Origin of the sequence: Coleofasciculus sp. FACHB-542 (assembly GCF_014695825.1) — a bacterium.
In the GTDB taxonomy this organism is placed as follows: domain Bacteria; phylum Cyanobacteriota; class Cyanobacteriia; order Cyanobacteriales; family FACHB-T130; genus FACHB-T130.
Genome location: NZ_JACJPB010000038.1, coordinates 57672 through 115342 on the forward strand (window position 1 = coordinate 57672; position 57671 = coordinate 115342).

The window sequence follows — 57671 nt, forward strand, 5'->3', positions numbered from 1 at the left end:
ATTAATCGCTCGACGGGAAGCGTTTCTTTGTTCCAGCTGCGCCCACAAGCCTCGGCAGATGCCTATGTCTGGCTGAGGGTGCCAGAAAACGTCAATTCTATTGACCTCTACGTGCCGGAGGTACAGGCATTTAAGAATGTGCCCATTTCTAAATAGGAGGGAATCGGTAATGGATCGTGGAGATTTGTCAGTCATTATTCGTCCATAATCATGAGTCTTTAGTCATTTCTTCTGAGTTCGTTGCTTCTGACTCACGATCCATTACCCCTTACCAAAACGTATGAGCAATTTTTTATCTGGCATCGCAGTTGTACTTTCAATTTTGGCGATTATTGGCAGTGGCTTCAGTGCCTATCAAGTTTTTGAACTGCGGGAGGAACTCAACGCGATCGCTAATTTAAAAAGCGGTTCGACGCCTATCGGAGAGCCAACATCTAGCCCAACACCAGATGCAGACAGCACTCCCACCGTCAGCCCTACTAGCGCCGCCTCTCCAGTGCTTACTCCGACTAACGCCACCAACACCAACGCCAAAATTCAACCAGGGCAGTTTGTGCAACCGGCTTTTAACAGCAAGGCACAAGTAGAATTACTCTCGGTAAGGCGCGTTGCCGATCCAGAAACGGGATCTCGGAATGTCGTAAATATGCAGTTTCGGATTCGACGGGTTGCAAGTCCGACCGATCCAGATATAGATGTTTTAAACCCATCTGCAATAACTGCCCGCAATCCGAATACAAACGAGACTTACAAGGCGGTTTCTCCTAAACGTGCGACTCCTTCAGTGGATTTTGGCAGCATTGGACAAGGTGCCTCAGCCGATGCCTATGTTTGGCTACAAGTTCCGCAGGGAATCAATACGTTAGACATTTATATTCCCAATACCCAGCCATTTAAAGGCGTGCCGGTTTCTAATTAATTTAGCGAGGGTAAATGCAAAGTTCGGATAACATGGCTCGTTAAACAGCGAGATTGTAGAGACGCAATTCATCGCGTCTCTACGCAGCGAAAATTCTCGCGTTTTTTTACGAACAAAACTGGATTGAGTCCTATTGAATTTGTCAAATATTTTTTTAACAAACCGCTTTGGCGAGCTAAATTTTTGAAACCAAACGAAGACTAAGGATAAAACAATGATGATAAGCAATCTGCCTAACCGGACAAACGCGCATTCCACTTCTACAAAATCACCACCCCAATTGGGGTTGGTGTGCATCACAACGTCTGACAAAGTGCGTTACCGCGCCCTCACTCGCAAACGACTATTGCAACTAGAAACAGCGGAACAGCAGCAAGTGCTGCGGGAGCTGTATACCGACAATTTGCAACGCCTAAATAATGCGCTGGATTTCTGCGTAGAAAATAATCTCCGGCTTTATCGACTTCCCTCAGGGATATTTCCTTTTGCCGATACTGATTTGGGTGAGGCGATGCTAGAGGAATTTACGGAACAGGTGCGAGCAACAGGCGATCGCGCAACGGTTCTTGGTATCCGATTAGTCGTACACCCGGATCAGTTCGTTGTCCTCAGTTCAGATACACCCTCTGTGATTGAGAACAGTATCAAGATTCTCCAGATGCACGCCCGGAATATGGATTTATTGGGGCAACCCCGATCGCCTTGGGCGATGATGGAGATACATGGTGGTAAGGGCGATCGCGCTGAGCGGCTGATCCAAGTCATCCGCGATTTACCCGATGAAATTCGCTCAAGATTAGCCCTAGAAAACGACGAATACGCCTATAGTGCGGCAGAAATTCTCGCTGTTTGCCGCGAAGCTGGCGTGCCAATGGTCTTTGACGCCCATCACCACGTTATTCACGAAAAGCTGGACAGCTACGAACACCCCAGCATCGCCCAGATGAAGGCAGCAGCACGGACGACTTGGCCCGTGCCAGAATGGCAGCTAGTTCATATCTCTAACGGGCGGGAATCCTTTGGCGATCCGCATCATAGCGATTTTATCACCGTGATGCCCAGTGCCTACTGCAACGTTCCCTGGATTGAGATAGAAGCGAAACTGAAGGAAGAAGCGATCGCGAAACTGCGAGAAGAATGGTCGCCTGTCTTTGGCACCGCACCCCCACCCAAACCGCTAGAAGAGAAGCCACAGGACAAGGTTACTAAACCGAAAACTCAGCAAAAAAAACGGACTTCTAAGAAAGCTGAACAACCCAAGGACAAAGTTTTGAGTTCAAACTTGGACGGTGAGTAATAATCTCTTTGTGAACCTTAACGTTTTCCTTGGCGTACCTTTGCGTTGAATATTGCAACTTAATTTGGTAATCCTAAACAGGTAATGATGTGTTCTAGTAATGCACAAAATACCAAATTGCCCAGAAGTGTTGAGCTATCTTTCAACACTTCTGCCAGTTCTTAAGAAAATTTGTCCCGTCACTCATCTCTATAATTATCGCAACAGACATAGAAAAAAGATTATGGAACACGCCAAATAAGGATTTTAGCCAGGTTCAATCAAGTTGAACCATCAAGTTCAAATAGATGTCTTGCAAACCGTCATTTAGCTGGCATAATTTTAGAATTTATAATTATAGGATTGACTCAAAACTTACAATTAAGTTTATTAATTTTAGAGTATTTTGTTGCTTGTTTTATGATATAGAAATCGCAGCGGTACCGATAATCAAGGGCATCTGATACCACTTGACACGCACTACCAGAGGCAAAGGCTGATATGGGATTTGAGAGAACGCATTCATTACAAAAGCAGAAGTCTTACATACCACAGCCGACGATTCAGTTGAGAAGTCGCCCGTTTGCGGCTCCGATACAGATGAAGCCGAAGGAGCAACAGACACCAGAAGAATTAGCGAATCAAGCTTTTAATCGGAACAAGTTTGAAGCTTTTGGACTCCAGCTCAAGGAAGAGCGTGGCACCATCACCCCGATCGAGCAGGAACAGTTAGGTCTGTTGCAAGCGAAAATGAATGATTTCTGGGAGCAGAACCAGGAAAGGGCATCGCGAAGCGGATTTGACTTTTCTAAGGTTGCGGTTACTTCGCCTGGGGAACAAGTTGCCCCACAAATCCAGGCTATGGGTCGGCTGGGGACACCTGGAGTGCAACTGGGGGGAAAGCGATCGCCCTTGAACTCTTCGCAACAGTTGTCAGAACCACCAATACAGGCAAAGTTGACCATTGGGGAGCCAGGAGATAAGTATGAGCAGGAAGCGGATCGTGTTGCGGCTCAAGTAATCAATCGCTTAAATTCTCCAACAACCTTGCAACCTTCACTGGGAAAAACTGTACAGCAAAATAGGGGAGCTATTCAGCGCCAGTTACAACCACAGCCTAAAGGAAAGTTAGTTACTCATGTGAATCATAGCCCTACACTCCAGCGTGCGAAAACAGTAGCAAATGATGTAGCTGGTGTAGCCCGGAATGAGCTTTTTGGGGACGAGACCGCTCGTCGTAATACCTTGGGTGGGGGATTAATAAATCCTAACGCTATCGCTACGCAAGCGGTTTCGATTCAAAGCACCAATGGAAATACTCTTACAGGAAAACTCTACAGACCTGTTGGTGGTGGAGCAAACACAACAGTTCTGACTTTATCGGGAAGTGGGAGTTCAGCAGAGGACTATATGACAAAGATTGCTCGTGAGTATGTTCCTGCTGGGGCACAAGTTTTAGCTATAAACTATCGAGGGTTTGGAGACAGTTACAAGACCGTCAATGGACCCGGTGGCGGCGGGGGCGATCCAAGCGAAGCCGGACTCTATGAAGATGCCGAAGCTATGTATGACTATGTGAGAAATACATTGAATGTCCCATCAACTGACATCATTGTTCATGGCTATTCGTTAGGTAGTCCAGTAGCTGCTACTTTAGTCAAGCGAGTTATGAAGAGTCGGGGCGAAAACGTGAAAGCTTTGATTTTAGACCGGGCAATGCCAAGCACCTACAAAGCAGCAAAAGCGAAGGGTAGCAATGAAGTAGAGGCACGTATTGGTCAAGCTTTAGCAGGCGACATGGATACGAAAGCAAAACTTAAAAAGATATTGAGTTTGGCGGGAGGAGCCAATTTACCTATACTCTTTACAAGCGGTGGAGCAGCAGACGTATTATCTGCTGAAGATCAGGCACTTGCAGCTTGGGCAGGGCAAAATAACAAGTTTGGCAACAATGCGACCTCTGTTGTAAATCCGAATGCTGATCACGAAGATCATCGGCTAATTATGAATATGCTAATTCCTGAATTACAAGTGCAAGGGTTAATCTAGAGGTCGATGTCAAACAAAATTTCATGTATTGAAATAAATTCTCAATAAAAAACGTGGTACAAAAGAAAGAATTTCTGCAATTTTCTAACGGAATCTAATGTGAAATTCTCTTTTTAGGTTCAATAACGCAATTGATAGTTATCTAAATCCCTGTACATCGGCAACTGTCCATTAAGCATTCCTATCCACCAGGACTCAAGAATCGCTGAAATTGTCCTGTTTATTGCATCTCATGAGTGATACTCACAACTAACCTCTAAAACATCAATCAACACTGCCATGCTCAACCTGTCCCCCAAATTTTCAGTGGCGATCGCTATTGTCACTCTTGGTACTGCTGCGATCGCAACCAGTCAAGCCCAAGCGTCTATCGTTACCTATGACTTCACGGTTAATGTGACTCAAGGGTCATTAGCCGGACAATCATATAGTGGAACGCTTAGCTACGATGATTCAACCTTAAAAGGCACTGGAGTTGAAAAATTGGGCGTTGCTCAGGGCTTAAGAGTTTGCATGAATTATTTCGGACGCAATTATACAGAAGCGAGCGATCGCGACTATCCAAAATTTCCAACGCTTGTGTTTAAAAACGGCGATATCAACCATCTAGACTTTTGGATACAGCCGCAAAAGCGTGTTGTCTGGTGGAACTTACCTGGATGGGAAGTCAATTTATCAAAGAGACAAGCTGGTGCTGACGTTCCAAATTGCGCTAAGTCTAATCCCTAATTATTACGCCATTTGTCATGAGTCATTAATCCGTAGCAAGGGCTAATGACTCACGAATCAATTACCCAAATAGCTATTTGCTATCGCCTTGACCTGTTACTTTCTCAACCAGTTCTTTGGCTCCTTCAACTAAGCCATTCTCTGCCTGTGGCCCTTTGTTTGCTTTTACACTTTCGTTGTAAATCTCATCCTGCTTATCTGGATTCCGAGCTTGTTCTGCGGCTTCTTCGTAAGCTTCTTCTCGAAAACTAGCGTCTTCAGTAGGGTCTGAAGTACGGTTAATATTTGCACTTGAGCTTGTCGCTGCATAAGCAGGCTGATTTGCAAAAATGAATAAATTGGAGAGGCTAAGCAAACTCACCGTAACCAGAATCAAAATACTGTTGCGAAATGCTTGCCCTAATGCTGAAAAAATGCGCTGCATTATTTAATTCTCCTTGTTGTTGTATTTCGTAGAATCTGGCAATACGCGAGAATCGCTGACCATCAAGGTCATTTATAGAACCAGTGGTCAATTGATTAGACCAGAGAGATTCTACGGGTATGGCGATCGCGCACCCTTCTGCCGCAAGATATATTCAAGGAGTCAAAATAATTAAAGATTGTTACAAGTCATAGGTCATGGGTCAGTAACAAAGAATGCATGACCCATAACGATGGACTGGTGACTAATGACTTAATTAGCCTTAGACAAGGGATTTTTTATTCGGATACCGCAGACTCAAACAATTGCCCAAAGGCATCTAGGATCTGCTTAGGGATGGCTCGCGGACGCATTGCGGCAAGATCCACCCACACCCACAACGCCTCTGCTGTCACTAATAGCGGAGCTTCTTCCTGTTTGCGGATTTCATAGCGGCGGATAGCACGGGTTCCTTGAATTAGGTGCAGCCAGGTGGTAATTTCTAAGCGATCGCCTGCAACAGCAGAACGCAGATAGTCTATCTCGATCCGCCGCATTACAAAGCCGCCGCCGAGTTCCTGGTAGACTTTCTGGTTAAAGCCGAGATGTTCATCGTGTTCGACTGCTGCATGTTCTAGGTAATGCTGATAGACTGCGTTGTTAACGTGCCCCAAGGTGTCCATCTCGTGGTATCGCACGCGCAGTCGGCTTATGAACTTTTGCATCCGTTAATCAGAATATTTTTTCCAACTTTCAGGCTAGCCCATCGTTTTACAGAATAAAAGCTCCTTTTGCATCCCTAAAGCTATGTGCCAAAACCGATACCGCTAGTCCCATCTTTTAAGCCACTTTGTTGATGCTTGTGTTCGTTTGTGTGTTCATTTTTCGGTTCATTGTCAATATCACTTTCATCGCGCGGCTGCAACAATGCCAGGTGAAAGGCTTGTCTTGTTTGGGAATTTAAGTAACGCTCTTGTAGGGGTTGCCACTCTTGCCATGCTTCATAAACAGTTTGATCTAGCTGTTCAGTTAGCGTCGGTAGTTGATGTTTGAGCTTGGAGTGCAAGACATCACTCAGCACATCTACTAAAACAACGCAGTCTTGAATTTTTCCCAAAGTTTCCTGAACTGACTTTACGTCTTGCAGATAACCTGCATAAGCAGGGCCATAGAAGTCAGAAAATAGTTCCATTTGGTAACGCACGCGCTTGGCTTCTTTTCGTAAGCTGTGGAGAACTTCTCCCTCATCTGCTAAAAGTCGCGATACAGCTGATTGTTTTAGTTCTTTGCCTTCAATCTGTCCGGCTTTAAATTCAACTCCTAGCAACCAACCTGGATGGAGCAATAACTGACTTATTTCTGGCAACAGTAAATCTGGCAGAACCGGCTCTACCGGCATCTGAGCAATTTCTTGATAAGTCGGATGCTTCAACCACCCTTGCAACGATTGCTTGAGTTTGTTGTATTGCTGATGCTCTAGGGTATCCCGGACTTGTTCTAGCGCGTGCTGGCGCTGTTTATCTAGAGCATTCATCGCCTCTTTTAAAGATTTCTGTTCTTTAGAGGGTAAATTCGGATGGTAACGATTTTTTAGGGCGTCCTGAAGCACGTCTAAATCCCGCAAACCGCCAAGACGATGACCAATTTTGCCAATCTTGTTTTCTTGGGCTGACTTGGGAAGATCCAGCGCGGGTGCAAAACCTTTTACCGCCGAACGCAGGCGACGAATTCCCACGCGCATCTGGTGTAACGCTTCTGGATCTTTGTCTTTGATAACGTCAGATTCGTGCTTAATCGTTTTTTGAAAGTGTTTTTCAATCGCTAGGTATGCCCAGTCTCCTAAAGTCTTGGCTTTTTCTTGAGTATGCTTTTTCATGACAATATTGGCTCTAAACGCGATGGATTGGATTAGTTAATAGCAGGACAGGGTTGAGTTGAACGGTTAAAGTACCACATTTCCACCCAGGTTTTGGTATTGGAGTCTATTGCATCCAGGGAGTATTTGTGATATGACCCGGATAGGAAACCCACAAGTCGTATCGGGTTACGGCTTCGCCAGTCTGTAGGTTTTTGAGGAACGGCTTGCCAGTCCAGATTTGGCAGCTACAGAGGTTTTTTACTTCCTGAATCTCAAAAAATTCAGCTTCGACGGGTTGCAGTCGAAAAAACTCAATATGCCAATGAGCGGGTTCAACGGCAACATGAGTAGTAGAGGAAGTCTTTTCAGTTAGCTGGGAATTTCGGTTATCAATCTGAATGGCGCTGGGGAGAAAATCGATATCCAGCACATAAGATTCAAACCCGTGCTGTCGGGCAAATTCTACGATTTGCTGCCAATCATAGACGGGTTTTTGCTCTCCCTGCTGGGGAGTATCATCTCCAAAGCAGTAACCGCCAAACAGCCAAACCAGTTTTGACAGGATCGATTCTACACGGAGGCGATCGCTTCTTAAAAGTTCTACATCTTCCGGTAGCAAGATGCGCCCTGGAACACACCACCAGTATTGCCAGAAAGTATTCGCATCTAAAGAAACTATCCGCTTGACGACTCCCGGAATGCGATCGCGTTGTTGGATCTGACGAATTTTTTCCTTAGATGCGCTTTGTCCCGAAATCGGCAAATCTCGATTTGCTGCTAGGGGATGTTCGGGCGCGGTCGTCATTTCTTGGGGGAAGAAGGAGTCGAGGTTCAGCACGGATATTCTCTCACTACACCTAATGCAGTGTTCCATTCTAGATCCTAGAATAGGCTCTTGGATCTAGAGATTTGTATACCTTTGGTTGAATAAGTTTAAGCTTCATTGGCTCTCTTTCGAGATAGAGGGAAATCACGCTAACCTTAAAAATAGAATGGTTAGTGTAGTGGTACGCTACTTGCAGACTGAAGACTAAAGAATAGACAGTAATAACTTCCATCAATTAGGGATGTGGCGTTTCAGACCACTCAACCTAGAGAATGTCTGGAAAGTTATAATCGAGATGCTTAAACGGCAAAGCGAATTTAGCCTTAACTTGAACAATGGAGAAACCCATTATTCGCAAAGTTTCAATGGGTAGTGCATAAGCTAAACTGAATTTACAAATACTTACGGCTACCTACTTATATGAATCGGGTAGAATTGTATAAGGATAAGATGAAGGGATAAGCGTGTGTTAGAAATTCTCCTCATTTTTGTTGTTAGTCTAATACCAGGGCTGCTTTCAGTGTGGCACGTTCGCAGGATAGAAGCACGAAACATGGCGGGTTTGCAAGCAGCGATGCGGAGGATAGAAGCTCGGCAAATGCAAAGAATGCAAATGCCTTCAGATCAACATTACATTGAAGGCGTGGGTTATTTAATTGGGGATATTACTTGTCAGTTTAATGCTCATTCTGCTTATATCCGTTGTGCAGTAAACCCCTTTGGCCCTTGCCACGAATGTTCTTCTTATAAATCTAGAGAATACAATTAAATTAACCTTATATAAATATGAAGATGTCTAAAATAGGCGTAGTTGATTAAAAATTCATTTAAAAAACATTTAATATTATCACCCTTGAAGCTTCAGGGTATTTTAATTTGCTTGTTTAGCAGCTTGACAAGATAAAAAATCTAATCCTAAGAAAATAGCAGCAATTGTTCCAGAAACACAAATTTCACCCTGAGCAATTGTTTCTTTGACTTTGGAGATAGGAATTAATATAACTTCAATATCTTCGGTGATATCTAGCCTTTGCTGACTGGCTAGACGCACATTTTCAGCTAGAAACAAATGAATATTATTTGTATCTTTGGGTGGATTATCATATAAAGTTGCCAGATGAATGAATTGCTCTGCAACATATCCTGTTTCTTCTTCTAATTCTCTGGCAGCGGCTACAACACTATCCTCTTCCGCTGGATGAAAAGCACCCGCAGGAAGTTCTAATAAAATTTCTCCGACGGCATGACGGTATTGACGGACAAAAACAATTTCTTTTTGCTGAGTGATTGGTAAAATAACAGCTATATCAGGTCGAATATTTACAAAAAAATCATCGACAATTTGCCCGTTGGGTAATTCGACTTCATCTTGTCTGACTTTACACCATTGATTATTGATCACCATTTTAGAATTTAAAATTTTCCACTTGCTAAGGTTTTTCATAAACTAATCCAAAGTAGATTCAAAAATCATAAAGCATACAACAATGCAGATTAGCGTAGAAACCTTTACAGTAAACAAGCGATTTCCTTTAACCATCAGTCGCGGGACGACAGCGCAAACCATGAATGTGTGGGTACGCGCGATCGCAGAGGGGATTGAAGGCTGGGGGGAAGCTTCGCCTTTTTCCATTGGAGTCGGACAACCGCGACAAACCACAGAGATTCTCTTGGAGGCATTGCAAGGCATCGCGCCGCTGTTGGAGGCATATAGCCCTTGGGAAAAGCAGAAAATTGAGGAAGTATTGCAAGCAGCGCAAATCCCTTCTGCGGCGTGGGCGGCAATTGATATGGCGTTGCACGATTGGCAGGGAAAGCGACTAGGATTACCGTTGTGGCGTCTGTGGGGGTTGGATCGAGATCGGATTGTTCCCATCTCTGTGACGATTGGGATTAATTCCCCATCGGGTGCTTTACAGCGATTGCGCGATTGGCGGCAGGTGACAGGGGCAAATGTTTTGAAGGTGAAATTGGGTAGTTCCGAAGGAATTGAAGCGGATCAAGCGATGCTGATGGCAATTCGGGAGACAGCACCGGATGCTCAGTTAAGCGTCGATGCCAATGGGGGTTGGAGTCTGGAAGACGCTGTGACGATGTGCAGTTGGCTGGCAAAGATGGGCGTTAAGTATGTGGAACAGCCGCTAGGACGAGAAGCAGAAGTCGGGATAATGGGGGAATCGTCGTTTAAGGAATTGTACACGCGATCGCCTCTACCCATTTTTGTAGATGAAAGTTGCTTTACTCGCAAGGATATCCCGCAACTGGCAGACCGCGTTCATGGCGTTAATATCAAACTAATGAAATGTGGCGGCTTAACGGAAGCGATTCGCATGATACATACAGCGAAAGCTTGTGGATTGCAGGTAATGTTCGGTTGCTATTCTGACAGCGCCATCTCGAATACGGCGGCGGCACAACTCTCACCCCTAGCGGATTATCTAGATTTAGATAGTCATCTGAATCTAATCGACGATCCTTTTATCGGTGCATCCATACAAGATGGACGGTTGCTACCCAACGATCTACCCGGATTGGGAGTTATCAGAAGGACGGAGAATATTAGCGAAGCAGCGCCTTAGTGCCGAATAGATTTCTGTTCCCTATTTTCTAAAAAGCTGTGCATTTGACATCTAAACATCGAGTCGCAATTCTGCTGCATGAAGGGATTCGCGGCATCCACGGCAAAACCGGACTGGCGCTATTGCGCTACAGTGAAGCGCTAGTGGTGGCAGTCATCGATCGCCAGTGTGCGGGAGAGTCGTTGCGGGAATTGACAGGTATCCCCCGCGAGGTTCCGATTGTCGCTTCTCTGGAAGAGGCGCTAGCTTATACACCCGATATCCTGGCGATTGGGATTGCACCGTCTGGGGGTGCCCTGCCAGCCGAATGGTGGCAGGAAGTAAAACAAGGGATAGCAGCGGGGTTGTCTATCGTCAATGGACTGCATACTCCAATGGCGTCCCATCCGGAGATCCAGACATTGTTGAAAGATGGGCAGTGGATTTGGGATGTGCGTCAGGAACCCGCAGGATTAAAGATAGGAAGCGGACAGGCGCGATCGCTCCCTTGCAAACGGGTTCTCGCAGTCGGCACGGATATGGCAATTGGCAAAATGTCAACCTGTTTGGAACTCAATAAAGCCGCATTGCAGCGCGGTTTGCGTTCCAAGTTCCTAGCTACAGGTCAAGCTGGTTTAATGATAGCGGGGGATGGTATACCGCTGGATGCCGTGCGGGTTGACTTTGCTGCGGGTGCTATCGAACAAATGGTGATGCTGTTTGGCGAAGAGCATGAGATTCTGTTTGTTGAGGGGCAAGGTTCCCTGTTGCATCCCGGTTCAACTGCAACGCTGCCACTGATTCGCGGGACTCAGCCGACGCATCTGGTGCTGGTACATCGAGCGCAACAAGCAACCATTCGTAATCATCCCCACGTTCCGATTCCGCCGCTGCCAGAAGTCATACAGCTTTACGAGGCAGTGGGAGCGGCTGCCGGTGCATTTGCGCCAGTGCCCGTGGTCGCGATCGCTCTCAACACTGCCCATCTTGACGCCGACACTGCACAACGAGCGATCGAGCAGATACAGGCAGAAACAAAGCGTCCCTGCACCGATCCAGTCCGCTTTGGTGCTGACACACTATTAGATGCCGTAATGTCTAATCCTTAATCTGTGGCTTCTGACTCTTCGCTGGTTTGACGGCTGTCGGCTTCGTAATTAGCAGCCAACCCTCCGCCTGATTAATCGCTTTCACCGGCTTTAAATTCAGCTGCTTGAAGGTGGGTTGGTCAAGTAAAAAATAAGGTTGAGCGTCACCTTTCCAACGCTGCTGGAGTTCGGCATCCGTTGCGGGGATGACTTGGCGATCGCTATAAAAATTCAGAGAAGGACGACCATGATCGTAGGATGTGTAGATTGGCTTATTGATGGGAGTTTTGCGCTTAATCATCGCGGCAACGGGTTTAACCGGATAGGCTTCTGCGAGTTCCCAATTCCAGTGCGGCGATGTCATGAGTAGCAGTAGCGTTACATACGTACCCCAAAATAGCAGGGGAATAAATTGCAGGTCTTTTTGATAAATCAAAACTGCCGTTATCAATAAAGTCAAAGCAGCCGATGCAAACACCAGTTGCAAATTCCAGTTCGGTTGGGGGCCAAACGCAGCAAAATAAAAACTACCGCTTAGCGCCGCTAAACCCATGACTGTCAAAAGCGGTACCCAAGAGCGGGGATAGGATTTCTTACTCGGCGCATTCCAAATTTCAGCAAGCTGGGCACCTCCCAATAAAGCCACTGCTGGGTAAATCGGCAGTACATACCAGGGAAGCTTTGTTCCCATCACCGAAATGGCTACTAGATAAACACTCATCCACACCAGTACCAGTTTTGCCCAGCTCATATTGCGATTTTCCCAAGCAAGGCGCAATCCTTGGGGCAATAAGAATAACCAGGGCCAACCGTACTTTAAGATTTCCAACAGATAGTACCAGGGGGGACCCGCGTGATTCTCGACGGGTGCCCAAATCCGCTGCAAGGATTGACTGAAGATGCCGGTGTTTACGAAAGCCTGCCCGTAGTGGAGAAATTGGGCACCATACCAAGCGGCAACTGGCACACTGCCCAAGAGCAAACCAATCCAGAAATAGAGGGAAGTTAACAGTCTGGGAGTATCCCAAGCTAAAAATACCAGGGCAATATTTAAAAGTAATAATCCCATCATGCCTTTAGTCAGGCAAATCAACCCAAACCCGATACCGGCACCGAGAGCGTAGCGCAAGTTTCGACGCGATCGCAACACGCACCACATCATGAACAGGAAAAAGCACAGCACTGCCCCATCCAGCATCGCCAGACGCCCATGACGCACAACGGGTAGTAGCGTTAAGTAAATCAAAGCCGAGAAAAGAGCTGGAAGGCGTCGCCGGAATAGTTCCCGTCCAATGCCATACAAAAGCGGCACACAAGCGGCACTCAGCAGCGCCCCAGGTAGGCGCGTTGTCCACTCATTTACACCGCCGATTGCGTAGGCACCGGCAATCAGCAGATGCATTAAAGGCGGTTTATTGAAATACTCCGTACCTCCCAACGTCGGGTACAGCCATCTCAAAGAATCAAACTTTGCCTGCCAAATCTCACGAGCAACCTGGGCAACCGTTCCCTCATCCCAATCCCGTAAAGGCAGTACGCCCAGATTGATTCCAAATAGCAGGATAGCCGCTAGGAATAACCCTAAGACCCACAGCCTTTCCACCCATCTGTCAGCTCCTCTAATCTTCTTTTTTGAACGACCCCACGCAAAAGTTTGACGATCCATATTTAACAAAGCCCGTGGTATTTAGCGGCAATCCAACTTCATTCCCTGCGATTTATCTAACTCAATCATCTGACTAAAATCACAAGGTAAGTTTCCATGTCCTTATGAAGTTTGCATAACTCTATAGAATAAAGCCGGATTTTCTATCTTAAAGTGACCGAGGAAAACTCTCGCCATGCCTGCTCTAACTCTGTAGGACAATCTCAGAGTTGGAAACACTCGCAGCGTTTGGACTCAGTTTTACAGCGGTTAGACGCTCGTTGCGTTCCGAATTATAAAATTTATACCAGTAGTGAGAGTCATACGGAAAGTTTTTTTAGTCATCTATCGGCACATTTAGCATCGCCACCATGCAAGTGTAACGCCGACTTACTCTGTTCGCGTAAGTGTTGCTAGCGTATGTGTTGCGGCTTGGTGAAGAGCGAGCGCACTCTTTAACGATTCGGCAAGGCGAGATAACTGGCTGCTGTGAGAAGCGGGGTATCTGAAGTGCTGGCTCACAGCTCAAATAGAATTGCGATCGCAACACTTTATCGTTAATCGCTAAAAGATAAAAACTAGCTCGATCTCCCAAGATGAATCCAGGCGGTTAATTTCAATCTGGCGAATAAATTCTCGAAAGTAGAATCGTCGCTCTGATTCTGACAAATCTAGCCAAAATTGTGAGATAGATACAGCCTGCGCGATCGCTTGTAAATCTACTGGCGGCAGACTCGCCATCCGCGATTGCAATTGAGAGATTTCTGTGCGTAGCTTGTAGGCGCGTAACTGGGCAGTTTCTGAATCTAGAATGCCATTCTCTGTAAGCGTCGGCAACTGAGCTAAGATATCTTGCTTAGCGGCAATTTCATGGGTAATCGTGCCCTTAATTCTATCCATATTGGGAACATTCATCGCCGCTACTGCACGGGGTAAATCTTGGCAGATTCTCTCAATCGTTTGCTCTAATACTTCCTGATAAGAAATAGCCCGACATTTAGGCTGTTTAACGCACTTGGTTGGGCGCAGATAAAGATATTCTCCCTGTTTGCGGGAAGCGGTGACGCGGGTAATCGTCATTGGCGATTGGCACTCTCCACAAACCACTAATCCCGCTAGAGAACGGTTTGCACTAGTGGTACGAGGAGGCAAACGGCGGTTACGGCGCAGCAAGCGGTCAATTTGCGCGGCTTCTTCCCTAGATACGATGGCAGCATGGGTATCAGAGAGAATCTCACCATTTTTATACGCAGTGTCGCCCCGATAGACTGGGTTCGTTAGCCAGCGTTGTCCAGTAGAAGCGGAAATTTTCTTGCCGTATTTCTTTTCTAGATACCGCACTGCACCGCGTAAAGAACCATACAGCAGAAATTGTTCAAAAAAATCTTTGACGACCGGCGCGGCGCTGCGGTCTAGGATATAGCGGTCTTTACCTCGTCGGTAGCCATAAGGAGCTTTTCCAGGCGCTGGCGACGCTTTGAGCCGCCGCTGAGCGTGTCCTTGACGGATACGATCGCTGCGTTGCCGATTCTGAATTTCTTGCAGGAGTTGCAGGGGTGTTTGATGATACGCGACTGACTCAGTAGTAATAATTTGAATGCCGAGGGATTCGAGATCGAGGATGCGATCGCATACTTCTTCCACCGAGTTTCCCAATTCTGCCAGTCGTCGGATTAATAAATAATTAGCGGGTTCTTCTTTACAATCTTCTAACAGCTGTCGTAGTTGTTGACGTTCCCCTAAATCTTGATAAACGCTATCTATTTCCCAACCCCACATCAAGGGATCGGGTGCAACTTCAAGCAACGGGTCAGTATAGGAATATGCAATGATTTTCATTGCAGAATTATGTACCAAGCTGCCAGGAGCAGCCTGAAGAGTTTAATTTTAGCTTGTGTAGGTAGGCTTCGTTTCTGTAGCCCCACGCTTCTATCGTGCAGACAGGGATTCGCAATTCACGGGATGCTCCCAAATTGCCCTGATTAGGATTCATGGTTGACAGCTCATTCACCTAACTCAATGATGTTGCCATCAGGATCTTGAGTAAACAGCGCAGCGCGACCAGAAGCGCTCATTTGTAGGGGGTATTTGTGAGCCATAAGCTTCTCCTTAGCAGCGTCTAAGTTGGCGACCAAGAAGGCTAAATGCCGATTCCGGCCTAATTTCTCAGAATTGACTAAATCCGATGGTATAGAGTTGGCAACAATCAGGTGAATTTGAAACTCGCCGACTTGATACCATGCGCCGGGAAATTTCAGCACTCTATCCACTTTCGATAATCCCAACACGTTCCCGTAAAATTGCTCGGCTCGTTCCAAGTCAGAAACGAGAATGGCTGCATGGAGACATTGAGTAATCTGCATTGCTAGTTATACTTTTGCCTGTAATCATACCATTTTTACCTGGAGGTAAACGAATTCCTTAGAACCAAAAAATAAATAAGAGAAATCGAGCGATCGCTCGATTTTTCTTACTTAAAGAACTGTTTACTTAAAAACCATGGCCGGAATCATCGTCTTCGCCTAAAGGGTATATAAACCTTCGGCTGTCATGCCAAATCGAACAACAGAAATTCCGTGCTATTTTTGGCTTCTATGGCTATCTGGTTTTCATCACTGATTGCAGTGCCATCTCCAGCAGCTAGTGGCTTGCTATTCAAACTGATATCGCCTTTGATAACTTGCAGCCAAGCATGGCGGTTAGGGTTGATTTGATAATTAACCTGCTGTCCTGCATCGAGCAAACTTGCGTAGAGATTGGCATCTTGGTGGATAGTAACCGAACCATCCCGACCATCTTGAGAAGCAATTAAACGGAGATTTCCGTGCTTTTCTTCAGCCGAATACATTTTCTGCTCGTATCTAGGTTTTAATCCCTTTTGGTTAGGCGTAATCCAAATTTGCAGAAAATGCACTAAGTCAGTTTTAGAATGGTTATATTCACTGTGCGTAACTCCTGTACCAGCGCTCATAACTTGCACTTCACCCGGAAGAATAATGGAGCTGGTTCCCATGCTATCTTTATGCTCTAAAGCACCTTCTAGTACGTAGGAAATAATTTCCATATCTCGATGAGAATGGGTCCCGAAGCCTTGGTTCGCTTGCACTCTATCTTCGTTAATTACGCGCAGAGTTTTAAATCCCATGTACTGAGGATCGTAGTAGTTGGCGAAGGAGAATGAATGATAGGAATTGAGCCAACCATGATCGGCGTGTCCACGTTCTTCTGCTTTCCGAATTGCAATCATTTTCATCTCCTATTTAACTTAAATGTCCAGCGGCTAGAGCCTAGAGCTATCCTGGTTGTAGAGAGGCGATTTATTGCGTCTCCCTTCGCAGACTAAAAAAATGGGATCTGTTGCCAGTTGGTACAAGTAAACTTTATTTAGACAGGCTACGGTTTTGTCATGAATAATACTAAAGTTTACTGTACAAACCATCACAAAACGGTGGATTTCTGGTTTACTCACACTGGCATACTGCTACCTGTTTTTTGTCTTTCATTACAAACTTTACAGGGGGGAATTCCGTGTTTTGATAGGAACCATCGCCATAAGGTTGATTGTGAGATTGACCGCAACTGCACCAAAATTTAAGTACCCAATTCAAGCGCAAGAATGATAGGTTTTGTATCAACAATGACGGGTTCACTCATTTTGCTTGTCCTTGGCTTTCTTTGGTGCCTTATTTTTGTATATTTATAGTTTAAAAAATGTAACCATAAAGTGTAAAGTATGCACTTTAAAGTAAGATAGTACCCAAAAAGATACTATGGAAGCTAAAAGCGAGAATTTTGAAAGGAAGACTTGTCCAGCAGAAACTACCTTAAAAGCAATTAGCGGACGCTGGAAGCTTTTGATTGTGGCAGAACTATGGTCAGGAGTTAAACGGTTTGGGGAACTGCAAAGAGGGCTGGAGGGAATCACTCAAAAGATGCTCACGCAGCAACTTAGAGAAATGGAAGAAGACGGAATTATCCATCGTCAGGTTTATCCGCAGATTCCCCCAAAAGTGGAATATTCTTTGACCCCTTTAGGAGAAAGTTTGAAACCGATTATTCAGGCAATGCACGAATTAGGCACGCAATTATAGAAATTATTGGCAGAAATTATTGGCGAGTATAGCGATGCTTCACCCCAATCGGAAAATATTCTGGATCGCCGCTGGGAGTTAAGGTAACTTGCGGCATTTGGTAGGTTGGAGGGACATAGTTGGCAAACTCGCTGTTGAGGCGTAGTAGCTGAGACAGAATTGAAGATGCGATCGCTTGTTGCTTGTCTTCACTGGCTTCCACTTGTGGCGCTAACTCCACAACCACCGACAGGAAGCGGTTTTTATCTGCATCTTCCTGAACCTGCATGACAAACTTACCCGTCACCCACTCTCGAGTCCTGGGTTGTTCTAACCCCACCGTCACATTTTCCGGGTAAATATTTGCGCCGAAATACGAAACCGTGAAATTAGACCGTCCAAACACATAAACAAACGGTAAGGGAGGAATTCCTCTTTGTGTAGCCCGCGCCGCCGGATTGAGTTCGGGTAGCCCTAAACCGGAGGTTTCGGGATGAGGAATGGCACTTTCACCTTGCAACGCCGCGACTGGATCGAAGTCCCATCCTGCTAAAAACTGGAGCATTTCATCGTAAGGGATTAAGCCTCCCGTATCGGAGATATGATAGCGGATCAACGGAATCCCGTTATCGCCGGAAAACAGCAATGTGCCCTCGTGAACCTCGAAAAAGCGACTCAGTGGGTCATACTGTACCAGTGTTGGCAAGCGAGATTCCCCAAATAATGCCTTAGCAGCATCTGGATGTTCTGCCAGAAATCGACGGATGCGGATACTCAGCGGGGTTTCGTTGCCCAAGACGCCTGCATCGGCTGTCCCATAAAGCGAAGCTGAGTCATAACAAGGATTTTGAGAACCGACTCTTTCTCCGACAAGATTGCGCCATTCTTCGCTAAAGACTTCTCCCGCAAACACCATTTTGATGTGATATTGCTGCCACTCCACACCCCGCGCTATGCCACTATCAATGACATCCTTCAAAAATGGCGGATATCCCAGCAGCACGACTTGCTCAAATGCAGAACCCAGTTCTTGCACGACTCGAAATATCTCTCCTTTATTATTGCCAGGAGTAATCACCGTAATCGGGTATCCTTTACTGGCGAGATAGCGACAGCAGTTTGCTGTGTATATTCCCCCAACCCAAGTCCCTAAGGTAAAGCAGATGACAGCCAAGGTGCGGCGGGTATCAGCCTGAAAACTATCATGAAATATCTGTTCAAAGCGAATCGCGATTTGCAGTTCATCCGTGAGGAAACGAGGCCAAAATGTCGGCTTTCCCGTTGAACCGGAGGAAACAGCAATCGTATCGCACGCTTCTAATTGTCCATTGCGGCACAAGTCTGCAAGGGAGTGACGCAACAGGTAATTTTCTTTGGTAATGAAGGGAAGTTTTTGGAAATCTTCAAAAGTTTGTATCGAATCCGGATCGATACCTTGTTCCTTCACAAAAGCTTGGTAGGCGGGGACACTCGCAGAAACCTCGTGGAATAATTGCATCGTAGCGGCTTCTGGGGAGGTGCTGCGATACTGTTGCAGCCGCCACTGGAGGGGAGTACCCAGGAACGATTGAAAAGCGGTGAGTACCCGTTGACGTTGTTCTTCTAGCATTGTCCTCCCTCTCAGTTTTGTATTTAAGATCAGGCTAACGTAGGGAAGGCGATCGCTTTCAATCGCTTTCATCGATCGCATTACTTGGTAGAATCTCGGTCAATTTGTTATACCGTTACTGGATCTTCCACAGAATTGCCCCAGGTTAATCATGCCCCTCTATTGCACCAAAGGACACGAGAATCCCATTGATGGTCGCTTTTGCCAGCATTGTGGCGAACCGCTACCTGCTGTGGTGAGTAATACTGTTTTGCCGGGGATGACGCTGGGCGATCGCTATCGAATTGTGCACGAATTGGGGCACGGTGGCTTTGGACGCACTTATTTGTCTGAAGACCTCAACCGCTTCAACGAACCCTGTGTTTTAAAGGAATTTGCCCCCAAGGTGCAAGGCACTTACGCTTTGCAAAAAGCTTCCGAACTATTTGAACGGGAAGCGGGTGTCCTTTACAAGCTGAAACACCCGCAAATTCCCAACTTTCGAGAGTTATTTCGGGTAAACCAGCGAGGGAACGGACGCCTGTTTTTAGTCCAAGACTATGTGGAAGGTCAAACTTATCGCGCGCTTCTCGAAAGTCGGAAACATCAAGGAGCGCGGTTTAGCGAGGCAGAGGTACGGCAGATTCTGCTGCAAATTTTACCAGTTCTGGAATATATCCATTCGATGGGGGTCATTCACCGCGATATTGCCCCAGATAACATGATTTCGCGAGCTTCTGACCAACTGCCCGTTTTGATTGACTTCGGTGGCGTCAAGGAAGTCGCAGCCACCGTAGAATCGGAGTTTAACGAGACACCAGGGATGGAAACAGCGACCATCCATACTCGGTTAGGTAAGCCCGGATACGCCCCCGATGAACAGATGCAACGGGGAATTGTGTTTCCCCATAGCGATTTATATGCTTTGGCAGCAACGATGTTGGTGTTGCTCACGGGTAAACAGCCGCAAGAGCTAATCGACGATGGAACGCTTTTGTGGAACTGGCGGCGGGACGTGAACCTTAGCCCCGCTCTGGGAGCAGTATTGGATAAAATGCTTTCACGACGACCGGGCGATCGCTATCAATCTGCCAGCGCCGTGCTACAGAGCCTTTCATCTGCCCACCCGCCTGCCCCAGCACCCGATCTTCCTCCCACTCAGCCGCCCACCAAACCCCCGATGGCACCGACAATGGTGGTGGCTCGTGCCCAAATTCCCCCGCCCCCCCAGGCAATCGCCAACTCACCCCAGCCAATCCTAACCCCCCATCCATTACCACCCCCAACGCCCAATCCATTACCGCCGCCAACCCCCAAACCGCAATCTCCCTTTCTCGGTTTAGTGGGAAAAACTTTGGTCGTGTCGCTGCTGATTACGGGCGCGACTGGAATTGGCTGGTGGGCTGGCAATCTTTGGATACAATCACTATCGAAGTCTGGGGAAGAAACCTCCGACGCCACACCGTCACCTAGTTCTTCGCCGCCCGTCGATCAGGAAAATCCTTCCTCGCAGTTTTCGCCTGCGGAACAGGCACGCAAGCAACAGCTGCGCGATCGCCGTCAAAGTCTCGGCGTTAACTACAATTTCTATGTCAACTGGGTGAATGAAGTTTTCTGGACTCAGAACCCCAATCAACGAGGGCGCACGCTGGGGAATGGGCCAGAAAATGAGCAATTACGAGAGCAATGGGATCGGATCGCAACTGAATTGCTCGATAAGCTAGATCAGGCGAAATTACCAGGCGCAGCGAGACAGCGTTTAGGAAGCTATGGTGCAGCGGATCGCGATCGCTGGAAAGGGCAAGTCAACCAGCGAAACCTGAGCAGTCGCGCCCTCTACGATCTCGCAGATGTGGCATTTTTCCAAGTATTTCCAGAACAGCGGGGCAGAGATTTTCTCAATCAGCCAGTCGGTCAAATCTGGCACGCGATCGCTGGGGAGAAAGTCAAAGCAGTGCAATCTCAAGAGGCGCTGGAAACAATTCGCTTTGCTCCAGGGGCAGTGGGCAAACGAGTCAGCGGCACCCTCCAACCAGGAGAAGGAAAAGCCTACATCAGCAACTTTGCCCAAAATCAATTATTAGCAGTTAACTTTACGGGGAGTTCAAAACTGCGGCTTTCCCTTTACCCCCCAACCAGTACATTTCCCCCAATCCTCGAAGACTCCACCGAAAAAACTTGGTCGGGAACCCTGCCTCAATCAGGCTACTACGAATTCATCGTTGTTTCCGAAGCTTCCCAGCCCGTTGATTATCAACTTGATATCGGCGTGGAAAACCCTCCGGCTCCCTCACCTGAACCGGCTGAAACGACCACTGCTTCTCCTGAACCGGCACAAACAACCACTCCTTCCCCCTAAATGAAACCCCTTACCTCTTTGGGGGAGAGTAGGGGGTCGGGTTCAGATGAAAAGCTCGGATAACGTCTACAGCCGTACCTGCGGCAAATTGCTGCGGGGATTGAAGGTGCGGCTCTCCCGGATTTTCTCGTAATATTCTCGTTCCGTAGCACTGAGTTCTTTCGGCGTCACAATCAAAATCTTTACCAGCTGATCGGAACGTCCGCCTTTAGGATTGGGCCAACCTTTACCGCGCAACCGCAGAGATTGTCCCGAACGGACACCAGGGGGAACGTTGACAGTGACAGAACCATCCGGCGTCGGCACTTCCACGGGTGCCCCCAACACGGCCTCATCTGGCGTTACCGGCACTTCGCAGACGAGATTATCACCATCGAATTGGAAGAACGAGTGGGGCAGCAGCTCCACGGTTAAGTATAAGTCACCCCGCTGCTGAGTATAGGGGCTGACTGAACCTTTGCCTTTGACGCGAATTCGACTGCCTTGTTTTGTACCCGGAGGAATCCGAACGTCAATGGCTTCATTGCCTAAATCTAAACGCTTCTGGACGCCATGAAAAGCTTCGGATAGGCTGAGTTTGATGACCGCTTCTCGATCGGCGGCTGCGGCGGCTTGCGGATCGAAGCCAGAATACCCGCCAAAGTCTGTATACCCAGTGGGGCCTGTAGAAGTGCGATAAGTCGTGCGGCGTCCAGCACGGCTGCCAGAACGGGCACTGGCACCCCCTAAACCGCCCAGGAGATCGTTGACAAATTCATCAAAACTGCCGTACTGACTAAAGTCAAAGCCGCCAAAATCAACGTTCACTCCGCCTGGATAGGGTGACGATCCTTCCCCGACTTGTTTCCAGTACTGTCCGAACTGATCGTACTTTTTACGTTTTTCTGGGTCGGATAGCACTTCGTAGGCTTCGCTGACTTCCTTGAAGCGAGCTTCAGCTTCTTTGTTGCCAGGGTTCATGTCGGGGTGGTACTTTCGTGCCAGTCGCCGGTAGACTTTTTTGATTTCATCGGCACTAGCGGTTTTAGTAACTCCCAGGATGGCGTAATAGTCTTTAAAATCGGTCGCAGCCATCAACCTCCCTCCTCTCGTCTAAATATTTAGTTTAAGTTTTATTTTTTACCTTCTCAGAGATAGGGTATCAAATCAGTCAATGGATATAAGTTCGGCTTTTCCGCACTGATGCGATCGCGATTTCCGTACTTGTCGCTGAATAACGGATTAAACGATCGAGTCCATCAGCTAGGGTGGGCGGAGCGTCTACCAGTTGGCGGTGCATCTGTAAAATAACTTCTTCCGGGACTTGGCGCAGTCTTAATCGATTTCTTTCTAGACATTCCTGCACTGGCGTATCCAGCCACAAGCCGGTAATGTGGGTAAAACCGCGATCGCGAGAAGTAGCGATCGCTTCCCGGCGATGTTTACGAGCCGCATTCGTCGCGTCGAAAATCGCTTGTCTTTTCTCCTCAACTGCTTGGCTTAATTGGCGCTGTACTTCGCTCCACACTAACAGCCACGACCCTTGAATCGCTTCATCCCCAAACAGTTGTTCCCGGATCGCGTCTGTGGCAATTAGCCGATGCTGAGGGCATTCTGCTACGAGCTGTTGTGCTAGAGAAGATTTGCCGCTACCGGGCAACCCAATTAAGAGAATTAATCGAGTCATGTTTCGGTGTTGGGAGCGGGTAATTAGAGTTTTGAGTTTTGAGTTAAAGAGAGTTCTTTAATTCAAAACCCAAATTCAAACGCGAGAATCGCGTCTCTACTTCAACTTTTTCCCAATTAGCAACTCCCGGTACTAATTTCCACCTTAAATGACGGTTCCATCCGGAATCACAGCATTTTTCAGTACCACAACAATCCCGCTACGGATGTAGAAACCTTCGCTTTCGCGGTTGGCTTCTTCCACCCTGTCTTTGTTGATAATTTGCACATTGCAACCAATGTGGGCGTTTTTGTCAATGATAGCGCGGCGAATCCGGGTGTCCGAACCAATTCCCAAGGGAACTTTACCGTCTTCACAGTGAGCTTGTCGTTCGGCGAAGGGTTGGTATAAGTCGGCACCCATGACGAGGGAGTCTTCAATTAAGGAACCCGATTCAATGCGCGATCGCACTCCCAAAACTGAATGCTCAATCCGGCATTCTTTCAGGATGCAGCCTTCCCCAATAATCGACTCGGTGATTTGGCAATCTAACAGCTTACTGGGCGGTAAGTAACGAGCGCGAGTGTAAATCGGAGCATCCTCATCGTAGAAACTAAAAGGCGGCTGCGGTTGTCTGGTGAGAGCCAAGTTCGCCTCGTAGAACGACTCCATCGTTCCAATATCTTCCCAGTAGTCATTAAATAAATAAGCTTGAACGTTATAATCCTGCGCCGAAGCGGGGATAATCTCCTTACCAAAATCGGTTCGCTCTTGGTTAGTTTGCAGCAGATGCATCAGCACGTCTTTTTTGAAGACATAAATCCCCATTGAGGCGATGTAGGGATTTTTCTTCGCTTGTTCCGCACTCAATCCCAGCGTTGTCGTATCGACCTGCATCTCCTTGAGAGCATCGCCTTTAGGCTTTTCGCTGAAATCTATCACCCGTCCGGTATCATCGATTTTCATTAAGCCGAAATCGGACGCCCGTCGCTCATCCATTGGCACAACGGAGAGGGTGATATCGGCATTAGTGTCGCGGTGGCGTTGCACGAACTGGCGATAGTCCATGCGGTAGAGATGATCTCCTGACAAAATCAGGTACTCATCAACATCCCACTCATCCAACAGCCAGAGATACTGACGGACAGCATCGGCAGTGCCTTGGAACCAGTTGGGGTTTTCTGGCGTTTGCTGGGCGGCTAGCACCTCCACAAACCCTTCTGTGAACCCTGCGAAACTGTAGGCGCGGGCAATATGGCGGTTGAGGGAAGCTGAGTTGAATTGGGTCAGAACGTAGATTTTGTAAATTTCTGAGTTAATGCAATTACTGACCGGAATATCGATTAGGCGATACTTTCCTGCCAGAGGCACGGCTGGCTTCGCTCGCAACTTGGTCAGCGGGTAAAGGCGGGTGCCAGCGCCACCTCCGAGAATAATGCTTAGAACTTTTTTCACTTCAAACCTCTCGATTGCCAGTCAACTCCCAAAACCAGTGTCGGACGGTCTGGAGCAGTTGGCAAGGGGGGGAGGGGGAATCGATGTTAGGGGTTATGGATAATTCGGAAAAAGTTTCAAGGAATCAGTGTTGAGTTTTGAATTAAAGCACTCTTTTTTATTCAAAACTCAAAATTCAAAACTCAACACGCTCATTTCCCACCGCCCTATTGCAGTGCCATTTCCATCAAAATTTTCTGGGCACTTTGTTCTCTTTCCTTGTCACCGGGGTGGCGTTGGATGTAACGACCATCTGGTTGTAAATCCCAAGCGTGACGGTTATCGGCGAGCATAATTCCTAAGATTTCTTGTAAATCTTTAGAAATTTCGGGATCTTCTATTGGCGCGATCGCTTCTACTCGTCGATCCAAGTTGCGGCGCATCCAATCAGCACTGCCGATATAAACTTCCTCACTGCCAGCATTTTGAAAGTAAAAAATCCGCGAGTGTTCTAGATAACGCCCGACAACACTAATCGTCCGGATATTTTCACTGACTCCTTCCACACCGGGTCGCAGACAGCAAATTCCGCGGATAATCAAATCGATTTTTACCCCAGCGATGCTAGCTTCGTAAAGCGAGGCAATGAGTTGGGGATCTGTCAGTGAATTCATCTTGGCGACAATTCGACCGCTTTTGCCATGATGGCAATGTTCTATCTCGCGGCGGATCAAGCTCAAAAAGCGATCGCGGCAGTTCACCGGCGACACCAACAACTTGCGGTAAGACCGTTGCCGCGAGTAACCCGTCAAGTAATTAAACAAATCCGTTAAATCCGCCCCCAAGTCTTCACGGCAGCTTAATAGCCCCACATCTGTATAAATTCGAGCGGTTTTGGGATTATAGTTCCCCGTACCGATGTGGACATACCGGCGAATTTGGTTTTCTTCTCGGCGTACTACCAAAACCACTTTGGTATGCGTCTTTAAACCCACCAACCCATAGACCACATGAACGCCCGCTTGTTCTAACTTGCGTGCCCAGTTAATATTGTTCTCTTCATCAAAACGGGCTTTTAGTTCCACCAGAACCGCTACTTGCTTGCCATGCTCAGCCGCTGTAATTAGGGCATTGAGAATCGGCGAGTCCCCAGATGTTCGGTAGAGAGTCATTTTAATCGCCAGCACATTTGGATCGATTGCCGCTTGGGTAATAAAGCGCTGTACCGTTCCTCCAAAAGATTGATAAGGATGGTGAACCATCAAATCTGCGGTGCGAATGACCGAGAAAATATCTTCTCCCTCATCCAAATCTCCTTCACTGAGCCGCCGCAGGCGTGGGGGTATCCCTGGCGTCCACACAGGGTCTTTCAGTTCCGGGAGTGGCAATTGCATGAAGTACATCAAGTCTGCCAGCCCCAATAGCCCGTCCACCTCGTAAACATCCCGCTCCAACAGCCCCAGTTCCCGCATCAGCATCCCTTTCATGGATTCGGGCATTGAAGCTTGAATTTCCATCCGTACCGCCGAACCACCCACCCGACGTTTCCGCAGTTCTTGCTCAATCGCCAGCATCAGATCGTCGGCTTCATCTTCTTCCACCTCCAAATCTGCATTGCGAGTGATTCGGAAGGGGTGATATTCCTGGATATTCATCCCCGGAAACAGTGACTCTAGATTATGAGCAATCACCTGTTCTAGGGGCACACCCATCCAAATCAGGCGTTCATTCCGGAATCGTTCCTCTTCGAGTCCAGACGACCGACTTCCCAGCCCGGACTCCAACCGTAAGGGCAAAAATCGAGGTAAAACTTTTGGGACTTTCACTCTAGCAAACAGTTCTTCCCCCGTGTCTGGGTCTTTCACCACCACAGCCAGATTCAGACTGAGGTTAGACATATAGGGAAAAGGATGGCTGGGATCGACGGCTAAGGGGGTCAGAACTGGGAAAATTTGCTCTTCAAAATAGTTTTGCAGGTAAGCCCGCTGTTCCTGGTTCAGATCCACGTAGTCTAGAAGATGAATGCCTTGCGCGGTCATCAAGGGTCGCAATGCTTTCTCAAAGTGTTGATGCTGTTGTGCTACCAGAGGTCGCGCTGCCAAGCTAATCTCTTCTAGCTGGTCGCTTGGCGTCCGACCATCGGGCGTCAGCTGGCTCACTTTTGCTTCCACCTGTTGCTTAAGAGCAGCAACGCGCACCATGAAGTATTCGTCGAAGTTGGCACTAAAAATCCCCATGAATTTCAGGCGTTCTAGCAGCGGCGTCCGAGGATCGATCGCTTCATGCAAAACTCGATTGTTAAACTCCAACCAGCTGAGTTCGCGGTTGAAATAGTACTGCGGATGGTTTAGGTCAATATTATGGTGTGTTGCTGCGGTCTTTTTCGCTTTTGACATAATTCTAATGGCAGTCAGGCTGGCAGGTATTCATTGTTACTTGCAACACCAACCAGTGAATTCCATCTGAATTGATCGCAGATTCGCGCTGATTGTTTTAGCACTCATTTTTAAAATGCGCTTATCTTAATTCTGGCTGTGTTATTAATTCATCGTATCCTGACTTAGATGACCCAAAACCTATCTACAGAAAGGCGTTAAATATTATGACCTCATGCAAAAGCGCTAGGTTTATGCTCTCAAGGCAGGCTCCGGGCGAGCGATCGCTACTCCCTCCTTTAACTGGATACTTCACCCGCACGCCTTGCCAAGCCTCTGCCCATCTGACGATAGCGATTCGATGAGTTTTATTAACCAAATACCTCATCTTCCCTTCCCCGCCACCACTCACCCAGATTCATCAAGTCCTGATGAATATCTGCTAATTCTTGAACATATTCCTCTGGAGAGATAGTCGGGCGGCGTTCTTGGAGTTTTTTTAGCCGCAATTGCACTAATAGCCAAGGCTTGGAAATGCTATCTGTGGCTTCAATGTATTGGGCTAGTTCTTTGCTATCCATGATTTATCTGGTGGGAATTTATCTTCTTTAAAGATACAGGCAGCCGAAGTTTACAGATAATAAAAAAACAGCCACGTTAGTAGTGGCTGTTTTCCAGATGATTAAATTTGACGTAGCTGAAACATCAGCCGTTATTTAAGCAGATGCCGTTAAATTCTGGGCAACAAAGTCCCAGTTGATCAAGTGGTCAACAAAGTTCTGCATGAAGTTGGGGCGGCTATTCTGGTAATCCAGATAGTAGGCATGTTCCCAAACATCCATTGTTAGCAAGGGAGTTTGTCCGTAGGCAATCGGGTTTTCTGCGTTCGGAGACTTAGTTACTTTTAGGGTATCGCCATCTTTGATCAGCCAAGCCCAACCACTACCGAATTGAGTGCCTCCGGCATTTTTAAACTCTTCTTTGAATTTGTCAAGGCTACCGAAGCTGGCGTTAATTTTTTCCGCTAGTTCGCCACTCGGATTGCCGCCTCCATTTGGCTTGATGCCATTCCAATAGAAGGTATGATTCCATACCTGAGCAGCGTTGTTGAATACAGCAGCTTTGTCTGATGCTTTGTAGGTTGCCTTGATGATTTCTTCAAGCGACTTGTCGGCTAGTTCTGTGTCCTTAACTAGATTGTTGAGAGTGTTCACGTAAGCAGCGTGATGCTTGCCGTAATGGAACTCAAGTGTCCGCGCCGACATACCTGACGACTCTAAAGCGTCTTGATCGTAAGGTAAAGGGGGTAATTCAAATGCCATTGTGTTCAATCCTCTGCTAACTGCTTTCTAGCTTAAAACTAAGGGAGAAGTTTTTTCTTCTTAAGGATCTAAGTCTCGTCCGATCGAGGTTGCGATCGCTAGCGATATAAAACTTAACCACTGGATTGTACCTTAAAAGTCGAGAGACAGCCAAAATCAACGCTATGTGCCAATTTAGGCAGGACTCCCCACTAATTTCTCCCTGTTGCATCTACCCAAAGGGATAATTAATGGCGATCGCTCAAAACTCCTCTAACCATTTCGATTGCCGCTGCTGGAGTATTGGCAATCAAAATAGAGTCTTCAGACAAGCTTTGGAAAAAAGCCGTACTTTCTGGATGATTCGTTAATAAAATCACTTTTTTATAGTTCTTCAAAGCCAGGGCAATTTCTGAAGCGGTTCCTGCACCCATGCCGCAGGCAATCACAACATCAGAAGAAAGGACATTAATATTATTTCTCGCATTTCCCATATCGGTAACAATTGCAATATCTACGGCATCAGAAACCGCGCTGGTATCGTTAGTGGGAAGAATGCCAATTGTTAAACCATTAGCAAATTTTGCTCCTTTACTCGCCGCATCCATCACACCAGCATTTCTGCCGCCAGTCAGCAAAACCCATCCCTCTTGGGCGATGAATTGACCGAGTTTATAAGCGTTTTCTAAGTCAGTTTCTGTGGCGTTGGCTCCTGGTCCCATAACGCCAATTAGGGTTTTTTTCATGGCAAGCTGACCTTAACTCCTAAGCGTTGAAATTTTTAACGCCGAGGTACGCAGAGTTCTACGCAAAGGTAGGCAAAGTAATAGAAGTGCAATGAATTAGCATTTTCCTCAGCGTATCTTTGCGATCGCCTTTGCGTTCTTTATCTTCAAAAAACTTACTCAAACCTACAGAGAACCAGCAATCATTCCAGCCAGTAAAACAAAACCAATCCAAACATTTTGGCGAAAAGTTTCCCCATATACTGGCGTTGGGATATCTTTCCGGCTGAGTCGAGAATATTGCCAAATCCAAGCTAAGGTTGCCAAACTCAAAGCGATCCAAAAGCTAAGCTTTAGATCCATCACAATTCCCAGCCATTCAAGCAAAATAACCGTGCCAGTAAAGAAGACACCAACAGCTTCAGCCGCATAATTGCCAAAAAATAAAGCGCTGGAATTAATGCCAATCCGCCGGTCATCTTCCCGATCTGACATGGCATAAACGGTGTCAAATCCAAGTGTCCAGAGTACCGTCGCGCCCCATAAAATCCAGGTGGGTTCTTCTAGCTTGGCAGTTACAGCAGTCCAGCTAATCAGCACGCCAAAACCCCAAGCAATCGACAGCACTAGCTGAGGCACTGGAAACACCCGCTTGGCGGTGGGATAGAAAATAATTACGGGAACTGCCGCCACGCACAACCAGAAAGTAAGGGAATTAAGGTAGAGTGCGAGAACCCCAGCGCAACTCATCGCTACCAAGGCAACGACGATGCCAGTTTTGACCGACAAAGCGCGAGAGGCGAGGGGACGCGATCGCGTTCTTTCTACTTGCGGATCGATATCCCGATCCCACAAATCATTGACAACACACCCGGCAGCACTGGTCGCTAAAGTACCCAGTACAATCACGCCTACCAGCGGCAACGGTGGCTTTCCTGCTGCTGCCAGAAAGACCGCCCATAGTGCCGGAATCATCAATATCAGGCGTCCTGCTGGCTTATCCCATCTCAAAAGCCGGACGACTGTAAGCCAGGTGGGTTCTGTTTCTTTATGTTCTTGCTGGGTCAGCATGGTCTAGAAAAATGAGTATCCAGAAATATCATTAATCACATCTTTATCCCCTATAGAATATCCTTATTCATCAAATCTCGGCTGGTTCTGCAACCCTGGATACATCGAAATGGTCAATTTAGTTGCCAACGCTAAAGATAATTCTGCGGGTGTTTCAACTCCTAGCGTGGATCGAGATCGGATTCTCGCCGCGATTGACTTAGGTACCAATTCCCTGCACATGGTGGTCGTGCAAATTCAACCCAAGCTGCCTGCTTTTTCGATTATTGCCAGAGAAAAAGACACGGTGAGACTGGGCGATCGTGATAAAAAGACGGGCAATCTGACGCCAGCGGCAATGGAACGAGCGATCGCAGCCCTGCGCCGCTTCCAGGGAATTGCCAAAAGTCTTAACGCCGAACAAATAATCGCCGTGGCAACCAGTGCGGTAAGAGAAGCCCCCAACGGGCGAGACTTTTTAAAACAAGTAGAATCAGACTTGGGCTTATCTGTCAACTTGATTTCCGGTCAAGAAGAAGCCCGGAGAATTTACTTAGGCGTGCTGTCGGGAATGGAATTAAATAACCATCCCCACATCATTATTGACATTGGCGGCGGTTCGACCGAGTTAATTTTAGGGGATAGTCACGAACCGCGATCGCTCAGCAGCACCAAAGTCGGTGCAGTCCGACTAACCGCAGAATTTATTACCACAGATCCCATCAGCATTGGTGAATTTCAGTCCCTACAAGCTTATGTGCGCGGACAGCTAGAACGAGCCGTTGATGAATTGCGGGCAGTTCTCCAACCAGGGGAACTGCCGCGTTTAGTGGGAACGTCCGGGACGATTGAGACGCTGGTAACGATACACGCGCGAGAAAAACTAGGTACCAACCCCTTTTCGCTAAATGGCTACCAGCTGAGTCTCAATGACTTGAGAGACTTAGTGAATCGCTTGCGAAGGCTCAATTACTTAGAACGAGCCGCCATACCAGGAATGTCAGAGCGGCGGTCAGAAATTATTGTTGCCGGGGCGGTTATTTTACAAGAAGCGATGACGCTGCTAGGCGCTGAATTGCTAACGGTCTGCGAACGGAGTCTCCGCGAAGGAGTGATCGTCGATTGGATGCTCGCTCACGGCTTAATCGAAGACAAGCTGCGCTACCAAAGTTCTGTGCGCGAGCGTAATGTAATCAAAACCGCCCGTAAATATGGCGTTAATCTGGAATACGCTCAGCGAGTCGCAGAATTTGTCCTTAGCTTATTTGACCAAACTCAAGGCATCCTCCACCACTGGGGTTCAGAAGAACGGGAACTACTTTGGGCAGCCGCAATTTTACACAATTGCGGACACCATGTCAGTCATTCTTCCCACCACAAACACTCTTTTTACTTAATTCGCAACGGTGAACTTTTAGGCTATACGGAAGCCGAAATTGATGTGATTGCGAATTTAGCCCGCTATCACCGCAAGACTGCGCCAAAGAAAAAGCACGAGAACTATCAAAATCTGCCGACTAAACAGCACCGACAGATCGTTTCTCAGTTGAGTGCCTTGCTCAGATTGGCAGTTGCTCTCGACCGGAGACAAATTGGGGCAGTTCAGCAAGTGCAGTGCGAATACAACGCGGAAACGAAAGAACTTCAGCTCCACATAAAACCTACTCAACCGGATGATGATTGTGCCTTAGAAATCTGGAGTTTAGATTATAAAAAAGACATTTTTGAGGCAGAATACGGCATTAAACTACTGCCAGTTTTGAATGCTATTGCTGTTCCAATTAGCCAGTAGCTTTATAAAGAGCTTTTCGAGCAACCGTCAAAAATCAAAAGTCTGCGTCTCAAATAACACGGAATCTTCCAACTTTGAAACGATCTGGCAGATAAAATCCTGGCTCTAAAATTTCCAGTTGCTCAGCTAAGGGAGGAAAGAGAATACTAGTTCATCTGGCTACAACAAAGCCGTTTACTGCCGCCATTGAGCGGGGGTTGAGGAATCTGATGTGTAACATCACAAAAAGAAAGCGATATTAAGATGCGATCGCTCTGACGAAGGGTAGAATATCTACCCTTCGCAGCTCAAATCACTTCGTAGAATTCATCGTCAATAGTCGCGATCGCTCTTGGCGAAGCAGCATCACCTATCTGCATCATGAGTTGTTGCAATTCATTACCAAGCGACTTGATCTCATCATAATTCCCTTGAGCGATCGCTTTCTCCAAATTCTTTAATAGTCCTTCGATTTGCCTTTTCTGGGCGGCAAGCACTTGCTCTACCAAGTTATTCGTCAAATTAAAAAGAACCCGATAAGCATCATTCATCTTGGTAAAATCTCCAGTCTTGAAATCTGAGTTATCGTTGGAGGTTAGTTTCAAAGAGTAACTTTTAAGTTTTTGTCCCTCATTTTTACGAGCTTCTATCAAGTTCGCCATGTCAATCTTTTGGCGAAGTATGCGATCGGCTTCAGCATTGCGTTCTGCATCTCTCACCATACTCTCCACTTCAGGTGCAGGGATAGTGGAAGCGCCGATAATGCTAATTGATTTCTCTTGCCCCGTGCTTATTTCTTTGGCATAAACATTCAGAATACCATTAGCATCAATGTCGAAAGTTACTTGAATTTCTGTTCTTTCCAAAGAAAGCCCATCTAATCGAAGAATCCCCAAACTCTGGTTATCTTTAGCGAATTCTCGTTCACCCCTTAAAATATTTATTTCTACACTGGTTTGCCCATAAGTTGCAGTATAAAACTTTTGAGATTTGATGACAAGAATATTACTATGACGGGAGATAATTTTTGTCATAGTACCCTCTATAGTTTCGATTCCCAAAGATAAAGGAGTGACATCCCTCATGCAATAAATGGAATTGTCTCTTCTGGCTATTTTCCCCTGAATAGCAGCCCCAATTGCTACAGCCTCGTCCGGGTTAATGCTTTGCAAGGGTTCTTTATCCGTCAACTGCTGCACTAAGTCTTGGACAGCCGGAATGCAGCTAGAACCACCAACCAGGACAACAACATTAATATCACTAAGGCTTAGTTTCGCCTGTTTAATTACTTGTTCGATGTTAAGGCGACAGCGAGCTAAAAGCTCAGAACACATTTCTTCAAATTCAGCTCTAGTAAGGGTAGCGTTGAGATGTTTTGGCCCATCCGGGGTGGCTGTAATAAAGGGTAGGTCAACTTCTGTTTGCGTTCCGAGGGAAAGCTCTATTTTTGCTTTTTCGGCTGCTTCTGTAAGCCGCTGGGAAACCTGTATATTTTGGCGTAAGTCCAGACATTCTTGACTTTGAAATTGGTTAGTCAGCCAATCGATAATTTTTTGGTCGAAGTTGTCACCACCAAGATCGGGGTCGCTACTGCTAGCCAAAACTTCAAATACACCATCACCTACTTCCAGAATGCTAATATCTAACGTGCTACCGCCTAAGTCAAAGACGAGGATAGTTTCGTTATTTTTCTTATCTAGTTCGTAGGCAAGGCAAGCAGCAGTCGGTTCGTTGATGACGCGGAGGATTTCTAAATTCGCTAATTTGCCAGCCTCTTTGGTGGCTTGACGTTGAAAATCGTTGAAGTAGGCAGGAACAGTAATAACCGCTTGAGTTACTTCTTCCCCTAAATATTTGCTGGCATCATCGACAAGTTTACGCAGAATTTGGGCAGAAACTTCTTCAGGGGTAAATTCTTTGCCTATACGATGACAGTTGATTTTAATGCCGCCATTGCTATCGGGTAGAACTTGATAAGAAACTTTATCTGCTGCGTCGATAACTTCATCGTATTTGCGTCCAATGAAGCGTTTAACAGCGTAAAAGCTGTTTTCTGGCTGCATCAGTGCGTTACGTTTGGCAATCCCACCAACCAATTTGTCCCCGTTCTTAGTGTAAGCTACAACACAAGGAGTGAGGCGGAATCCTTCAGCGTTGGTGATGACGATGGGTTGCTGACCATCCATCACTGCAATACAAGAATTTGTCGCACCTAAACTAATTCCAGCTACCTTTCCCATGATGCTCAATGTCTAAAGGTGGCTTGAGCTTAACAGCGGTTTAAAAAATAGTAGGTTCGGTTATACCTCCAAGACAAGTTCTCATTTCCGTACCTTAGAGGGAATTCTTTTTTATTAGTTTCGCTCTAAAGTAGAACTTAGCATTCTCATCAGTCTGCTAACTTTTACCCAAGAAGTATGCAATCGAAACTCTGCCTCGCAATTCCAGCCAAAATAAAAATATTTAGCAGGTAGTTTAACAGTAAAGCTTAGTTTAGTTAACTAATTTTGCCCAACGTTATCTATATCAAGACGATCGCTCTGCTGCTTCTGCTCCAATTCTCCTGAGCGCGATCGCTAGAATGCCATTGATAATCCACTAGCGATCGCGCTGTTCCTTAGGGTAGAAGTTGGAATCAGCCGGAAAAGTTATCTTTATAGATAAGTACCATACAGGAAGCTCTTATCAGAAATTCTGCCGGCTAAAAAATAGCAGTATCCCTTACCGAGTTTTTATAGATAAAGTATCAAGGTAGGCAGAAAGTTTTAAATTAACTTTGTCACCATTTAAATAAATTTAACAAATGACCTTTTCAATAAAATACGGCTCGGCTTCCTAGACCTAAAAAAAACATAAAAATCAATTTGTAAAACTAGCTTCAGTATTCATATAAAATTTTAGTAAAATAACCGATTGTTCAATATTTTAGCAACGCTGAAGTCTTAATTTGCGATGAAAACACTATATACACTTTTTACCAAAGAACGCAGCGAAGTTCAGACAGAGATTGATAAGGCAACTAGCCCGGAGCAGGTCGTTAAGCTGGTTCAAAAGCGACTCGATAATATTCAGAGCAGTTATGTTGGCGAGTTAAGCGTCGCTCAGGTACGTCTGGCTTCTTTATTCCTGGACACTTTGCGGCAGTCCTTGGGGACTCTTACCGCTGCTAATGAGGCGATTTCGGAGCCAGAGCCTCAGCAGAGTGCTAACCCAGCCAGAAAGGTTTCTCCCAAAACCATAATCCTGAAAGTGCTACAGGGGCTCATCTGCATAGGCATTTTAGATTCTCTATTCTCCTTGGCTTCAGATGCACCAGGAGCTTGGATGGATATCTTGCTGGTGTCTCTGCTGGTTGGACTAGAAGTGGTGTTCCAAATCGATAAACGCGATCGCGCCAATCGTTCAGTTTCTCTTCAACCTGTAGAAGCGCCCCAGCCGATCGTCCGGGTCGATAGCCAAGTCTTTCTAGACAACCTGACCGATGCCCTGAACACCATTGATTTGGCAGTCGCCCGGACTCAGGAAGTAAAAAAACCGCTGGATGCTAGTGGAATAGAAGAGCTACCAGAACTGTTGAATCTGCTTCAGAGACTCATGGGTGCGTCAATTCTAGAGAAACCCCAGATGTCACTTCAACTCACCAAATTGCTGCCACAGATTTTAATGGAGCAGGGAATTCGGGTTCAGATTTACCAAGGGAACGATACGCATCGCGAGTATTTTGATTTCGAGCCAAGTATCGATCCTGCCGCGAAAGAGTCTGTAACGATAACTCCCGCTTTGTTTAAAGGCGATCGCCTGCTCCGACGCGGTCGAGTTATTGAGCCAGCATACTCCGAGGCTAGGGAGTAAGATGTCTTGTCATCGTGGCTGTTTGTAGTCGCATCTTCATTTAGATAGTATTTCCCTTTTTTCTTAGCCCCCTTTTTCAAGGGGGGTTGGGGGGATCAAAACTCTCATTTACATGGTTGATTAGCGGAAAGTATAAAAATGGAAGTTTTAGAAACTATCGGATTCGATCTGGGGCACGGTGAAACCGCTGTCGCTCAGGCGAGAGTGGAGAGCATCGAGCCGCCAGGGATGCTTGAAGTTAATAATAAAAAAGTTCAAATCACAGCACTAGCTTGGCATCCCGATATCGGTTATCTAATTGGAGAACAAGCATTAATCCAAGCTGGCGTTACTCAGCTCAAAATTGCTTTCAAACAAAAACCAAATACCGACCCAACTTATCGGGAAACAATTAGCAAGTTTCTAGAAACTTACTATCGTCTTTTGAAAGAAAGCAAACAGATTGAAGGTGGAGAAACTAGCCAATTTTATGTTGGTTGCCCTTCAGGATGGTCTGTGGACGAACGAGAAGAATACCAAAAGTTACTGAAGGAATCGGGGATTCCCTTAGTGAGTGTTGTCCCAGAGTCGCGGGCGGCTTTCATGCAAGCTAAGGAAGCCGGGAAGCTTTCTTATGACAAACTTAAATCGTCGGTGCTAATTGTTGATATTGGCTCTTCAACGACGGATTTTACTCTGGTTAAAAGTTTGCACGAAATCCCGATAGATTTCGGAAGTAATGCTCTGGGAGCTTCTCTAATCGATAAAGCAATTTTTGCCCAGACTCTCGCTAACCACGAGGAAAAAGCACTACTCGAACGAGTATTTGAGGCATATCCTCATCACCAAGCGCGTTGCGAACTTGCTTGCCGCAAAGCGAAGGAAGATTACTTTTCTAACGAACAGGTATACAGCAATCCACAATCTTTTGCACGCGGCTTTGAGTCGATCAACGAACAGATTTACTTTGTGCCTCAAGTTAATAAAGGGGTTATGGATGAAATCTTGAACCAACCTTTGCCAGAATTGGGCGGCAAGAGTTGGCTTCATTCGTTCCGGGAATCAGTGAACGAGGCGAAAGAAAGGCTCGATAAGCAAGGTTTTATACCGCAACTTTTGCTGATGACTGGGGGTGCATCCCGGATGAAATTTACGCGCCAGATTTGCGAGGAAATCTTCCCAGAACCGGACACTCAAGTTCGCCCCGATCCAGAACCCGAACGATGCATTGCCTTGGGTTTAGCGCGGGTAGGAAGATGGGATCTGCGTGCTGCTGCCTTTAAAGAAGAGGTCAATACACTATTTGACTCAAAAAAGTTAAAAGATCTGGTCAAAAAACATATTCCAGAGTTAATCGAATTGCTGGCTAAGCCACTATCAGAGGGGCTGATTGAAAGCACAATTCAACCAAGTTTAAAAAACTGGCAAAACAACAAAATACGCACTTTGGCTGATTTGGAAGAGTCTATGAAAAAGCAGGCCGAGCAGTGGATTGAAAGCTCTGGCGCTCGGCAAATTGTCAATACTCAATGTGCCACTTGGTTTAACAGCAAGATCCAACCCGAATTAGCCGAAGAAACCGACCCCATTTGTCAAAAGTTTCAGATACCCAGAAGTAGCTTAAGGTTTGAGGAAAGTATCGACCCTGATGTGGTTAGTCCAGACCTATCGATTGGAGACACTATTCTTGCCGAAACGGTAGGATTTATCGTCAACGTGGTGATTGGTGGAGGGACTGTCGGTAGCATCATCGCTCTAATTTTAACCGGACATTTAACTTGGCCCATCGTGCTAATCTATGGTGCCTCAGTTCTTGCCGCAGGAGTAGAGATCACCCGCAGCAAAACCCAAGAAGCAATTAAGACAAAGGTAGATGTTCCGAGTTGGACTCGTTCTCTTCTTTTGAGCGATAGCAAGATCGACTCTACCTGCGAGCAAATGAAACCTGAGTTAGAGAAGGTTTTTAGACAACAACTAACAGAGAATCAGGAAGCTTTTGACGAACTGATTGGGAAAGTTGGGCAAGAATTGAAAAAAGCGCTAAATACCAAGGCAGAAGAGGCAGTAATTCTCATTCAGTAAGGATGCGATCGCTCTTTACTCGCTGCTTATAATTAGGTTGGGTGAGAGCGATCGCGCTACTCATTCAGGCTAATTACTCTTGCCTCATTTCTGACAGTTAGAGGAATTAGAAGGTATTTAATATTTAAATATGGATTGATAAGGGAGACTATTTTATTAAGGAGATAAGTCATGTTTTGGGAATTTCAACAACACCATTTAAGTCATTTCATTCTATGAATGATTGAGGGATTTATTCCATTCGATATCGTTACGTGGATCTAACGTATCTTATGCGAAAGATGAGTATGTTTTTGGCAATGAATATGCTAACGGCGCTCGTCCTTCGACCTCTTAACTTTTTTTGCTATCTCAATTTCATCACTAGATCCGTAGGGAATATCTGTCACTTGTTTTTCTATTATCAGGTCATAGACAATATCTGCACCTTTCTTAATACTTTCTGTTAAGACACCAATACCAACATCTAACTGAGGTTTAACCTTATCACGAGGTATCACTTTTCCAGATGGTGATATGTCCGAGAAAAACTCTCTGACAGAGATGTGTTGTCCTTGGTTAAAACAAGCAGCATATTGAGAGGCGCGGAATTCATGAACAAATGGGCATCGATAGTATTTATATATAAGCGCGGCATATGTAAACTTGGTAAGCACAGCGTCTATATCCTTGATGATTTGTTCGGGAGGAATAGTGTTGTGTTTGTGGCAGTTTATATATAAATCCTTAAGTTGATCAATTGTAGGATCGCAGTAAACTCTATGGGATTCATTCTGCTTTCTGTTATTGACCCATTGATTTTGAATCTCTTGCGTGAAAGGTTCCTCAATTTTATCTTTTTTCAAAAAGTAATTTAGGAAAGGGGTACTCACACGATCTAAATACTTCTCTACCTTTACATTCAGCAAAAAAGAGACAAATCTTTGTTGGTTGCCGATTTTTGTTGTTGTTGGTGTGCTGAGTGCCTGCCATACAGACGATAAACCATCGAGAGCGGCAAACCCTACCACGTAGGCTTCAACAGAAAGATTTTGAAAAGGGTTAAACTCTGGAGGAGACAGCTCTAGCATATGTCCTCTTATGACTACCTCACTGTTAATTAACTTTTCACAAAGCAAAGCTCTGTAGTAATAAAACTTTTTAAAACGCTCAGCAAAATCTCTAACTTGGTTACTATCCATAACTAACTATAATTCCATTAAAGCTTTGTGTATTATATTGTATTACAATAAATTTCTTATTACAACCATCTTTCTTCCACATCGGTAGAAGAAAGCTAGAGATTTTCCTGGATAAACATATTGAAAGCGATCGCCTAACTCAAACAGACCAAGAAGCGATCGCTAATTAATTTAGGTTACTCCAACAGCCAACCAAACAACTCCCTTACTGTAAGTCGCAGCTCACTAGCAAAAGATGGCACGGGAAGTTGCTGTTCTGGTTCATCAAATACTTCTAAAAGCTGATTTGGAAGATAAACAAATACCGTTTGCTCTTTTGGATCGAGCAACCAACCCATTTGAGTTGCATATTTTAGGCAATGCAGAATATTCTTTGTAACTTTCGTTTGGCTTTGGTCGGGCGATAAGATTTCAATTACCCAATCAGGAGCCGATTGGAAAACGTTAGCAACTTCGCCATTCTCATCGCGGGGAATTTTATCCCAGGTAAACACTGAGACATGAGGGACAATTGAACGTCCGCCAAAAGTACATCGCAGTTCTGAAAAAGCTCTTGCAATACGCTGAGGCTTAACAACTGTGTTGATAACCGTGGGTAGTTCTGCCTGAATTATGCTGTGTTTCCCCTGCGGCATTGGCTTTTGAATAATTTGTCCATCAATGTATTCACTGGCGGGTTTGGTTTCTGGTAGCTTCAGAAACTCTTCCAATGTCAAGGGTTTGGATGGTGTCTGTATCATTTGCGATCGCCTCCAAAAGAACTCGGACGAGCTTTGTCTATTCTACGGGTCGCATCCAGTGAAGGAAGCCGGAATCAAACAACGATGTCCGGCTAGTAAGGAAAGGCGCGAAAAGCCATTAAGAACGGATATGCTAAGCGCTCGCTTATCTTCCCATAACAGTTTTATTGTTTATACCGAATGGCGGGGTCGCTATTGCTGAGGTGTATATATACTTTTGTGAAATTAAGAAAATAGATTTCTATCTCAGGAGGAGTAAGGATGTACATCGTACAAATTGCCTCTGAATGCGCTCCGGTCATCAAAGCTGGTGGTTTGGGAGATGTCGTTTACGGGCTGAGTCGGGAGTTAGAAAATCAGGGAAATTGCGTCGAGCTGATTTTGCCTAAGTACGATTGCATGCGGTACGACCACATCTGGGGACTCCACGATGCTTACCGCGATTTGTGGGTACCCTGGTATGGCGGTAAAGTCCACTGTTCTGTTTATTGCGGTTGGGTACACGGGCGGGTGTGTTTCTTTATCGAACCCCACTCTGAAGATAATTTCTTCAATCGGGGCTGTTATTACGGGTGCAACGATGACAATATGCGGTTTGCGTTCTTCAGCAAAGCCGCTTTAGAATTTCTCCTCCAAAGCAACAAGCGACCCGATATCATTCATTGCCATGACTGGCAGACCGGCTTAATTCCAGTCATGCTCTTCGAGAATTACAAGTATGAGATGGGTCTTCAACGGGTTTGCTACACCATTCACAATTTCAAACACCAAGGGATGGGCGGGAAAGAGACCCTGTGGGCAACCGGGCTGAATAACGAACCTTACTACTTCACTTACGATCGCCTGCAAGATAACTTCAACCCTTTTGCCTTGAACTTCATGAAAGGGGGGATTGTTTATGCCAACGCTGTGACGACCGTTTCGCCCCATCATGCTTGGGAAGCCCGCTGCACCGAGATCGGCTCTGGTTTAGGTCATACTTTACATCTGCACCAGGATAAATTCACTGGGGTACTCAACGGTATTGATCCTGATTTTTGGAATCCCAACAGCGATCGCTATATACCCGCTCATTACAGCAAAGAGAATCTAGAAGGGAAAGCCGAGACTAAAAAAGCCCTCCGGGAGAGACTTTTGCTCCGCGACGTTGATAAACCCATCGTTGCCTACATCGGTCGCTTAGACGCTCAAAAAGGCGTCCATCTTGTCCATCATGCGATCTACTACGCACTCAACAATGGGGCGCAATTTGTGTTGTTGGGTTCGGCAACGGAACCGGGAATCAATACCCATTTCCAGCACGAAAAAGCCTTTTTGAATGAGAATCCTGACGTTCATCTAGAACTTGGCTTTAATGAAGAGTTATCCCACTTGATCTATGCCGGGGCGGATATGATTATTGTCCCTAGCAACTACGAACCGTGCGGACTGACTCAGATGATTGGCTTAAAGTACGGCACGGTGCCAGTCGTGCGGGCAGTTGGTGGACTGGTGAATACTGTGTTTGACCGAGACTACGACCAAACAAAGCCCCCGGAAAAACGGAATGGTTTTGTGTTCGAGCACAGTGATGAGCCTGCGTTTGAATCAGCAATGGAGCGTGCTTTTAAGCTGTGGTACAACCATCCCGAAGAGTTTTGTCAGCTTGCGCTCCAGGGTATGGAGTATGACTACTCGTGGAAAGATCCAGGGGCGGAATATTTGAAGATTTACGACCAGATCCGACACAAATGAAGCGAAATTGCGATCGGTGGAATCTGTAAAGTAAGTCTTTTGTGGTTGTGCCTCGCTTTTGGGGGCACAATTACCTAACTTGGGTAGAGACTTTGGGTAGAGACGGCATTCTCTAACAAATTCTGTCAGAACTGCGATCGCGCAACAGAACGCTTGTTGATGGTTGGGGATTTGGCAACGACGAAAGCGATCGCGAAAGATTAATTTCCACGTAAATTTTGGTAACGATAAAAGGCGTAGGTGTCAAACATGGCTCCAGCAACACTACAGGTAAAACCGATTACCAGGAGACCTTCAATGGAACATCCGCTGCCGAAGACGGTAAGAAACTCTAAAATTACCGCTCTGCCGCACTGACTGACTGCTTCAAGGAGAGGAATGTAACCTAGTATGGACAGACTTGCCAACACACTAGCGAACAGCAGAATCGGGGCGGTGAAGCTAAGAAAACTCGTCAAGAGTAGGGAACGGAAATAGTTAGGCAAAATGTTCATGAAACCGTAAGTGCGAATGAACTGCCGAGCGGGTGAATTGGGAACGATACTTTCAACTTCTATATACGATAGAAGCGATCGCTGTCACTATCCCGATCTGTCAGAAATCTTAAATAAACCTTAAAAATCTTGTTTAAAGTCCGTAAATATATCTCAGGAATCTCCCAGAGATTCCCCAGCCCCGCGCCCAGAGTGCTGAGCCACAGCCGTGCGAACAGTACAAAAGAGATTCTTGTAGGTCGTCGCCACTCATCAGCTATGCTTTACAAAGTCGTTGAGTCAGCAGGACATCCTTGAGCGAGACTCCTTCCAGTTCCAGCTTAGAGTTATGGGGTCAGCGGTTGCTGGCGGCGATTTTGCTGGGTGGGCAGGTGGTCGTTCACCTTCTGACAAGAAAAATCCATCGGCGCAACACCCTCGATCAAATGGCAATGGTTGGCCCAGAATCGCTGTTAATTGCTCTAGTCACTGCCGGTTTTGTCGGCATGGTATTCACCATTCAGGTGGCGCGAGAATTTGTCAACTTGGGTGCGGGCAGTGCTGTGGGCGGAGTGTTAGCGCTTTCCTTATGCCGGGAACTTGGCCCCGTCCTGACTGCCGTGATTTTGGCAGGACGAGTCGGTTCGGCGTTTGCCGCTGAAATTGGCACGATGCGCGTCACCGAGCAAATCGACGCCCTCTATATGCTGAAAACCGACCCGATTGATTACCTAGTGATTCCCCGCGCGATCGCCTGCTGCTTAATGCTGCCAGTTTTAACCATTTTGTCTATCCTCACTGGCATGGCAGGGGGATTGCTCATTGCCAGAAATCTCTACGGAATTGCCCCAAATGTATTTTTAGAGTCTGCCCGGAATTTCCTGCAAGTCTGGGATTTGTGTAGTGCCTTAATTAAGGCATTTTTCTTTGGGGCGCTGATTGCCGTAATTGGTTGCAGTTGGGGCTTAACAACCACTGGGGGAGCAAAAGGTGTTGGACAATCGACCACCACAGCAGTCGTCACAGCTTTGTTAGCTATCTTTATTTCTAACTTTTTCTTATCGTGGTTGATGTTTCAGGGAACGGGCAGTGCCGTACTTAAAGGGGTCTGAGGCGGAAAACCTTTAAAATAAATAAAGTTGCAATCCTGAGCTTGAATCTCGAATCAGGATTTGAACTGCCGCCCCACTTCAGCTTGAACGCTAAGAAAGTGGGTAGGTCTAGTACGATAGTTTACAATATCGGGTTTATGCCTGTGACTACTACTACATCTTCTTTACCTTCACAAACTGTTGAACTGGCACCCAGCTACGCAATTCCTTTGGTGTTAGTAGCGGCTTCGATTGGGCTGTTATTCGTTCAACCTTGGGTGAGTTTAGCGATCGCTGCATTTGGTTTGTTCTTGCTGTTTCAGGCGGCAACGATTCGCCTGCAATTCACCGAAACAGCATTAGATGTTTATCGTTCCCAAACCTTAATTCGGCGTTTTCCCTACCAAGAATGGCAAAATTGGCAGATATTCTGGACTCCAGTGCCGATTCTGTTTTACTTCAAAGAAGTTAAAAGCATTCACTTTTTGCCGGTTCTCTTCGATCCCAAAATGCTAAAAACTTGCTTGGAACAACGCTGTCCAAAAGCAAGTGCGTAGGGATACACAGATGCGCGTCCTTACAGATGAGTAGTTAATTGTTAGTTGTTAAGTGTTAATTGTTAGATGAATTCAGACGAACCTCAAACCCAAGAACAAGAACAAGAGCAAGAACAAAAGCAACAGCCAGTTGTTGAAGCATCGGACAATTTAGAAGCGCCAGAAGAGGAAACTGTAACTGCGGATCCAGCCTCAGACAATCTTATAGCATTACAAATTGCCGCTGTTGTGGAGGCATTTGATGATTCAGAAGCGGAAATTGCCGCCGTTGTTGAGGAATCAGATAATTCTGAGGAGCCTGAGGAGCCAGATATAACTGTAGTCGCCGTTGTTGAGGAATCAGATAATGCTGAGGAGCCAAATATAACAGTAGCGATGGAAAATTCCGTCTCTGTTTTAGAGCAACGGGTGGCTGATTTACAACAGCAGGAAGAGGCATTAATTCAGGAAATTGCCGCCCTGCAAGCTTCTCATAATAAAGTCCTGCAAGACCAGCTGGCTCAAACCCAAGCGGCGTTAAACCGTCTGGTGCAGGAGTCTTTGAACGATCTGGAACAACGCAGACAAACACTACAAATTTCCGTTGAACAACTGGAACGACGACGGGAACGCATCCGAGAGGAAATGCGAAGAACCTTTGCTGGCACCTCCCAAGAATTAGCCATTCGGGTGCAAGGCTTTAAAGATTATCTGGTCGGTAGCTTACAAGATTTGGTAGTAGCGGCAGAAGAATTGCAACTCCAGAAGGAACCAGAACCCCCGAAGGCAGTTCCAGTCGTGGAAGAGTCGAAGGCTGCATCGCCTGTAAACCCCAAATTTACAGAACAGAGCTTTCAATCAACTGCAAAACAAATTCGCAGTATTTTAGACCAGTACCGGACGCGACCTGACTATTATGGCCCGCCCTGGCAATTGCGTCGTACCTTTGAGCCGGTTCATGCGGAGCGAGTTGCGAACTGGTTTTTCACGCAAGGAGGAAGAGGCGCTTTGCGGACAATGGGCAGTCGCCTGCAAAATATCCTGATTGCTTCTTCCGTCATCTCGGTATTAAGCACGCTGTATGGCGATCGCGTTCGCGCCCTGATCCTCGCCAACTCCCCAGAACGATTGGGAGAATGGCGACGGGGTTTGCAAGACTGTCTGGGCATTTCCCGCTCTGATTTTGGTCCAGAACAGGGAATCGTTTTGTTTGAATCCCCAGAAGCGGTTGTGCAAAAGGCAGAGCGTTTAGTTAAGGAACGCCAGATGCCGCTAATTATCATTGATGAGACAGAAGATCAGATTAATCTGTCGCTGCTGCAATTTCCTCTGTGGTTAGCTTTTGCACCCGATCCTCAGCAGATGTCCGCTGATATGAGATATTAGCGACAGACGAATTGAGCTACAAGCAAGAGGCGTTAGATGGGTCTACAGCTGGCTTTAAGTGGGGCATTGTTAATCGCAGCCTATCTCTTAGGCTCGATTCCTACAGGTTATTTGGCAGGACGCTGGCTCAAAGGGATTGATATTCGAGAGCAGGGATCTGGTTCTACGGGTGCCACCAATGTTCTCAGAAACCTGGGAAAAGGGCCAGCCATCGCGGTGTTACTGATCGATCTATTTAAAGGAGTCGGCGCGATCGCTTTGGTTTACGCCTTCTATGCCTTCGCGCCAACTTTTGCGCCAACGTCTGTCCTGCCTGTCACCTGGGAATCTTGGTTAGTCGCTGGCACCGGATTCGCTGCCAGCATCGGTCATAGTAAATCTGTCTGGCTGAACTTCACGGGCGGGAAATCAGTTGCCACGAGCCTGGGCGTTTTATTTGCCATGTCCTTACCTGTGGCGTTGGGAACAGCAGCGGTGTTTGGCACAGTTATTGCCTTTTCCCGAATTGTTTCCCTCGGTTCCATTGCGGGTGCGATCGCGGTTTCGGTTTGGATGTTGATTTTCAAACAGCCGTTACCTTATCTAATCTTTGCGATCGCTGGCGGTATCTACGTCATCTGGCGACACCGCAGCAATATTGAGCGTTTACTTGCCGGTACCGAACCCCAAATCGGTCAAAAATTATCAACAGAACCCGAACAAAGTTCCTAACTTATTTCCTAACTTATAGAGATGCTTAGGTGTTGTGATACTAAACGTCATTTCGCATCTTTACTCGTTTTTATGCTGTTATCTCCCTGCGTAACCAAGAGTTAGCCCACCTTTTCACTATCAGCATGGTGCTAACAGCTAGTGCCATGCTAAATAGTAGATTATCCAGCCTAATTGCTCTCTGGGTTCCAATCGCTAATATGACTTCTAATATTAAAGATGGGAATAAAATTCCTCCAAAAAGCAATACAGCATAAAAAATAAGTTTTCCCCTGGCTCTTGCACTAATGAGTGCTAGAAAGAAGCCAATAGGGATAAAAATCAATCCATAATAGAAAATTTTGTAGATTTCTAGATTAATACTATTAGCATCAAAAGGTAATAACTGAAAAATCATCACCTCCGGAACCAGTTTCAGTGAATAAGGTTGTTTCAATCCATCTATATAAATTTTAAGAATTGACCCTTCATAGGTAAGAAGTATCTGATGATTCTTGGTGTCACCAAAAACATTTGGAACAGCTAGTTGATAGTTTGTTGCATTTTTTCCGGTGACTGGAGTTCGCACTCGAAACACCAAATCCGCTCCCTTTTGCCCAAGGGTAAAATTGCGGTTTTCATCATCTGCTGAAAGGGAAATAATTCGAGCAGGGCCAGCTTGCATTGTGTCAGCAGTAGCGACAACGGCACCTATTGTAAACTGAGAAGTTTCAGCAATCTTTTGGGTCATTAAAGCTACAGAGCTTTTTGTCTCTAGCCAATGATTGGAATCGAGAGAAGCACCCCTTTGATCCTGAGTAGTTGGGGAATTTTCTCGCCAAGATAAATCTGGAAGGTGCCCAGTTAAATCGGGGTAACTACCTGTACCAGTCAATTGATATACCGCTACTAGGTCTTTTTTGATTGCAGAAAATAGAATTTCTGAGGAAAAAGCGGATTCTGCTTCTTGATCTGAAACTGCTTTATTCGCGACGTATAGCTCTGAAATATATCCTTTCCAAGGTCTATTTCCGGTTGGCTCGTTGCCAAGACTCAGGGGGAAAGTGTGATTCCAATTACTGAGACTTCCAGAACTTTGCCAAAGGAGCGTTGCTAGAAAAATCAATATAATATATCCAATAAAAGCAGTCGTTAACTTTTTGATCGAAAGAAAACTATTACTACTTCTAAGAAGATTTAAAGCTGCTCCTAAGATTTTATCTCCCCCTAAACGAAAGCTTAAAAACCCGATAAAAGCACCTAAAATACTAGCACCAATATCGACAAAAGAGGAACTTCGAGAAGGAATAAATAGCTGTAAAATTTCAATTGTAAAACTTAAACAAAAAGAAGTTAATAAGATGAAAACAAGTGTCTTTCTCCCTAAGAATCTTTTTTGCTGCATCAAGCAGGAAAAGACGAAACCAAAGGGGGAGAATAATAAAACGTTAGTAATTAAGTCGTAAAAATTTCTTAACTTAAAAAATTCTGAAGTGAGAAAGCGATAATTTATTTTACTAGCATTCTCTTTAAAGGCAAAATCGTAAGGAAAAAGTGTAACGACCAGTATCAGCAAAAGGCTAAAAATAAAGACTTTATTTGCCCATTTTTGCCGCATAAAGGATTTTTAACAAATCATTTTACTTTTGGTAGCCGGAAAAGAGTATTCAGCGATGCATTAACGACCAAGCTCCTGAGAGCGCCGAGAAGCCGCCACCACTGCCTCAATCAAAGCCGAGCGGAAACCAGCCCTTTCTAACTGGGCAATCCCAGCAATAGTTGTACCTCCAGGGCTAGTCACGCGGTCTTTTAGTTGAGCGGGATGCATTCCCGATTCGTGCAACAGCTGGGCAGTCCCCAAGACGGTTTGCAGGGCTAACGAAGACGCGATCGCTCTTGGCAATCCAGCCGCTACCCCACCATCTGCGAGTGCTTCCACCATCAGCGCCACATAAGCGGGACCCGAACCCGAAAGCCCTGTCACCGCATCCATTAAAGATTCTGGCACTTCAACGACCTCTCCCACCGCCTGGAAGATCGCCTTTGCTTGTTCTAGATGCTGCTGGGTGGCGTACTGACCCAGCGCGATCGCACTCATTCCTGCCCCTACCGTCGCCGGAGTATTCGGCATCGCCCGAATCGCTGGAGCCTGGGGAAAAGCTGCTTCCAGTTGACTCAAAGAAACACCCGCCATAATCGAAATCACTACTGGCGGCGACGCTTGGGCAGAAATTTCTTTCTCCAAGTCTGCCGCCACCGCTGCAAACACTTGAGGTTTAATCGCCAGTAACAGCACATCCTTTGCCGCCGCCACCGCCCGATTCTCTGCCGTCACCTGGATGCCGTACTGCTGTGCCAAAAAGTCTCGCCGCTCTCTTTGCGGCTCGCTTACCAAGACTTCTTCTGTGGCATAAAGCTGTTTTTGCAGCAGGCGGGATAACAGAGCTTCTCCCATTACCCCGCCACCAATCATGCCGAATTTAGTAGCCAACCTCGTCCCCCAATCCCTATCAGCATGAAAAGTCAGTTGTTGGCGGTCAGTTGTTTTTAGCCGTTACGACTGACCATTGACCGCTAACAAGCGTCTCGACTCAGAAATTTTACTGCGCCATCCGGGTCGGTTCGTTTGACCAAGCTGGGGAAGGAGCAGCGGGACGGGGAATCCGGACTTGTGGTTGAGGCACTTCGTGAACCACGCCAGTCTGGGTACTGACTTGAACACAACTCGGTGTAAACAGAAAGATACTTTCGCCGATCCGCTCTTGGTGCCCATCGATCGCATAAGTGCCACCAGCCACAAAGTCTACAGCTCGTTGCGCCTGATCTGGGTCCATAATTGTCAGGTTTAACACGACTGACTTCCGCTCGCGCAAAGCTTGAATCGCTTGGGGCATTTCTTCAAAAGAACGTGGCTCCATCACAATCACTTCCGAAATTCCATTCACCGAACCGGGCATCCCAATTACATTATTCATTGTTGTCCCCATTTCTATTTCTCTTGCAACAGGTGTGTTTGTCCGCGCCCGACGGCTCTGGCGACGTTCTTCTTCTGCTGTCGTCGGTTGAGGATGCTGTTCTTGATAGAGATTTTGGTACTCTTCTCCCTCGGCTTCTTCGTACTCGTCATACTCGTATTGAGCTGGCTCATTGAGACCCACGAAATCTCGTAGCTTAGAAAAAATATTATTCACAGTTCACGCTCCATCACGATTTAAGGTTAGACTTTGGGGCTGGGATCGCAGGGCACCCTTGAGGCAGCAGTCCTAGTTTAAGGAAACGACAATAATAATCATATAGTCGTGCTGGCAATATAATATCCGATGCCTCTTCATTACCCCACTCATCTGTTCGGAATAGATGTTGACATTTGTAAGCATAGTGGGGCTTTTCAGGATGCCCGTTCTCCAAAAAGAATTCGCCCCAAACGTATCATTGTTGCCCCAGATTGCACTGCTAGCGGGTAATCACCTGACATTCCCATTGATAGCTGCTGCATTTGAATATTTGACCAGTTTTGCTGTCTGATTTCATCGGCTAGTTTGCGAGTTCTATCGAAAACTGACAGGATTTCAGAAGCCTTGAGATCGAAAGGCGGGATTGTCATCAAACCTTGAATTTGCAGATTGTAGCACTCATTCAGGGCTGGTAAATCGGCAAGCAGTTGAGGAACTGCCCACCCATACTTGTTGGGATCTTGCAGTAGTTTCACTTGCAGGCAGATGAAGGGCGATCGCGACAGCTCAAGTGCCAGTTCGTTTAATCGTTGGGCTAATTTTAAACTATCTATCGAGTGAATCCACTGAAATTGTTCTAGGGCTTTTCGAGCTTTATTACTTTGAAGGTGTCCAATCAGGTGCCAGGTGATGTCTGGTAAATCTTGCAGTTGCGCTTGTTTAAGTTCAGCTTCAGAGATGCGACTTTCGCCGAAATCCCTTACTCCCGCTGCATAAGCTTCGCGCATGGCTTCAGGGGAAACCTGTTTCGTAACGGCGATGAGGCGGACAGATTCCGGTAGTTGCTGGCGAATTTCAGAAAGGCGTTGGGCGATCGCTCCAGTCATTTGACTTCACTTGAAAATAAACAGGGAAGCAAAAATTAAAAATGCTTGCATTAAAAAGGATTTTTTAATTTTTAATTGCTTGCCCCTATTGAAATGTTCGCTTATGAATAGCCTGAAGTTGGGTGTACTCCTCCATTTGACCGTTGCGACGGAGCATCCGCAAACGGTTTTCCACCATGAGGCGACCATCGCTGCGGGTAATCGGTTCAAACGTGATGCCGGTAGGACTGGTATTCACCAAAAAGAAGAGACGCTGGGCATAAAGGGTCGTAAATAGTTCCTGGCTGTCCTCAAGCAGACACACTCTGTAAAGTAAGCCAAATGTAGGGTGATTTAAATAGGTTTCGCTGCTCATTAACATCCACGCGAAGAATGCCCATCCCTAAGGGAGAGATTGGGAAAAGTCGAAGAGTTTAAGCGGCAGTACGACTCGCGCCAGCCGCTCTCTGTTGAAACCCAAGATGTTTCACTCTAGTTCAAACTATGCAGATGATAGCTTGTATTCGGGCACCTCAGAGAGAATGTTTGGGAATTGGCGACACTTTTCAGGGTGAGCAAACGAGGATGGCGGTGGCTACCGAATAATCGCCATCATGGCTGATGCTTAGCTGCCACTGACAATCTTCCCACCCTGCTGTCTGGGCGGCGGCTGAATGGTGAAGAAATACTTGCGGCGCACCTGTAGGTAAACGTCGAATCTCAATATCGGTGTAGCTGACTCCCCGCCATCCAGTTCCCAGTGCTTTAGCAACGGCTTCTTTTGCCGCCCAGCGCCCTGCTAGCTGGTTGATAGAGAGGCGACTGATATCGTCCTGAGTGTAGCCGCAATCTTGTTGTTCATCAAAAGTATAGACGCGCTGCAAGAAGCGATCGCCAAAGCGTTCAACAGCGGCTTTAATTCGAGGCATATAAACAATATCCGTTCCCAGCCGAATCATTCTGTTGCTAGTTACTAATAGAAGAGTGGCTCTTCAAAACCCTGTCTGGTAGCCATTCGCCAATGGTATTTGACTGATGACCCAGAACTAATCACTAATAACATTAAAACTTCCCAGGGCTGCTAGCAGAGCTTGAGCTTTGTGTAGAGACTCATGCCATTCTCGTTCTGGATCGCTATCGGCAACGATTCCCGCCCCGACTTGCCCGTAAACCATCGCTGCATCGGCACGCTTGGGATAGAGGAGAGTACGGATCAAGATATTTAAATCTAGGTGCCCGCGCCAATCGAGAAAGCCACAGGAACCGTAGAACAAATTGCGACGCACGGGTTCGAGTTCTTCAATGATTTCCATGCAGCGGACTTTCGGACACCCAGTGATAGTACCGCCAGGGAAGAAGGCGCGAATTAGGTCAACAGCGTCGTAGTTTGGGCGAATTTTACCGATAACGTTGCTTACGAGGTGCATGACATGGCTGTAGCGCTCAATTGTAAAAAGTTCGTTGACTTCTACAGAACCCCACTCGCACACTCGCCCCAAGTCGTTTCGCTCTAAATCGACCAGCATAATGTGTTCGGCTCTTTCTTTGGCATTGGCAATCAAGTCTTGCGCCAGATGCTCGTCGAGGGCGGGTGTGGTGCCGCGCGATCGCGTTCCCGCAATCGGTCGCGTTTGCGCTTGTCGATCGTGCATCTGAACCAATCGTTCTGGAGAACAGCTGATGAGTGCCCCCCACGGAGTCTGCCAATAGCTAGCAAAGGGAGAAGGATTAATTTGGTGTAACGCTTGATAAATTGCCCAAGGACTGGCGGTTACGCGGCTTTCAAAGCGTAGGGAAAGATTTGCCTGAAAGATATCTCCGGCTTGGATATACTTTTTCGCTTGCCGCACCGCATCTTCGTAATCAGTTTGGGGCGTCCAAAAATGGAAATGGGGGGATTTTGGATTTTGGATTGAAGATGCTGGCTCCTCTGCTATCCCGCACTGCGTTCGGCTTTCCAGCAGGCTTTGCAGGGAATCGAGTTCGGCTTCATCGCTAGCGGCTAGCCATAGGGTTTGTTCCCAGTGATCGAGGACAGCAAAGGATGCTGGTTCATACCAATAAGCAACCGGGAATGGTAGGGGATCAGAATTTAAATTGGGTAGCTGCTCGATCTCCCAAGCGAGGTCATAACCCAGCCATCCCAGCCAGCCGCCAGTGAAAGGCAGCTCTGACGGCTGTAGAGATTCATCCCTGAAGGCAGAACGTTGCCGCAAGCGGCGTAGGAAGGGGAGGATCTCGCCAACGGGTGGAGTCCACACTGCCTGCACGCCATCTATAAAGCGCGGCGCACCGGCACAAATCGAATATCTGGCGATCGCGTTCTTGGCTTCAGTTGAGTGTTGAAGGAGCGGATTGTAGGGACTTTCGAGTAGGGTAGCAATTTTACCAGCGTCCAGAAACAGGGCGGCGAATACTTCTGAGCCAGTTCGATGTTGTAAAGGAAGCGATCGCCAAAACCAAGGTTTCATATGAATTTTTAATTCTTAACTCTCCCATCCCCACATCAGCCGTGCCCCCCAAAGTACGACTAAACTCACCAGTCCCGCCCAGTCGCTCTTCTTGAGACGCAACTGGTGCCACTGGACGCGATGGCTGTTGGGAGTGGTAAAGCCGCGAACCTTCATGGCGCTAGCAATTTGCTCGGCTCGTAAGAGGAGATTTTCTAACAATCGTTCGGCGACCATCAACCAAAGTTGCAGACTTTTGCGGATACCCAGTTTTTTCCAGTTAATTGCCCGTGTCCGCACGGAACGAACTAAATTTTGCACTTCTTCTAAAACCAGGGGAATAAAGCGCAGCGATAAAGTCAAAGTTAGAGCAATTTCTGTCACGGGAAATTTGAATGCTCGCAGCGGTCGCATCAAACTCTCGATCCCCGCAGTAATCTCCTCTGGAGCTGTGGTCAGCAAAAACAGGTTGGTGCTGTAAATTAAGGTAAATAGTAAGGTACTCACGTTAATCGCTAGCGCCAAGGACTTGCGAGTAATTTTGACTGGCCCTTGGTGGAACAGCACGTAACGGTAGTTTGAAGGGTTTTGAGAGGAGACTGGTTTTGTCGCCTCTGGTTTTTGAGTTGCAGCGGATTTGACAACTCCTGGTTTGGGAGTAGCAGTCTGAATAAAAGATATTTCATCGGCTGGGAGGCGTCGCTGAGAGTCCGCTCCTAGCCCATCGGGAGCAATCATGCTCAGGATGAACACAAAAAAGCACAGCATTAACAGCCAACCCATTTGTTGCTTCCATACGCGCAATGGAATCGCCGCCGTCACAGTAATGGCAACTAGCAGCACCGCCAGAGCGATACGCCAGATGGGATTTGCCAGGACTGGAGCGATGAGAAAGCTCATCAACCAAGCTATTTTCACCCTGGGGTCGAGGTGATGTAGCCAAGTGATTGGTTGTTCGAGGTACAGCCCCAGCGGCAGCGATCGCAGTAAATCCATAGAAAATTAAAAATTAAACATTAAAAATTAAAAATGCAAAAATTCATTTTACATTTTTAATTTTTAATCGATTAAACGCGAGTAGCTCGGTTACTACGACTGCCCGCTTCCACCTCGCGGACTTTTTTCCCTCTCCAGAATAAGCGTACTGGGGTTCCAGTAAAACCCAACTGTTTTCGGAATTGACCTTCGATGTAGCGGCGATAGTTGTCATTGAAGCGTTTGGGATCGTTGACAAATAGCGCGATCGCTGGAGGTTGGCTGCTCACTTGGGTGCCGTAATAAATCTTGCCCTGACGCCCTTGGCGGGTCGTGGGCGGGGAAACCCAAGAAATCGCTTCTTGTAGCACTTCATTAATTACAGCAGTCGTGACGCGGCGTTTGTGTTGTTCGGCGGCTGTATTCACTAAATCTAGAATTTTTTCCACCCGCTGACCTGTTTGAGCGCTGACAAAAATTGTTTCTGCCCAATCGATAAAGTTCAACCGTCCTTTAAAGTTGCGTTCAAACTCGTAGATGGTGTAGGAATCCTTTTCAACTGCATCCCACTTATTGATGACGATGACACAAGCGCGACCTTCTTCATCAATCCGCCCAGCCAGTTTTTGGTCTTGTTCGGTGATGCCATCCACCGCGTCAATGACTAATAAAACTACGTCGGCGCGACGAATTGCTTTAAACGCACGATTAATCCCAAAAAATTCCGGGCCGTATTCAACGTTTTTCTTTTTGCGAATCCCGGCGGTATCGATCAATCGGTAGGTTTTACCGTTGCGTTCTACTACCATATCGATGGCATCGCGGGTCGTGCCAGAGATGGGGCTAACGATAGAACGATTTTCGCCGACAAAAGCGTTCAACAAGCTGGATTTCCCGACATTGGGACGTCCGACAATGGCGACTTTAATTTCTTCAGTTTCTGGGATTTCTCCTGCTGGCACGATATAGGTAATCAGGGCATCGAGTAATTCGCCGGTGCCACTCCCATGAATGCCAGAGACAGGGAAGGGTTCGCCCAATCCCAGTTCCCAAAACTCCATTGCTTGGGTGAGACCTTGTTCGGAGGATTCGCATTTATTCACCGCTAGCAGGACGGGCACGGGTTGTTGACGCAACCAGTCGGCGATCGTTTCATCCGCTGCTGTTAAACCACTCTGACCATCGACGACAAAGATTGCTGCACTCGCTTCTGAGAGTGCCAACATTGCCTGTTCCCGAATCAGGGGTAAAAACTCGGTGTCATCATTAAACACCAAGCCGCCGGTATCAACGATGACGAACTCCCGGTCTTCCCAGAAGGCGGAACGATAGGTGCGATCGCGCGTGACTCCAGGTTCATCATGCACAATGGCGTCTTGTACACCTGCCAATCGATTGACAAGAGTAGATTTGCCCACATTCGGGCGACCGATAATAGCGACAACAGGCAGGGACATAACCAGATATGCTCATCCGAGTGGATGATGACAGCTCCAAATTTATATTGTATCCATCCTGGATAGACGTGATGTTTTCTGCGGTGACTATCCATGACACATCAGCCAACGTTCGGAAAAGTTTTCGTGGCGATCGCTTTGGGTGCAGTGACGACTTTGACTGGGTGCAGTTCGCTCGAATCCTCTGCCAACCCTGTAAAAGAGGAGGATTTAACCTTAGCCTTTACATCAACTACGGCATCCCAGCCAGCCCAGCCACTCAACACGCTTACAGGGCATTCTAAGTATGTGCAGGCGATCGCCATCAGTACCGATGGGCAGATTCTTGCCAGTGGCGGTGAAGATGGCACTATCAAGTTGTGGAATTTACCCAAAGGTATCCGCATCCGTACCCTAGCAGGACATATCAAACCCATTCATGCCGTTGCCATTAGTCCGGATAAAAAACTTGTTGCCAGTGGCAGTTATGACGGCACCATCAAGATATGGCAACTCAGTAACGGGTCACTCATCCACACCCTTAACGGGGATTCCACCTCAGTTTTATCCATTGCCATCAGTCCCGATGGAAAAACTTTAGCCAGCAGTGGTTTAGACAAGACGATCAAGCTTTGGCAGCTGAGCAACGGGGAACTCATCCGCACCCTGACGGGGAATTTAGATGCGGTGAATTGCGTTACCTTTAGCCCGGATGGGCAAACATTAGCCAGTGGTAGTGCCGATCGCTCGATCAACTTATGGAATCCGCGCACGGGCATCCGCATTCGTACCCTAGAAGGGCATTCTGATTGGGTAAATTCCGTCGCCTTCAGTCCCGATGGAAAACTCCTGGCGAGTGGCAGTAATGACGGCACCATCAAGCTGTGGAATCCTCGTAACGGGGAAGCGATCGCCACTTTGAAGGGAAATGCCAATTTAATTAATTCTGTTGCTTTTAGCCCCAAGGGGCAAGCGATCGCCAGCGGCAGTTTGGACAATGCAATCAAACTGTGGAATCCTCGCACCGGCGAACTTAAAAGCACTCTGGCAGGAGATGACAGTAAAGTAAATTCCTTCGCTTTCAGTCCCGATGGGCAAACTTTAGCGACTGGTAGCCATGATGGCAGCATTAAGATTTGGCAGGTGCCTGCTCAAGAGTGAATAGGAAAGTTTTTCTGATTAACAATTTTCAAGTGGATATGATGCCAGCTTTTCAACTTTCCTCTGCCATTGTCCGTTGCGGTGCAAATTTAAAAACGCGATCGCCCTGAGTAACAATTGGGATAATTTACTCCTTTCGCCACCCAGCAACTACACTGTAGATTTTGAGGGTCAGACGTAAATACCTGCAACAGAGGTTAGCCATGTACGTATTGATTGGTGGAGCAGGACTGGTCGGGCTGGACTTAGCCCAACAATTAGTAGAATTAGGACACACGGTTGCCATCATCGATACCGATCCCACCGCCTGCCGGTATGCTCGCGAACAAGTCGGAGCGATGGCTTTTGAAGGCAGTGCCGTCAGTACGCAAGTGCTAATGGAAGCAGGAATTCGCAAGGCAGATGCCCTTGTTGCCGCCCTCCGCAATGATGCGTTAAATCTGGCAATGGTGACACTTGCCAAGCACTATGGCGTCTCCCATATCGTGACTCGGATGCGCCAAAGTGATTTTGCCGAACCTTATCGGATTGCCGGAGCGCATCATGTTATCAGTACGGTTGACCTAGCCGTGACCACGATGGTAAATGCGATCGAATATCCCCAAGTAGAATCAATGATGCACTTTGAGCAGGGTCAGGTAGAAGTCTTCAAACTCAAAGTGCCACCGGAGTCTGACATTGCGGGTCGTACCGTGGCACAAGTCGCTCAGGATTCTCGGTTTCCCAGCGGTTCTTTAATTATTGGCTATCAATCCCATCCCCAAACCGATCTCGTCATTCCGAATGGAAAGACAGTGCTAGAGGCGGGAGCAACTGTGCTAGTCGTCACGAAATCGGAAAAGTTACATCAAGTGATTGATTTCTTAGGGTTGTGTTCTAGTCATCTTCCAAACTTAGAAGTTGCTCGTTAATGGTTTTGATGCGTTCTTGCACCACTTCTTCTGAGAGAATTCGTCTGCGGAGGGCGTCATTGAGTACCTGCTTTTCTGCCAAGAGTAATTGCCGACGAATCGTGTCTAATTTTAGGCGATCGCTACTTTCATCAGCAGAGTCTTCGGGACGCTGATTATATATCTCCCGCAACGTTCTTTCAGAAGCTGCTACCCGCACCTGATAAGCTGCTCGCATCTCTTCGTAGATTGATTTTGGTAAAACTCCCGATTTCAGGAGACTCTCCAATTCATCCTGCGCTGCTTTGGAAGTCATCAATTGAGCTTGCAATTCTTCGATCTGCTGCCGTGATTCGGAATGGCGATCGAGCTTTAACCGTCGTACAAACCCCGGTAAACTTACTCCCTGTCCCACCAACGACAGCAGCACAATTCCTAAGACAATGACAACCAGCTTATCTCGCCCTGGTAAATTAGCCGGTAAACTTAACGCCAAGGCGGTTGAAAGTGAGCCTTTAATATTGCCCATAAAGAGAACGTGCCGCCATTTCACAGGAATGGGTTTGTCAAAAAAACGCACTAAGTCTAAGAGTGGATAAACGGTGAGTGCCCTCCCGACTTGGTAGGCAATTAGTGCGAGAAGAACGGCTGGTAGCGTCTGCCAAAGGGTGACAAGATTAATCTCTAAGCCAATGAGTAAGAAAATAAAGGTATTGACACCAAACCCGGCGAATTCCCAGAAGCTGAACAAAGTAACTTGAGTAGAAGCAGAGGTACTGCGAGAAACCCCCAAGTTGCCGACAATTAGCCCTGCCACTACAACGGCAACCACACCCGATACGTGGAAAAATTCGCCCAGTTGAAAGGCTCCCAGCGCTACGGCAATCGTGAGTAGAATCACGCTGAGAGGATCGTCTGCTTGGCTAAATAAACCAATACTGAGATAGCCCAAGGCTAAGCCAACTAAGATTCCGCCGACAATCACGAACAAAAATGCTTGTACGACATCAAGGGGCGTTAATGATCCGGTTGAATTTGCAGTCAAGATCAGGCTAAATAAAACCAGCGCCACATCATCGTTGACTAAGCTTTCACCTTCTACGAGCGTGACCAGTCGGTAGGGAACAGATACTTCCTTGAAAACCGCAATCACTAAGGCGGTGTCTGTAATTGACAAAATAACCCCAACTAGCAAGGCGGGAACCCAATCTAAGCCGAGTTCTAGTTTCAGCAAGACTGAGGTGATGGCAGCGCAGAAGGGAAATCCCACTCCTGCTAATAAGGCAATGGGTTTAAACGTGCTGCGT

The 57671-nt window shown here is 46.7% G+C and carries 52 protein-coding genes (2 of these 52 cut by a window edge); 20 read left to right on the forward strand and 32 right to left on the reverse strand.

From position 1 onward, the window contains the following. The 5 genes from H6F52_RS25250 to H6F52_RS13625 form a co-directional block, all read left to right on the forward strand. A protein-coding gene (locus tag H6F52_RS25250; protein ID WP_199300549.1) for a hypothetical protein crosses the window boundary here: on the forward strand, window positions 1-156 show its 3' end. Its footprint begins 996 nt before the window's first position; only the last 156 of its 1152 coding nucleotides appear in the window; its start codon lies off the left edge, out of view; it ends in the stop codon at window positions 154-156. 124 nt (window positions 157-280) lie between these two features. After that, a complete protein-coding gene (locus tag H6F52_RS13610; protein ID WP_190535458.1) occupies window positions 281-919 on the forward strand; it encodes a hypothetical protein in 639 nt (212 codons plus the stop codon). Window positions 920-1133: 214 nt separating this feature from the next. Continuing rightward, window positions 1134-2216, forward strand: coding sequence for a UV DNA damage repair endonuclease UvsE (uvsE, locus tag H6F52_RS13615; protein WP_242033941.1), 1083 nt, complete (start codon window positions 1134-1136; stop codon window positions 2214-2216). Between the two features lie 480 nt (window positions 2217-2696). Next, window positions 2697-4244: an alpha/beta hydrolase gene (locus H6F52_RS13620; RefSeq protein ID WP_190535463.1), complete on the forward strand. Its 1548-nt coding sequence runs from the start codon at window positions 2697-2699 to the stop codon at window positions 4242-4244. 279 nt (window positions 4245-4523) lie between these two features. Next, window positions 4524-4973: a hypothetical protein gene (locus tag H6F52_RS13625; RefSeq protein WP_190535466.1), complete on the forward strand. Its 450-nt coding sequence runs from the start codon at window positions 4524-4526 to the stop codon at window positions 4971-4973. Window positions 4974-5046: 73 nt separating this feature from the next. Here H6F52_RS13625 and H6F52_RS13630 read toward each other — a convergent pair whose 3' ends face one another. From H6F52_RS13630 to H6F52_RS13645, 4 genes are all read right to left on the reverse strand, one after another. Further along, a complete protein-coding gene (locus tag H6F52_RS13630) occupies window positions 5047-5397 on the reverse strand; it encodes a hypothetical protein (RefSeq protein WP_190410708.1) in 351 nt (116 codons plus the stop codon). A 278-nt stretch (window positions 5398-5675) separates the two neighbouring features. Then, window positions 5676-6101, reverse strand: a complete 426-nt coding sequence (locus tag H6F52_RS13635; protein WP_190535470.1) for a thioesterase family protein — start codon at window positions 6099-6101, stop codon at window positions 5676-5678. An 80-nt stretch (window positions 6102-6181) separates the two neighbouring features. Continuing rightward, window positions 6182-7252: a CHAD domain-containing protein gene (locus H6F52_RS13640; RefSeq protein ID WP_190535474.1), complete on the reverse strand. Its 1071-nt coding sequence runs from the start codon at window positions 7250-7252 to the stop codon at window positions 6182-6184. 106 nt (window positions 7253-7358) lie between these two features. Beyond that, the gene (locus H6F52_RS13645) at window positions 7359-8072 is read right to left on the reverse strand and encodes a hypothetical protein (RefSeq protein ID WP_190535476.1); all 714 of its coding nucleotides are present in this window, start codon (window positions 8070-8072) and stop codon (window positions 7359-7361) included. Between the two features lie 454 nt (window positions 8073-8526). Here H6F52_RS13645 and H6F52_RS13650 point away from each other — a divergent pair, with 454 nt between their 5' ends. Then, a complete protein-coding gene (locus H6F52_RS13650) occupies window positions 8527-8829 on the forward strand; it encodes a DUF6464 family protein (RefSeq protein ID WP_190410712.1) in 303 nt (100 codons plus the stop codon). Window positions 8830-8931: 102 nt separating this feature from the next. On the opposite strand, the gene H6F52_RS13655 is transcribed toward H6F52_RS13650, so the two are convergent. Continuing rightward, window positions 8932-9504 carry an NUDIX hydrolase gene (locus H6F52_RS13655; RefSeq protein ID WP_190410713.1) on the reverse strand — a complete coding sequence of 191 codons (573 nt, stop codon included), beginning with the start codon at window positions 9502-9504 and terminating at the stop codon, window positions 8932-8934. Window positions 9505-9547: 43 nt separating this feature from the next. Here H6F52_RS13655 and H6F52_RS13660 point away from each other — a divergent pair, with 43 nt between their 5' ends. Continuing rightward, window positions 9548-10639: a dipeptide epimerase gene (locus H6F52_RS13660; RefSeq protein ID WP_190535479.1), complete on the forward strand. Its 1092-nt coding sequence runs from the start codon at window positions 9548-9550 to the stop codon at window positions 10637-10639. 38 nt (window positions 10640-10677) lie between these two features. After that, window positions 10678-11727: a DUF1611 domain-containing protein gene (locus tag H6F52_RS13665; RefSeq protein ID WP_190535482.1), complete on the forward strand. Its 1050-nt coding sequence runs from the start codon at window positions 10678-10680 to the stop codon at window positions 11725-11727. Here the strand turns inward: H6F52_RS13665 and H6F52_RS13670 are convergent. From H6F52_RS13670 to H6F52_RS13685, 4 genes are all read right to left on the reverse strand, one after another. Beyond that, window positions 11717-13372: a glycosyltransferase family 39 protein gene (locus H6F52_RS13670; RefSeq protein ID WP_190432766.1), complete on the reverse strand. Its 1656-nt coding sequence runs from the start codon at window positions 13370-13372 to the stop codon at window positions 11717-11719. The genes H6F52_RS13665 and H6F52_RS13670 overlap by 11 nt on opposite strands. Window positions 13373-13915: 543 nt before the next feature. After that, on the reverse strand, window positions 13916-15190 hold the full coding sequence (locus H6F52_RS13675) for a recombinase family protein (protein WP_190535485.1): 1275 nt from the start codon (window positions 15188-15190) through the stop codon (window positions 13916-13918). A gap of 164 nt (window positions 15191-15354) precedes the next feature. Beyond that, window positions 15355-15714 (reverse strand): VOC family protein, encoded by a 360-nt coding sequence (locus H6F52_RS13680; RefSeq protein ID WP_190535488.1) that lies wholly within the window; start codon window positions 15712-15714, stop codon window positions 15355-15357. A 185-nt stretch (window positions 15715-15899) separates the two neighbouring features. Beyond that, entirely contained in the window at window positions 15900-16598 is a 699-nt protein-coding gene (locus tag H6F52_RS13685) for a pirin family protein (protein WP_190535491.1), read from the reverse strand. Between the two features lie 523 nt (window positions 16599-17121). Between H6F52_RS13685 and H6F52_RS13690 the strand changes: the two genes are divergently transcribed. After that, window positions 17122-17442, forward strand: a complete 321-nt coding sequence (locus H6F52_RS13690) for a helix-turn-helix domain-containing protein (RefSeq protein ID WP_190410721.1) — start codon at window positions 17122-17124, stop codon at window positions 17440-17442. Between the two features lie 16 nt (window positions 17443-17458). Here H6F52_RS13690 and H6F52_RS13695 read toward each other — a convergent pair whose 3' ends face one another. Beyond that, window positions 17459-19030: a phenylacetate--CoA ligase family protein gene (locus H6F52_RS13695; RefSeq protein WP_190535647.1), complete on the reverse strand. Its 1572-nt coding sequence runs from the start codon at window positions 19028-19030 to the stop codon at window positions 17459-17461. A gap of 151 nt (window positions 19031-19181) precedes the next feature. On the opposite strand from H6F52_RS13695, the gene H6F52_RS13700 reads away from it, so the two are divergent. Then, the gene (locus H6F52_RS13700) at window positions 19182-21368 is read left to right on the forward strand and encodes a serine/threonine-protein kinase (protein WP_190535494.1); all 2187 of its coding nucleotides are present in this window, start codon (window positions 19182-19184) and stop codon (window positions 21366-21368) included. A 66-nt stretch (window positions 21369-21434) separates the two neighbouring features. Here the strand turns inward: H6F52_RS13700 and H6F52_RS13705 are convergent, their stop codons facing one another. From H6F52_RS13705 to H6F52_RS13740, 8 genes are all read right to left on the reverse strand, one after another. Continuing rightward, window positions 21435-22442, reverse strand: a complete 1008-nt coding sequence (locus tag H6F52_RS13705) for a DnaJ C-terminal domain-containing protein (protein WP_190410723.1) — start codon at window positions 22440-22442, stop codon at window positions 21435-21437. 76 nt (window positions 22443-22518) lie between these two features. Next, window positions 22519-23034 carry an AAA family ATPase gene (locus H6F52_RS13710; RefSeq protein ID WP_190410724.1) on the reverse strand — a complete coding sequence of 172 codons (516 nt, stop codon included), beginning with the start codon at window positions 23032-23034 and terminating at the stop codon, window positions 22519-22521. Between the two features lie 144 nt (window positions 23035-23178). Beyond that, window positions 23179-24468, reverse strand: a complete 1290-nt coding sequence (locus H6F52_RS13715; RefSeq protein WP_190410725.1) for a glucose-1-phosphate adenylyltransferase — start codon at window positions 24466-24468, stop codon at window positions 23179-23181. Between the two features lie 206 nt (window positions 24469-24674). Continuing rightward, window positions 24675-26843, reverse strand: a complete 2169-nt coding sequence (ppk1, locus tag H6F52_RS13720) for a polyphosphate kinase 1 (RefSeq protein WP_190432756.1) — start codon at window positions 26841-26843, stop codon at window positions 24675-24677. Window positions 26844-27193: 350 nt separating this feature from the next. After that, window positions 27194-27403: a hypothetical protein gene (locus tag H6F52_RS13725; RefSeq protein ID WP_190432754.1), complete on the reverse strand. Its 210-nt coding sequence runs from the start codon at window positions 27401-27403 to the stop codon at window positions 27194-27196. Between the two features lie 135 nt (window positions 27404-27538). After that, a complete protein-coding gene (locus H6F52_RS13730; protein ID WP_190432752.1) occupies window positions 27539-28144 on the reverse strand; it encodes a superoxide dismutase in 606 nt (201 codons plus the stop codon). Between the two features lie 227 nt (window positions 28145-28371). After that, window positions 28372-28869, reverse strand: coding sequence for a TIGR00725 family protein (locus tag H6F52_RS13735; protein ID WP_190535497.1), 498 nt, complete (start codon window positions 28867-28869; stop codon window positions 28372-28374). A 165-nt stretch (window positions 28870-29034) separates the two neighbouring features. Further along, on the reverse strand, window positions 29035-29919 hold the full coding sequence (locus H6F52_RS13740) for a 4-hydroxybenzoate solanesyltransferase (RefSeq protein ID WP_190535500.1): 885 nt from the start codon (window positions 29917-29919) through the stop codon (window positions 29035-29037). Window positions 29920-30028: 109 nt separating this feature from the next. Here H6F52_RS13740 and H6F52_RS13745 point away from each other — a divergent pair, with 109 nt between their 5' ends. Next, window positions 30029-31690, forward strand: coding sequence for a Ppx/GppA phosphatase family protein (locus tag H6F52_RS13745; protein WP_190535503.1), 1662 nt, complete (start codon window positions 30029-30031; stop codon window positions 31688-31690). A gap of 287 nt (window positions 31691-31977) precedes the next feature. On the opposite strand, the gene dnaK is transcribed toward H6F52_RS13745, so the two are convergent. Continuing rightward, a complete protein-coding gene (gene dnaK / locus H6F52_RS13750; RefSeq protein WP_190535506.1) occupies window positions 31978-33909 on the reverse strand; it encodes a molecular chaperone DnaK in 1932 nt (643 codons plus the stop codon). Between the two features lie 712 nt (window positions 33910-34621). Between dnaK and H6F52_RS13755 the strand changes: the two genes are divergently transcribed. Both H6F52_RS13755 and H6F52_RS13760 read left to right on the forward strand, forming a co-directional pair. Then, window positions 34622-35521 (forward strand): hypothetical protein, encoded by a 900-nt coding sequence (locus tag H6F52_RS13755; RefSeq protein ID WP_190432743.1) that lies wholly within the window; start codon window positions 34622-34624, stop codon window positions 35519-35521. Window positions 35522-35659: 138 nt separating this feature from the next. Next, the gene (locus H6F52_RS13760) at window positions 35660-37582 is read left to right on the forward strand and encodes a plasmid segregation protein ParM domain-containing protein (RefSeq protein ID WP_190535509.1); all 1923 of its coding nucleotides are present in this window, start codon (window positions 35660-35662) and stop codon (window positions 37580-37582) included. A gap of 308 nt (window positions 37583-37890) precedes the next feature. On the opposite strand, the gene H6F52_RS13765 is transcribed toward H6F52_RS13760, so the two are convergent. Together H6F52_RS13765 and H6F52_RS13770 are read right to left on the reverse strand one after the other, a co-directional pair. After that, a complete protein-coding gene (locus H6F52_RS13765; protein WP_190535512.1) occupies window positions 37891-38763 on the reverse strand; it encodes a hypothetical protein in 873 nt (290 codons plus the stop codon). A 176-nt stretch (window positions 38764-38939) separates the two neighbouring features. Continuing rightward, window positions 38940-39503 (reverse strand): Uma2 family endonuclease, encoded by a 564-nt coding sequence (locus tag H6F52_RS13770; protein WP_190535515.1) that lies wholly within the window; start codon window positions 39501-39503, stop codon window positions 38940-38942. Between the two features lie 261 nt (window positions 39504-39764). Here H6F52_RS13770 and glgA point away from each other — a divergent pair, with 261 nt between their 5' ends. Next, on the forward strand, window positions 39765-41237 hold the full coding sequence (gene glgA, locus H6F52_RS13775; protein WP_190535518.1) for a glycogen synthase GlgA: 1473 nt from the start codon (window positions 39765-39767) through the stop codon (window positions 41235-41237). A gap of 200 nt (window positions 41238-41437) precedes the next feature. On the opposite strand, the gene H6F52_RS13780 is transcribed toward glgA, so the two are convergent. Then, window positions 41438-41731 (reverse strand): hypothetical protein, encoded by a 294-nt coding sequence (locus tag H6F52_RS13780; RefSeq protein WP_190410742.1) that lies wholly within the window; start codon window positions 41729-41731, stop codon window positions 41438-41440. Between the two features lie 293 nt (window positions 41732-42024). Between H6F52_RS13780 and H6F52_RS13785 the strand changes: the two genes are divergently transcribed. The 4 genes from H6F52_RS13785 (at window position 42025) to plsY (ending at window position 45434) form a co-directional block, all read left to right on the forward strand. Next, window positions 42025-42822, forward strand: coding sequence for an MlaE family lipid ABC transporter permease subunit (locus tag H6F52_RS13785; protein WP_190535521.1), 798 nt, complete (start codon window positions 42025-42027; stop codon window positions 42820-42822). A 137-nt stretch (window positions 42823-42959) separates the two neighbouring features. After that, window positions 42960-43358: a DUF3119 family protein gene (locus H6F52_RS13790; protein WP_190410744.1), complete on the forward strand. Its 399-nt coding sequence runs from the start codon at window positions 42960-42962 to the stop codon at window positions 43356-43358. A gap of 66 nt (window positions 43359-43424) precedes the next feature. Further along, window positions 43425-44723: a DUF3086 domain-containing protein gene (locus H6F52_RS13795; protein WP_190535524.1), complete on the forward strand. Its 1299-nt coding sequence runs from the start codon at window positions 43425-43427 to the stop codon at window positions 44721-44723. A 36-nt stretch (window positions 44724-44759) separates the two neighbouring features. Next, window positions 44760-45434, forward strand: a complete 675-nt coding sequence (gene plsY, locus H6F52_RS13800) for a glycerol-3-phosphate 1-O-acyltransferase PlsY (RefSeq protein ID WP_190535527.1) — start codon at window positions 44760-44762, stop codon at window positions 45432-45434. A 70-nt stretch (window positions 45435-45504) separates the two neighbouring features. On the opposite strand, the gene H6F52_RS13805 is transcribed toward plsY, so the two are convergent. From H6F52_RS13805 to der, 9 genes are all read right to left on the reverse strand, one after another. Then, the gene (locus tag H6F52_RS13805; protein ID WP_190535530.1) at window positions 45505-47031 is read right to left on the reverse strand and encodes a VanZ family protein; all 1527 of its coding nucleotides are present in this window, start codon (window positions 47029-47031) and stop codon (window positions 45505-45507) included. 60 nt (window positions 47032-47091) lie between these two features. Beyond that, window positions 47092-47904: a pyrroline-5-carboxylate reductase gene (proC, locus tag H6F52_RS13810; protein ID WP_190535534.1), complete on the reverse strand. Its 813-nt coding sequence runs from the start codon at window positions 47902-47904 to the stop codon at window positions 47092-47094. Between the two features lie 109 nt (window positions 47905-48013). Then, window positions 48014-48604: a cell division protein SepF gene (locus H6F52_RS13815; protein WP_190535537.1), complete on the reverse strand. Its 591-nt coding sequence runs from the start codon at window positions 48602-48604 to the stop codon at window positions 48014-48016. 197 nt (window positions 48605-48801) lie between these two features. Next, the gene (locus tag H6F52_RS13820; RefSeq protein WP_190535538.1) at window positions 48802-49473 is read right to left on the reverse strand and encodes a YggS family pyridoxal phosphate-dependent enzyme; all 672 of its coding nucleotides are present in this window, start codon (window positions 49471-49473) and stop codon (window positions 48802-48804) included. An 85-nt stretch (window positions 49474-49558) separates the two neighbouring features. After that, window positions 49559-49828 (reverse strand): transcriptional coactivator PipX, encoded by a 270-nt coding sequence (gene pipX, locus H6F52_RS13825; RefSeq protein WP_190410751.1) that lies wholly within the window; start codon window positions 49826-49828, stop codon window positions 49559-49561. 190 nt (window positions 49829-50018) lie between these two features. Then, window positions 50019-50411 (reverse strand): holo-ACP synthase, encoded by a 393-nt coding sequence (gene acpS, locus H6F52_RS13830; RefSeq protein ID WP_190432734.1) that lies wholly within the window; start codon window positions 50409-50411, stop codon window positions 50019-50021. 87 nt (window positions 50412-50498) lie between these two features. Then, window positions 50499-51923, reverse strand: coding sequence for an anthranilate synthase component I (locus H6F52_RS13835; RefSeq protein WP_190535541.1), 1425 nt, complete (start codon window positions 51921-51923; stop codon window positions 50499-50501). 15 nt (window positions 51924-51938) lie between these two features. Next, window positions 51939-52898, reverse strand: coding sequence for a CbiQ family ECF transporter T component (locus tag H6F52_RS13840; RefSeq protein ID WP_190535544.1), 960 nt, complete (start codon window positions 52896-52898; stop codon window positions 51939-51941). Window positions 52899-52969: 71 nt separating this feature from the next. Then, window positions 52970-54334, reverse strand: coding sequence for a ribosome biogenesis GTPase Der (gene der / locus H6F52_RS13845; RefSeq protein ID WP_190410755.1), 1365 nt, complete (start codon window positions 54332-54334; stop codon window positions 52970-52972). A 93-nt stretch (window positions 54335-54427) separates the two neighbouring features. Between der and H6F52_RS13850 the strand changes: the two genes are divergently transcribed. Together H6F52_RS13850 and H6F52_RS13855 are read left to right on the forward strand one after the other, a co-directional pair. Beyond that, window positions 54428-55474, forward strand: coding sequence for a WD40 repeat domain-containing protein (locus H6F52_RS13850; protein WP_190535546.1), 1047 nt, complete (start codon window positions 54428-54430; stop codon window positions 55472-55474). Window positions 55475-55677: 203 nt separating this feature from the next. Next, entirely contained in the window at window positions 55678-56385 is a 708-nt protein-coding gene (locus H6F52_RS13855) for a TrkA family potassium uptake protein (RefSeq protein WP_190535549.1), read from the forward strand. On the opposite strand, the gene H6F52_RS13860 is transcribed toward H6F52_RS13855, so the two are convergent. Further along, window positions 56351-57671: the 3' portion of a cation:proton antiporter gene (locus H6F52_RS13860; protein WP_347276214.1), read on the reverse strand. The gene runs 269 nt beyond the window's last position; only the last 1321 of its 1590 coding nucleotides appear in the window; the start codon falls outside the window, past its right edge; its stop codon occupies window positions 56351-56353. The genes H6F52_RS13855 and H6F52_RS13860 overlap by 35 nt on opposite strands.

What these genes read in the sequence shown, in the direction of transcription:
- H6F52_RS13610 (WP_190535458.1), top strand. Translation starts at nt 281, where the DNA reads ATGAGCAATTTTTTATCTGGCATCGCAGTTGTACTTTCAATTTTGGCG.
- uvsE (WP_242033941.1), top strand. Translation starts at nt 1,134, where the DNA reads ATGATGATAAGCAATCTGCCTAACCGGACAAACGCGCATTCCACTTCT.
- H6F52_RS13620 (WP_190535463.1), top strand. Translation starts at nt 2,697, where the DNA reads ATGGGATTTGAGAGAACGCATTCATTACAAAAGCAGAAGTCTTACATA.
- H6F52_RS13625 (WP_190535466.1), top strand. Translation starts at nt 4,524, where the DNA reads ATGCTCAACCTGTCCCCCAAATTTTCAGTGGCGATCGCTATTGTCACT.
- H6F52_RS13630 (WP_190410708.1), bottom strand. Translation starts at nt 5,397, where the DNA reads ATGCAGCGCATTTTTTCAGCATTAGGGCAAGCATTTCGCAACAGTATT.
- H6F52_RS13635 (WP_190535470.1), bottom strand. Translation starts at nt 6,101, where the DNA reads ATGCAAAAGTTCATAAGCCGACTGCGCGTGCGATACCACGAGATGGAC.
- H6F52_RS13640 (WP_190535474.1), bottom strand. Translation starts at nt 7,252, where the DNA reads ATGAAAAAGCATACTCAAGAAAAAGCCAAGACTTTAGGAGACTGGGCA.
- H6F52_RS13655 (WP_190410713.1), bottom strand. Translation starts at nt 9,504, where the DNA reads ATGAAAAACCTTAGCAAGTGGAAAATTTTAAATTCTAAAATGGTGATC.
- H6F52_RS13660 (WP_190535479.1), top strand. Translation starts at nt 9,548, where the DNA reads ATGCAGATTAGCGTAGAAACCTTTACAGTAAACAAGCGATTTCCTTTA.
- H6F52_RS13670 (WP_190432766.1), bottom strand. Translation starts at nt 13,372, where the DNA reads ATGGATCGTCAAACTTTTGCGTGGGGTCGTTCAAAAAAGAAGATTAGA.
- H6F52_RS13675 (WP_190535485.1), bottom strand. Translation starts at nt 15,190, where the DNA reads ATGAAAATCATTGCATATTCCTATACTGACCCGTTGCTTGAAGTTGCA.
- H6F52_RS13680 (WP_190535488.1), bottom strand. Translation starts at nt 15,714, where the DNA reads ATGCAGATTACTCAATGTCTCCATGCAGCCATTCTCGTTTCTGACTTG.
- H6F52_RS13685 (WP_190535491.1), bottom strand. Translation starts at nt 16,598, where the DNA reads ATGATTGCAATTCGGAAAGCAGAAGAACGTGGACACGCCGATCATGGT.
- H6F52_RS13690 (WP_190410721.1), top strand. Translation starts at nt 17,122, where the DNA reads ATGGAAGCTAAAAGCGAGAATTTTGAAAGGAAGACTTGTCCAGCAGAA.
- H6F52_RS13695 (WP_190535647.1), bottom strand. Translation starts at nt 19,030, where the DNA reads ATGCTAGAAGAACAACGTCAACGGGTACTCACCGCTTTTCAATCGTTC.
- H6F52_RS13700 (WP_190535494.1), top strand. Translation starts at nt 19,182, where the DNA reads ATGCCCCTCTATTGCACCAAAGGACACGAGAATCCCATTGATGGTCGC.
- H6F52_RS13705 (WP_190410723.1), bottom strand. Translation starts at nt 22,442, where the DNA reads ATGGCTGCGACCGATTTTAAAGACTATTACGCCATCCTGGGAGTTACT.
- H6F52_RS13710 (WP_190410724.1), bottom strand. Translation starts at nt 23,034, where the DNA reads ATGACTCGATTAATTCTCTTAATTGGGTTGCCCGGTAGCGGCAAATCT.
- ppk1 (WP_190432756.1), bottom strand. Translation starts at nt 26,843, where the DNA reads ATGTCAAAAGCGAAAAAGACCGCAGCAACACACCATAATATTGACCTA.
- H6F52_RS13725 (WP_190432754.1), bottom strand. Translation starts at nt 27,403, where the DNA reads ATGGATAGCAAAGAACTAGCCCAATACATTGAAGCCACAGATAGCATT.
- H6F52_RS13730 (WP_190432752.1), bottom strand. Translation starts at nt 28,144, where the DNA reads ATGGCATTTGAATTACCCCCTTTACCTTACGATCAAGACGCTTTAGAG.
- H6F52_RS13735 (WP_190535497.1), bottom strand. Translation starts at nt 28,869, where the DNA reads ATGAAAAAAACCCTAATTGGCGTTATGGGACCAGGAGCCAACGCCACA.
- H6F52_RS13740 (WP_190535500.1), bottom strand. Translation starts at nt 29,919, where the DNA reads ATGCTGACCCAGCAAGAACATAAAGAAACAGAACCCACCTGGCTTACA.
- H6F52_RS13745 (WP_190535503.1), top strand. Translation starts at nt 30,029, where the DNA reads ATGGTCAATTTAGTTGCCAACGCTAAAGATAATTCTGCGGGTGTTTCA.
- dnaK (WP_190535506.1), bottom strand. Translation starts at nt 33,909, where the DNA reads ATGGGAAAGGTAGCTGGAATTAGTTTAGGTGCGACAAATTCTTGTATT.
- H6F52_RS13755 (WP_190432743.1), top strand. Translation starts at nt 34,622, where the DNA reads ATGAAAACACTATATACACTTTTTACCAAAGAACGCAGCGAAGTTCAG.
- H6F52_RS13760 (WP_190535509.1), top strand. Translation starts at nt 35,660, where the DNA reads ATGGAAGTTTTAGAAACTATCGGATTCGATCTGGGGCACGGTGAAACC.
- H6F52_RS13765 (WP_190535512.1), bottom strand. Translation starts at nt 38,763, where the DNA reads ATGGATAGTAACCAAGTTAGAGATTTTGCTGAGCGTTTTAAAAAGTTT.
- H6F52_RS13770 (WP_190535515.1), bottom strand. Translation starts at nt 39,503, where the DNA reads ATGATACAGACACCATCCAAACCCTTGACATTGGAAGAGTTTCTGAAG.
- glgA (WP_190535518.1), top strand. Translation starts at nt 39,765, where the DNA reads ATGTACATCGTACAAATTGCCTCTGAATGCGCTCCGGTCATCAAAGCT.
- H6F52_RS13780 (WP_190410742.1), bottom strand. Translation starts at nt 41,731, where the DNA reads ATGAACATTTTGCCTAACTATTTCCGTTCCCTACTCTTGACGAGTTTT.
- H6F52_RS13790 (WP_190410744.1), top strand. Translation starts at nt 42,960, where the DNA reads ATGCCTGTGACTACTACTACATCTTCTTTACCTTCACAAACTGTTGAA.
- H6F52_RS13795 (WP_190535524.1), top strand. Translation starts at nt 43,425, where the DNA reads ATGAATTCAGACGAACCTCAAACCCAAGAACAAGAACAAGAGCAAGAA.
- plsY (WP_190535527.1), top strand. Translation starts at nt 44,760, where the DNA reads ATGGGTCTACAGCTGGCTTTAAGTGGGGCATTGTTAATCGCAGCCTAT.
- H6F52_RS13805 (WP_190535530.1), bottom strand. Translation starts at nt 47,031, where the DNA reads ATGCGGCAAAAATGGGCAAATAAAGTCTTTATTTTTAGCCTTTTGCTG.
- H6F52_RS13820 (WP_190535538.1), bottom strand. Translation starts at nt 49,473, where the DNA reads ATGACTGGAGCGATCGCCCAACGCCTTTCTGAAATTCGCCAGCAACTA.
- pipX (WP_190410751.1), bottom strand. Translation starts at nt 49,828, where the DNA reads ATGAGCAGCGAAACCTATTTAAATCACCCTACATTTGGCTTACTTTAC.
- acpS (WP_190432734.1), bottom strand. Translation starts at nt 50,411, where the DNA reads ATGATTCGGCTGGGAACGGATATTGTTTATATGCCTCGAATTAAAGCC.
- H6F52_RS13835 (WP_190535541.1), bottom strand. Translation starts at nt 51,923, where the DNA reads ATGAAACCTTGGTTTTGGCGATCGCTTCCTTTACAACATCGAACTGGC.
- H6F52_RS13840 (WP_190535544.1), bottom strand. Translation starts at nt 52,898, where the DNA reads ATGGATTTACTGCGATCGCTGCCGCTGGGGCTGTACCTCGAACAACCA.
- der (WP_190410755.1), bottom strand. Translation starts at nt 54,334, where the DNA reads ATGTCCCTGCCTGTTGTCGCTATTATCGGTCGCCCGAATGTGGGCAAA.
- H6F52_RS13850 (WP_190535546.1), top strand. Translation starts at nt 54,428, where the DNA reads ATGACACATCAGCCAACGTTCGGAAAAGTTTTCGTGGCGATCGCTTTG.
- H6F52_RS13855 (WP_190535549.1), top strand. Translation starts at nt 55,678, where the DNA reads ATGTACGTATTGATTGGTGGAGCAGGACTGGTCGGGCTGGACTTAGCC.